At 41.5% G+C, this 43,210-nt stretch carries 42 protein-coding genes, 1 pseudogene and 1 riboswitch; of the genes and pseudogenes, 34 read left to right on the top strand and 9 right to left on the bottom strand.

Going from position 1 to position 43,210, the window contains the following annotated elements; genetic code table 11:
* From K4Z77_RS07835 to tig, 11 genes and pseudogenes are all read left to right on the top strand, one after another.
* Positions 1-711: MiiA motif-containing surface protein (locus K4Z77_RS07835; RefSeq protein WP_224218974.1), on the top strand; the 711-nt coding region annotated here is incomplete at its 5' end.
* A gap of 439 nt (positions 712-1,150) precedes the next feature.
* Entirely contained in the window at positions 1,151-2,176 is a 1,026-nt protein-coding gene (cbpF, locus tag K4Z77_RS07830) for a choline-binding protein CbpF (protein WP_224218973.1), read from the top strand.
* 228 nt (positions 2,177-2,404) lie between these two features.
* The gene (gene mvk, locus K4Z77_RS07825) at positions 2,405-3,283 is read left to right on the top strand and encodes a mevalonate kinase (RefSeq protein ID WP_224218972.1); all 879 of its coding nucleotides are present in this window, start codon (positions 2,405-2,407) and stop codon (positions 3,281-3,283) included.
* Positions 3,265-4,218, top strand: coding sequence for a diphosphomevalonate decarboxylase (gene mvaD / locus K4Z77_RS07820; RefSeq protein WP_224218971.1), 954 nt, complete (start codon positions 3,265-3,267; stop codon positions 4,216-4,218). The genes mvk and mvaD overlap by 19 nt, the downstream gene beginning before the upstream one ends.
* Positions 4,205-5,212 carry a phosphomevalonate kinase gene (locus tag K4Z77_RS07815; RefSeq protein ID WP_224218970.1) on the top strand — a complete coding sequence of 336 codons (1,008 nt, stop codon included), beginning with the start codon at positions 4,205-4,207 and terminating at the stop codon, positions 5,210-5,212. The genes mvaD and K4Z77_RS07815 overlap by 14 nt, the downstream gene beginning before the upstream one ends.
* Complete coding sequence (gene fni / locus K4Z77_RS07810) at positions 5,196-6,206, top strand: type 2 isopentenyl-diphosphate Delta-isomerase (protein WP_084929910.1); 1,011 nt, start codon at positions 5,196-5,198, stop codon at positions 6,204-6,206. Before K4Z77_RS07815 ends, fni begins: the two co-directional genes overlap by 17 nt.
* 76 nt (positions 6,207-6,282) lie before the next feature.
* Complete coding sequence (gene liaF, locus K4Z77_RS07805) at positions 6,283-6,981, top strand: cell wall-active antibiotics response protein LiaF (RefSeq protein ID WP_084929911.1); 699 nt, start codon at positions 6,283-6,285, stop codon at positions 6,979-6,981.
* Positions 6,978-7,973 carry an envelope stress sensor histidine kinase LiaS gene (locus tag K4Z77_RS07800; protein WP_224218969.1) on the top strand — a complete coding sequence of 332 codons (996 nt, stop codon included), beginning with the start codon at positions 6,978-6,980 and terminating at the stop codon, positions 7,971-7,973. The genes liaF and K4Z77_RS07800 overlap by 4 nt, the downstream gene beginning before the upstream one ends.
* Before the next feature lie 13 nt (positions 7,974-7,986).
* On the top strand, positions 7,987-8,619 hold the full coding sequence (locus tag K4Z77_RS07795) for a response regulator transcription factor (RefSeq protein WP_224218968.1): 633 nt from the start codon (positions 7,987-7,989) through the stop codon (positions 8,617-8,619).
* Positions 8,620-9,275: pseudogene (locus tag K4Z77_RS07790) on the top strand (DNA alkylation repair protein).
* A gap of 83 nt (positions 9,276-9,358) precedes the next feature.
* On the top strand, positions 9,359-10,642 hold the full coding sequence (tig, locus tag K4Z77_RS07785) for a trigger factor (protein WP_224218967.1): 1,284 nt from the start codon (positions 9,359-9,361) through the stop codon (positions 10,640-10,642).
* Positions 10,643-10,689: 47 nt separating this feature from the next.
* Here the strand turns inward: tig and recD2 are convergent, their stop codons facing one another.
* From recD2 to rnhC, 3 genes are all read right to left on the bottom strand, one after another.
* Positions 10,690-13,056: an SF1B family DNA helicase RecD2 gene (gene recD2, locus K4Z77_RS07780; protein ID WP_224218966.1), complete on the bottom strand. Its 2,367-nt coding sequence runs from the start codon at positions 13,054-13,056 to the stop codon at positions 10,690-10,692.
* Positions 13,057-13,174: 118 nt separating this feature from the next.
* Positions 13,175-13,789, bottom strand: coding sequence for a signal peptidase I (lepB, locus tag K4Z77_RS07775; protein WP_173268200.1), 615 nt, complete (start codon positions 13,787-13,789; stop codon positions 13,175-13,177).
* A 3-nt stretch (positions 13,790-13,792) separates the two neighbouring features.
* Positions 13,793-14,674, bottom strand: coding sequence for a ribonuclease HIII (gene rnhC, locus K4Z77_RS07770; protein ID WP_224218965.1), 882 nt, complete (start codon positions 14,672-14,674; stop codon positions 13,793-13,795).
* An 86-nt stretch (positions 14,675-14,760) separates the two neighbouring features.
* Between rnhC and zapA the strand changes: the two genes are divergently transcribed.
* The 8 genes from zapA to K4Z77_RS07730 all read left to right on the top strand — a co-directional run bounded on the left by zapA (position 14,761) and on the right by K4Z77_RS07730 (position 26,223).
* Complete coding sequence (gene zapA / locus K4Z77_RS07765; protein WP_000002019.1) at positions 14,761-15,063, top strand: cell division protein ZapA; 303 nt, start codon at positions 14,761-14,763, stop codon at positions 15,061-15,063.
* On the top strand, positions 15,060-15,608 hold the full coding sequence (locus K4Z77_RS07760; protein WP_224218964.1) for a CvpA family protein: 549 nt from the start codon (positions 15,060-15,062) through the stop codon (positions 15,606-15,608). The genes zapA and K4Z77_RS07760 overlap by 4 nt, the downstream gene beginning before the upstream one ends.
* 103 nt (positions 15,609-15,711) lie before the next feature.
* On the top strand, positions 15,712-18,048 hold the full coding sequence (locus K4Z77_RS07755; protein WP_224218963.1) for an endonuclease MutS2: 2,337 nt from the start codon (positions 15,712-15,714) through the stop codon (positions 18,046-18,048).
* Positions 18,049-18,231: 183 nt separating this feature from the next.
* Complete coding sequence (locus K4Z77_RS07750; RefSeq protein WP_224218962.1) at positions 18,232-20,196, top strand: DNA methyltransferase; 1,965 nt, start codon at positions 18,232-18,234, stop codon at positions 20,194-20,196.
* Between the two features lie 3 nt (positions 20,197-20,199).
* On the top strand, positions 20,200-22,842 hold the full coding sequence (locus K4Z77_RS07745) for a DEAD/DEAH box helicase family protein (RefSeq protein ID WP_224218961.1): 2,643 nt from the start codon (positions 20,200-20,202) through the stop codon (positions 22,840-22,842).
* A gap of 185 nt (positions 22,843-23,027) precedes the next feature.
* Positions 23,028-23,116: riboswitch (glycine riboswitch) on the top strand.
* Positions 23,117-23,206: 90 nt separating this feature from the next.
* The gene (locus K4Z77_RS07740; RefSeq protein ID WP_224218960.1) at positions 23,207-24,529 is read left to right on the top strand and encodes an alanine/glycine:cation symporter family protein; all 1,323 of its coding nucleotides are present in this window, start codon (positions 23,207-23,209) and stop codon (positions 24,527-24,529) included.
* A gap of 131 nt (positions 24,530-24,660) precedes the next feature.
* Complete coding sequence (locus K4Z77_RS07735) at positions 24,661-25,209, top strand: carboxymuconolactone decarboxylase family protein (protein WP_049538827.1); 549 nt, start codon at positions 24,661-24,663, stop codon at positions 25,207-25,209.
* A gap of 111 nt (positions 25,210-25,320) precedes the next feature.
* Positions 25,321-26,223 (top strand): TDT family transporter, encoded by a 903-nt coding sequence (locus tag K4Z77_RS07730; RefSeq protein WP_224218959.1) that lies wholly within the window; start codon positions 25,321-25,323, stop codon positions 26,221-26,223.
* A gap of 20 nt (positions 26,224-26,243) precedes the next feature.
* Here K4Z77_RS07730 and serS read toward each other — a convergent pair whose 3' ends face one another.
* From serS to K4Z77_RS07715, 3 genes are all read right to left on the bottom strand, one after another.
* Entirely contained in the window at positions 26,244-27,518 is a 1,275-nt protein-coding gene (gene serS / locus K4Z77_RS07725; protein WP_224218958.1) for a serine--tRNA ligase, read from the bottom strand.
* 213 nt (positions 27,519-27,731) lie between these two features.
* The gene (locus K4Z77_RS07720; RefSeq protein WP_000079350.1) at positions 27,732-28,103 is read right to left on the bottom strand and encodes a DUF956 family protein; all 372 of its coding nucleotides are present in this window, start codon (positions 28,101-28,103) and stop codon (positions 27,732-27,734) included.
* Positions 28,104-28,105: 2 nt separating this feature from the next.
* Positions 28,106-29,470 (bottom strand): aspartate kinase, encoded by a 1,365-nt coding sequence (locus K4Z77_RS07715; protein ID WP_000869665.1) that lies wholly within the window; start codon positions 29,468-29,470, stop codon positions 28,106-28,108.
* Positions 29,471-29,785: 315 nt separating this feature from the next.
* Here K4Z77_RS07715 and K4Z77_RS07710 point away from each other — a divergent pair, with 315 nt between their 5' ends.
* The 15 genes from K4Z77_RS07710 to K4Z77_RS07640 all read left to right on the top strand — a co-directional run bounded on the left by K4Z77_RS07710 (position 29,786) and on the right by K4Z77_RS07640 (position 41,439).
* A complete protein-coding gene (locus tag K4Z77_RS07710) occupies positions 29,786-30,571 on the top strand; it encodes an enoyl-CoA hydratase (protein ID WP_224218957.1) in 786 nt (261 codons plus the stop codon).
* Between the two features lie 93 nt (positions 30,572-30,664).
* Positions 30,665-31,099, top strand: a complete 435-nt coding sequence (fabT, locus tag K4Z77_RS07705; protein ID WP_000386355.1) for a fatty acid biosynthesis transcriptional regulator FabT — start codon at positions 30,665-30,667, stop codon at positions 31,097-31,099.
* Positions 31,099-32,073 carry a beta-ketoacyl-ACP synthase III gene (locus tag K4Z77_RS07700; RefSeq protein WP_224218956.1) on the top strand — a complete coding sequence of 325 codons (975 nt, stop codon included), beginning with the start codon at positions 31,099-31,101 and terminating at the stop codon, positions 32,071-32,073. Before fabT ends, K4Z77_RS07700 begins: the two co-directional genes overlap by 1 nt.
* Positions 32,074-32,132: 59 nt before the next feature.
* Positions 32,133-32,357 (top strand): acyl carrier protein, encoded by a 225-nt coding sequence (locus K4Z77_RS07695; protein ID WP_000257838.1) that lies wholly within the window; start codon positions 32,133-32,135, stop codon positions 32,355-32,357.
* A gap of 117 nt (positions 32,358-32,474) precedes the next feature.
* Entirely contained in the window at positions 32,475-33,449 is a 975-nt protein-coding gene (fabK, locus tag K4Z77_RS07690) for an enoyl-[acyl-carrier-protein] reductase FabK (protein WP_224218955.1), read from the top strand.
* The gene (gene fabD, locus K4Z77_RS07685) at positions 33,442-34,365 is read left to right on the top strand and encodes an ACP S-malonyltransferase (RefSeq protein WP_224218954.1); all 924 of its coding nucleotides are present in this window, start codon (positions 33,442-33,444) and stop codon (positions 34,363-34,365) included. Before fabK ends, fabD begins: the two co-directional genes overlap by 8 nt.
* Before the next feature lie 40 nt (positions 34,366-34,405).
* On the top strand, positions 34,406-35,137 hold the full coding sequence (fabG, locus tag K4Z77_RS07680; protein ID WP_224218953.1) for a 3-oxoacyl-[acyl-carrier-protein] reductase: 732 nt from the start codon (positions 34,406-34,408) through the stop codon (positions 35,135-35,137).
* Positions 35,138-35,158: 21 nt separating this feature from the next.
* Positions 35,159-36,394, top strand: coding sequence for a beta-ketoacyl-ACP synthase II (gene fabF, locus K4Z77_RS07675; RefSeq protein WP_224218952.1), 1,236 nt, complete (start codon positions 35,159-35,161; stop codon positions 36,392-36,394).
* A gap of 2 nt (positions 36,395-36,396) precedes the next feature.
* Positions 36,397-36,882: an acetyl-CoA carboxylase biotin carboxyl carrier protein gene (gene accB, locus K4Z77_RS07670; RefSeq protein WP_049532126.1), complete on the top strand. Its 486-nt coding sequence runs from the start codon at positions 36,397-36,399 to the stop codon at positions 36,880-36,882.
* Positions 36,879-37,301 (top strand): 3-hydroxyacyl-ACP dehydratase FabZ, encoded by a 423-nt coding sequence (gene fabZ, locus K4Z77_RS07665; RefSeq protein WP_224218951.1) that lies wholly within the window; start codon positions 36,879-36,881, stop codon positions 37,299-37,301. Before accB ends, fabZ begins: the two co-directional genes overlap by 4 nt.
* Before the next feature lie 11 nt (positions 37,302-37,312).
* Positions 37,313-38,680 (top strand): acetyl-CoA carboxylase biotin carboxylase subunit, encoded by a 1,368-nt coding sequence (gene accC / locus K4Z77_RS07660; protein WP_224218950.1) that lies wholly within the window; start codon positions 37,313-37,315, stop codon positions 38,678-38,680.
* Between the two features lie 36 nt (positions 38,681-38,716).
* Positions 38,717-39,583, top strand: coding sequence for an acetyl-CoA carboxylase, carboxyltransferase subunit beta (gene accD, locus K4Z77_RS07655; RefSeq protein WP_224218949.1), 867 nt, complete (start codon positions 38,717-38,719; stop codon positions 39,581-39,583).
* Positions 39,580-40,347: an acetyl-CoA carboxylase carboxyl transferase subunit alpha gene (locus K4Z77_RS07650; protein WP_201058403.1), complete on the top strand. Its 768-nt coding sequence runs from the start codon at positions 39,580-39,582 to the stop codon at positions 40,345-40,347. Before accD ends, K4Z77_RS07650 begins: the two co-directional genes overlap by 4 nt.
* Positions 40,348-40,504: 157 nt before the next feature.
* Positions 40,505-40,687 carry a hypothetical protein gene (locus K4Z77_RS07645; protein ID WP_224218948.1) on the top strand — a complete coding sequence of 61 codons (183 nt, stop codon included), beginning with the start codon at positions 40,505-40,507 and terminating at the stop codon, positions 40,685-40,687.
* A 26-nt stretch (positions 40,688-40,713) separates the two neighbouring features.
* Positions 40,714-41,439 carry a CPBP family intramembrane glutamic endopeptidase gene (locus K4Z77_RS07640; RefSeq protein ID WP_224218947.1) on the top strand — a complete coding sequence of 242 codons (726 nt, stop codon included), beginning with the start codon at positions 40,714-40,716 and terminating at the stop codon, positions 41,437-41,439.
* A 158-nt stretch (positions 41,440-41,597) separates the two neighbouring features.
* On the opposite strand, the gene nusB is transcribed toward K4Z77_RS07640, so the two are convergent.
* The 3 genes from nusB to efp are packed head-to-tail and all read right to left on the bottom strand — an operon-like array spanning position 41,598 to position 42,984.
* Complete coding sequence (gene nusB, locus K4Z77_RS07635) at positions 41,598-42,020, bottom strand: transcription antitermination factor NusB (protein WP_224218946.1); 423 nt, start codon at positions 42,018-42,020, stop codon at positions 41,598-41,600.
* Positions 42,013-42,402, bottom strand: coding sequence for an Asp23/Gls24 family envelope stress response protein (locus K4Z77_RS07630; RefSeq protein ID WP_224218945.1), 390 nt, complete (start codon positions 42,400-42,402; stop codon positions 42,013-42,015). Before K4Z77_RS07630 ends, nusB begins: the two co-directional genes overlap by 8 nt.
* Positions 42,403-42,423: 21 nt before the next feature.
* Entirely contained in the window at positions 42,424-42,984 is a 561-nt protein-coding gene (gene efp, locus K4Z77_RS07625; RefSeq protein WP_000568643.1) for an elongation factor P, read from the bottom strand.
* Positions 42,985-43,210: the final 226 nt, after the last annotated feature.

The raw sequence follows: 43,210 nt of genomic DNA, 5'->3' as shown, positions 1-43,210 counted from the left end.
GCAGTTAAGGATCCAGCGGTAACACCAGTTGTAGATCCAAGCAACTTGACTGAAGCAGAAAAAGCTAAGGTAGCAGAAGCAGTTAAGAAATCAAACCCAACAGTAACAGATGTTAAAGTTGGCAAAGATGGCACAGCAACTGTCACTTACCCAGATGGTACAACAGCAGTAATCCCAGCAGATAAGGCAGTTAAGAAATCTAATCCAACAGCAACAGATGTTAAAGTAGGTAAAGATGGCACAACAGCAGTAATCCCAGCTAATAAAGCAGATGATAAGTCTAAGGATGCAGATGGTGTTAAAGATCCATCAGTAACACAAGTTACAGATCCAAGCAACTTGACAGACGCTGAAAAAGCTAAAGTAGCAGAAGCAGTTAAGAAATCAAACCCAACAGCAACAGATGTTAAAGTAGGTAAAGATGGCACAACTACAGTAACCTTCCCAGATGGTAGCACAGCTGTAATCCCAGCTGATAAAGCAGTTACATCTGCTGAACAAGGCTCACATGCAGTAGCACCAGCTGATAAAGCAGTTACATCTGCTGAACAAGGCTCACATGCAGCAACACCAGCTAAGAAAGCAGGAGCGAAAGAGTTGCCAAATACAGGTACAGTAGATTCTACTGTAGCTATGGTAGCAGCAGCCGCAAGTGCATTACTTGGTCTTGGTCTTGCAGGCCGTCGTCGTAAAGAAGACGAAGAAGCTTAATTGGCAGATTATTTGATAATTATCAGATGATAAGTCCGATTTTCAAAGCTTAAATAAGTACCTCTCATAAGAAAATCTCCTAGCAGGAAAGTCTGCTAGGGGATTTTTGCATTTCAGGAAGTTGAAGGCTGACTGTAAGCGCGTCATAATATAGTGGAGTGAAATAAGATGTGAAGAAATAGATTAGGAAATTCAAATTAATTTCTAGGAATATTTTAGTATGCACAATGTAGTATTCTAGATTCAATATGATATATTTTAGGAGTCATGGTGTACTATTATAGTTTCAATATACTATAATTTCTAAAAATATTTTCAAAGCCAAAGTGTACTACTACTGTTTCAATTTTTAATATGTTTCGTTATTATATGATTTTAAAGCCGTCATATTGACATACAATTTAATTTTTACTATAATTCTTGCAGGAGGATACGTCTAATGAAAATAATAAAAAAATTGATGCAAATTGCATTGGCAGTCTTTTTCTTCGGTTTGCTAGCGACAAGTGCAGTATTGGCGGATGATGCTGATTCAGAAGGTTGGCAATTTGTCCAAGAAAATGGTAGAACCTACTACAAGAAGGGTGAACTCAAAGAAACCTACTGGCGAGTGATTGATGGCAAGACCTATTATTTTGATTATAATGGTGAAATGGTTGTTGGTTGGCAATATATACCTGCTCCACACGAAGGGGTTACGATTGGTTCTTCTATAAGGCAAGATGTTGCTTTTAGACCAGATTGGTTTTACTTTGGTCAAGATGGGGTACTACAAGAATTTGTTGGCAAGCAAGTTTTAGAAGCAAAAACAGCTACAAATGTCAACAAGCATCATGGGGAACAATATAATAGTCCAGCAGAGAAACGAGTCTATTATTTTGAAGATCAACGTAGTTATCACACCTTAAAAACTGGTTGGATTTATGATGAGGGGCACTGGTATTATTTACTGAAGGATGGTGGTTTTGATTCTCGCATCAACCGATTGACTGTTGGGGAGCTAGCACGTGGTTGGGTTAAGGATTTTCCTCTTACATATGATGAAGATAAGCTAAAAGCTGCTCCATGGTATTATCTAGATCCAACAACTGGTATTATGCAAACTGGTTGGCAATATCTTGGTAACAAGTGGTACTACCTCCGTTCCTCAGGAGCTATGACAACTGGCTGGTATCAGGAAGGCTCAACTTGGTATTATTTAGACCAGCCAAATGGTGATATGAAAACGGGCTGGCAATACCTTGGTAACAAGTGGTACTATCTCCGTTCATCAGGAGCTATGGCAACTGGTTGGTATCAAGATGGTTCAACTTGGTATTACCTAAATGCAAGTAATGGAGATATGAAGACAGGTTGGTTCCAGGTTAATGGCAAATGGTACTATGCTTATAGCTCAGGTGCTTTGGCAGTGAATACGACTGTAGATGGCTATTCTGTCAACTATAATGGTGAATGGGTTCAATAATGAAAGAGGCGATTGTGAAGGAAACAATCGCTTTTTTTGTGAAAATATAATAAAATAGATAGGAGAGAATAAATACTTGTAGGAAAAAATAATACTCTTCGAAAATCAAATTCAAACCACGTCAGCGTCGCCTTACCGTACTCAAGTACAGCCTGCGGCTAGCTTCCTAGTTTGCTTTTTGATTTTCATTGAGTATGAGACGGCTTTTTCGTCTAGCAAAAGGAAAAAATGACAAAAAGAGTTGGTGTCGGTCAGGCACATAGTAAGATTATTTTAATAGGGGAGCATGCGGTCGTTTACGGTTATCCTGCCATTTCCCTGCCTCTTTTGGAGGTAGAGGTGACTTGTAAGGTAGTTCCTGCAGCGAGTCCTTGGCGCCTTTATGAGGAGGATACCTTATCCATGGCGGTGTATGCTTCACTTGAACATCTAAATATCAAGGATGCTTGTATTCGCTGTGAGATTGACTCGGCTATTCCTGAAAAACGAGGAATGGGTTCATCAGCAGCTATCAGCATAGCGGCCATTCGTGCGGTATTTGACTACTATCAGGCAGAACTGCCTCATGATGTACTAGAAGTTTTGGTCAATCGGGCTGAGATGATTGCCCATATGAATCCGAGTGGTTTGGATGCTAAGACCTGTCTCAGTGACCAGCCTATTCGCTTTATTAAGAATGTAGGATTTACAGAGCTTGAGATGGATTTATCTGCCTATTTGGTAATTGCCGATACGGGCGTTTATGGTCATACTCGTGAAGCCATCCAAGTGGTTCAAAACAAGGGCAAGGATGCCCTACCGTTTTTGCATGCTTTGGGAGAATTGACCCGGCAGGCAGAAGAAGAGATTTCACGAAAAGATGCTGAGGGGCTGGGGCAAATCCTCAGTCAAGCGCATTTACATTTAAAAGAAATTGGGGTCAGTAGTCCTGAGTCAGATTCTTTGGTTGAAACGGCTCTTAGCCACGGTGCTCTGGGTGCCAAGATGAGCGGTGGTGGGCTTGGAGGCTGTATCATAGCCTTGGCAACCAATTTGACTCAAGCTCAAAAACTAGCAGAAAGATTAGAAGAGAAAGGAGCTGTTCAGACATGGATAGAGAGCCTGTAACAGTACGTTCTTACGCAAATATTGCTATTATCAAATATTGGGGAAAGAAAAAAGAAAAAGAGATGGTGCCTGCTACTAGCAGTATCTCTCTGACTTTGGAAAATATGTACACGGAAACGACTTTGTCACCTTTACCAGCCCATGCGACTGCTGATGCCTTTTATATCAATGCTCAGCTACAAAATGAGGCGGAGCATACCAAGATGAGCAAGATTATTGACCGTTACCGTCCAGCTGGTGAGGGATTTGTCCGTATCGATACTCAAAATAATATGCCTACTGCAGCGGGTCTGTCCTCAAGTTCTAGTGGCTTGTCCGCCTTGGTCAAGGCTTGTAATGCTTATTTTAAGCTTGGATTGGAGCGGAGTCAGTTGGCACAGGAGGCTAAATTTGCCTCAGGCTCTTCCTCTCGGAGTTTTTATGGACCATTAGGTGCCTGGGACAAGGATAGCGGAGAGATTTACCTGGTAGAGACAGACCTGAAACTAGCTATGATTATGTTGGTGCTAGAGGATAAGAAAAAACCAATCTCTAGCCGTGACGGGATGAAACTTTGTGTGGAAACCTCGACGACCTTTGATGACTGGGTGCGTCAGTCTGAGAAGGATTATCAGGATATGCTGGTTTATCTCAAGGAAAATGACTTTGCCAAGGTTGGGGAGTTAACGGAGGAAAATGCCCTGGCTATGCACGCTACGACCAAAACAGCATCACCAGCCTTTTCTTATCTGACGGATGCAAGCTATGAAGCAATGGACTTTGTCCGCCAGCTTCGTGAGCAAGGGGAAGCCTGCTACTTTACTATGGATGCTGGTCCCAATGTCAAGGTTCTCTGTCAAGAGAAAGACTTGGTACACCTCTCAGAAATCTTTGGTCAACGTTATCGCTTGATTGTGTCGAAAACAAAGGATTTGAGTCAAGATGATTGCTGTTAAAACTTGCGGAAAACTCTATTGGGCAGGTGAGTATGCTATTTTAGAGCCAGGACAGTTGGCCTTGATAAAAGCTATCCCCATCTATATGAGGGCTGAGACTGCTTTTTCTGATAGCTACCGCCTCTATTCAGATATGTTTGATTTTGCAGTAGACTTGACACCAAATCCTGACTATAGCTTGATTCAAGAAACGATTGCTTTAGTGGAAGATTTCCTCGTTTATCGTGGGCAGACCTTGCGACCTTTTTCTTTGGAAATCCGAGGAAAAATGGAACGAGAAGGGAAAAAGTTTGGTCTGGGTTCTAGCGGTAGCATCGTTGTCTTGGTTATCAAGGCTTTGCTGGCTCTGTATAATCTTTCGGTTGATCAGGATCTCTTGTTCAAGCTGGCCAGTGCTGTCTTGCTCAAGCGCGGAGACAATGGTTCTATGGGGGACATTGCCTGTATTGTGGCAGAAGATTTGATTCTCTACCAGTCTTTTGATCGCCAGAAGGTGGCTGCTTGGTTGGAAGAAGAAAACTTGCCGACAGTTTTAGAGCGTGAGTGGGGCTTTTCTATCTCACAAGTGAAACCAACCCTAGAATGTGATTTCCTAGTGGGATGGACCAAGGAAGTGGCTGTATCGAGTCACATGGTCCAGCAAATCAAGCAAAATATCAATCAGAATTTTTTAAGCTCCTCAAAAGAAACGGTGGCTGCTTTAGTAGAAGCCTTGGAGCAGGGGGAATCAGAAAAAATTATCGAGCAAGTAGAAGTAGCCAGCCAGCTTTTAGAAGGCTTGAGCGTAGATATTTACACGCCTTCGCTTAGACAGTTGAAAGAAGTCAGTCAAGATTTGCAGGCTGTTGCCAAGAGTAGCGGTGCTGGTGGTGGTGACTGTGGCATTGCCTTGAGTTTTGATGAGCAATCAACTGAAACCCTAAAAAACCGTTGGGCCGATCTGGGGATTGAGCTCTTATACCAAGAAAGGATAGGACATGACGACAAATCGTAAGGATGAGCACATCCGCTATGCCCTTGAGCAGAAAAGTTCCTATAATAGCTTTGATGAGGTGGAGTTGATTCATTCTTCCTTGCCTCTTTACGATCTGGATGAAATCGATCTTTCGACAGAATTTGCTGGTCGAAAGTGGGATTTTCCTTTTTATATCAATGCCATGACAGGTGGGAGTGAAAAAGGTAAAGAAATCAATCAAAAACTAGCTCAGGTGGCGGAAGCCTGTGGTATTTTATTTGTAACGGGTTCTTATAGCGCAGCCCTCAAAGATCCAGCAGATGACTCTTTTTCTGTCAAGTCTGATCATCCAAATCTCCTTCTTGGAACCAATATTGGATTGGACAAGCCTGTTGAGTTAGGACTTCAGACCGTAGAAGAGATGAATCCTCTCCTCCTTCAAGTGCATGTTAATGTCATGCAGGAATTACTCATGCCCGAAGGAGAAAGGAAGTTCAGAAGCTGGCAATCGCATCTGGCAGACTATAGCAAGCAAATCCCCGTTCCTATTGTCCTAAAGGAAGTGGGCTTTGGAATGGATGCCAAGACCATCGAAAGAGCCTATGAACTGGGTGTTCGTACAGTGGATCTGTCAGGTCGTGGTGGTACCAGCTTTGCTTATATTGAAAACCGTCGCAGTGGTCAACGTGACTACCTCAATCAATGGGGTCAGTCTACCATGCAGGCCCTTCTCAATGCCCAAGACTGGAAAGACAAGGTCCAACTCTTGGTCAGTGGAGGTGTTCGCAATCCGCTGGATATGATTAAGTGCTTGGTCTTTGGGGCTAAGGCTGTGGGACTGTCTCGAACAGTTCTAGAATTGGTTGAAACCTACACAGTTGAAGAAGTGATTGGCATTGTCCAAGGCTGGAAAGACGATCTGCGTTTGATTATGTGTGCCCTTAATTGTGCCACCATAGCAGATCTGCAAAAAGTAGACTATCTTCTCTACGGAAAATTAAAAGAAGCAAAAGATCAGATGAAAAAGGCGTAACCATCGCCTTTTTTCCATCTTTAGACTGAGGTGACTTTTTTGAAGTGTGATAAAATAGAAGGGAGAGGATGAACCTATGAGAAAATTTAAAATCTTTTTATTTATCGAAACCTGTCTTTTGACAGGAGCTCTGATTTTGATGGTATCAGAGCATTTTTCGCGTTTTCTGCTGATTCTATTCCTCTTTTTGCTTTTGATTCGTTATTACACTGGTAAAGAAGGCAATAACCTTCTTTTGGTGGTGGCAACCATTCTCTTCTTTTTCATCGTCATGCTCAATCCTTTTGTGATTTTAGCTATTTTTGTTGCGGTTATATACAGCCTCTTTCTTCTTTATCCGATGATGAATCAGGAAAAAGAGCAAACCAATTTGGTGTTTGAAGAGGTGGTGACGGTTAAGAAGGAGAAAAATCGTTGGTTTGGAAATCTCCATCATTTTTCAAGCTATCAGACTTGCCAGTTTGATGATATCAATCTTTTTCGCCTCATGGGCAAGGATACCATTCATTTGGAGAGGGTCATCCTAACCAATCATGACAATGTCATTATCCTCAGAAAGATGGTAGGAACGACCAAAATCATCGTACCTGTCGATGTGGAAGTCAGTCTCAGCGTTAACTGTCTCTATGGTGATTTGACTTTTTTCAACCAGCCCAAGCGAGCCCTCCGTAATGAACACTATCATCAGGAAACAAGAGACTATCTCAAGAGTAATAAGAGTGTCAAAATTTTCTTGACCACTATGATTGGAGATGTTGAGGTGGTCAGAGGATGAAAAAACAAGCTTATGTAATCATTGCCCTCACCTCCTTCCTGTTTGTCTTATTTTTCTCCCACAGCTTGCTGGAAATCCTTGACTTTGACTGGTCTATTTTCCTGCATGATGTCGAAAAAACAGAAAAATTTGTTTTTTTGTTGTTGGTATTTAGCATGTCCATGACCTGTCTCTTAGCCCTGTTTTGGCGAGGTGTGGAAGAGCTTTCTCTAAGAAAAATGCAGGCCAATCTCAAGCGTTTATTGGCAGGGCAAGAAGTGGTTCAGGTTTCAGATCCAGATTTGGACGCCAGTTTCAAGTCCTTGTCAGGGAAACTTAACCTCTTGACAGAAGCGCTTCAAAAGGCTGAAAATCACAGTCTTACTCAGGAAGAGGAAATCGTTGAGAAGGAAAGAAAACGGATTGCTCGAGATTTGCACGATACCGTCAGTCAGGAGTTGTTTGCGGCCCACATGATTTTGTCAGGTGTCAGTCAGCAGGCTTTGAAACTGGATAGAGAAAAGATGCAGATCCAATTGCAAAGTGTCACAGCTATTTTAGAAACTGCCCAGAAGGATTTGCGGGTCTTGCTCCTGCATTTGCGCCCAGTTGAGTTGGAAGAGAAGAGTCTGGTTGAAGGGATTCAAATTCTTCTAAAAGAGCTTGAGGACAAGAGTGATCTCAAGGTTAGTCTTAAGCAGAATGTGACGAAATTACCTAAGAAAATCGAGGAGCATATCTTCCGCATCTTGCAGGAGTTGATCAGCAATACCCTCCGTCATGCCCAGGCCTCTTGTCTGGATGTCTACCTCTATCAGACGGATCTTGAATTGCAACTGAAGGTAGTGGACAATGGAATTGGTTTTCAGTTAGCGAGTTTAGATGACTTGAGTTATGGACTCCGCAATATCAAGGAGCGGGTTGAAGATATGGCAGGGACGGTTCAGTTATTGACAGCTCCCAAGCAAGGGCTGGCAGTTGATATCCGTATTCCCCTGTTAGATGAGGAATGATAAAGGAGTAAAGATGAAAATTTTACTAGTAGATGACCATGAAATGGTCCGATTGGGCTTGAAAAGCTACTTTGACCTCCAAGACGATGTAGAAGTTGTGGGTGAGGCGTCCAACGGATCTCAAGGTATTGACTTAGCCTTGGAATTGCGTCCAGATGTTATTGTCATGGATATCGTCATGCCTGAGATGAATGGAATTGACGCGACTTTGGCCATCCTCAAAGAATGGCCTGAAGCCAAGATTTTGATTGTGACTTCGTACTTGGACAATGAAAAAATCATGCCTGTCTTAAATGCTGGTGCTAGGGGCTATATGCTCAAGACTTCAAGTGCGGATGAATTGCTGCACGCTGTTCGTAAGGTAGCTACTGGGGAGCTGGCCATTGAGCAAGAGGTCAGTAAGAAGGTCGAATACCACCGCAATCATATAGAACTACATGAGGACTTAACTGCGCGTGAGCGAGATGTGCTTCAACTCATCGCCAAGGGCTACGAAAATCAGCGCATCGCAGACGAACTTTTTATCTCTCTCAAGACGGTCAAGACTCATGTGTCCAATATCCTAGCCAAGCTGGAGGTCAGCGATCGCACCCAGGCAGCAGTTTATGCCTTTCAGCATCACTTGGTGGGGCATGAGGATTTTTAGATGAGTCTAACAGATTTACTTGTTGAGCTAGAAGCAGCAAAAGATTCAAAAAAAGCAGGGCCTATATGCGCCATCAATTTTCCTTTCTAGGCGTTGTGGCGCCAGAAAGAAATAAACTCTATAAAAAATACTTTTCAGAAGCGAAAAAAACAAAGATTATCGATTGGGATTTTGTAGATACTTGCTGGAGAAAGGAGCCTAGAGAATACCAATATGCGGCTGCTAATTATTTGAAAGCAATGCAGTCTTATCTAAAGGACAGCGATTTACATAAGCTTGAGCGGTTAGTCGTCACAAAATCCTGGTGGGATACCGTAGATATCCTAGATCGAGTAGTAGGGAGTTTGGTGTATGACCACCCTGAACTAGAAGAAATAATCTTAAAATGGAGCCTATCAGATAATATCTGGCTGAGACGTGTCGCTATTGACCACCAGTTGTTAAGAAAAGAGAAGACCAATGTTCAATTAATGGAAAAGATTCTGCTTCATAATTTGAACCAAACAGAATTCTTTATCAATAAAGCCATTGGCTGGGCTCTGAGAGACTACTCCAAAACAAATCCAGATTGGGTAGCATGCTTCATTGAGAAAAACAAGGAAAGAATGGCTGACCTTAGTATCAAAGAAGCAAGCAAGTACCTCTCCCATCATTGAAAAGCGCATTCATTACTTGAAAAAAGTCGCCCATTTATGTTATAATAGACTGTATTTAAAAAATTTTAAGGAGAAATGACAGAATGTCTGTATCATTTGAAAACAAAGAAACAAACCGTGGTGTCTTGACTTTCACTATCTCTCAAGACCAAATCAAACCAGAATTGGACCGTGTCTTCAACTCAGTGAAGAAATCTCTTAATGTTCCAGGTTTCCGTAAAGGTCACCTTCCACGCCCTATCTTCGACAAAAAATTTGGTGAAGAGTCACTTTACCAAGATGTTATGAACGCTCTTTTGCCAAATGCTTATGAAGCAGCTGTAAAAGAAGCTGGTCTTGAAGTCGTTGCTCAACCAAAAATTGACGTAACTTCAATGGAAAAAGGTCAAGACTGGGTTATCACTGCTGAAGTTGTTACAAAACCTGAAGTAAAATTGGGTGACTACAAAAACCTTGAAGTATCAGTTGATGTAGAAAAAGAAGTAACTGACGCTGACGTTGAAGAGCGTATCGAACGCGAACGCAACAACTTGGCTGAATTGGTTATCAAAGAAGCTGCTGCTGAAAACGGCGACACTGTTGTCATCGACTTCGTTGGTTCTATTGACGGTGTTGAATTTGATGGCGGAAAAGGTGAAAACTTCTCACTTGGACTTGGTTCAGGTCAATTCATCCCAGGTTTCGAAGACCAATTGGTAGGTCACTCAGCTGGTGAAACTGTTGATGTTATCGTAACATTCCCAGAAGACTACCAAGCAGAAGACCTTGCAGGTAAAGAAGCTAAATTCGTAACAACTATCCACGAAGTAAAAGCTAAAGAAGTTCCAGCTCTTGACGATGAACTTGCAAAAGACATCGACGAAGAAGTTGAAACACTTGCTGAATTGAAAGAAAAATACCGCAAAGAGTTAGCTGAAGCTAAAGAAGAAGCATACAAAGATGCAGTAGAAGGTGCAGCAATTGATAAAGCTGTGGAAAACGCTGAAATCGTAGAACTTCCAGAAGAAATGATTCACGAAGAAGTTCACCGTTCAGTAAACGAATTCCTTGGAAACTTGCAACGTCAAGGTATCAACCCTGACATGTACTTCCAAATCACTGGAACTACTCAAGAAGACCTTCACAATCAATACCAAGCAGAAGCTGAGTCACGTACTAAGACTAACCTTGTTATCGAAGCAGTTGCGAAAGCTGAAGGATTTGATGCTTCAGAAGAAGAAATCCAAAAAGAAGTTGAGCAATTGGCAGCAGACTACAACATGGAAGTTGCACAAGTACAAAGCTTGCTTTCAGCTGATATGTTGAAACACGATATCACAATCAAAAAAGCTGTTGAATTGATCACAAGCACAGCAACAGTTAAATAATATTAATAAACAAAAAGCCCACCTGAATTGGTGGGTTTTCTTATACACTATTTTCCAAAAATCTCTTTGAGGTCTGCGTCAGTAATCCCAATCATGGCTGGGACACTGTCCCAGTTTTCTTCGGTTAGGATGTAGGATTCTTCAGAGGTACTTGATGTGGCTGTTTCAGAGACATTTTGTTGCTTTTCTTCAACAGTTTCCAATAAATCACTGAAGCGTTCAATCAGATAGGTTTTTCGGGCAGTTCCGATATGTTGAGTAGCATAGTCGAAGGCCTGTAATTCGCCTAGTAAGATAAGCTTGCTTTTGGCGCGTGTAATGGCTGTATAGATGAGATTGCGCTCCAGCATACGCCTACTAGCACTGGTGATAGGTAGGATAACGACAGGAAACTCACTTCCCTGCGATTTATGAATACTCATGGCATAGGCCAAGCGAATCTTGTACCATTCGTTACGTGGGTAAGAGACTTCGTTGCCATCAAAATCAATGACAATCTCGTCTTGTTTCGATTCGGTGTATTTACCAGGAATCAGGTCTGTGATAGCTCCCAAATCCCCATTAAAGACATTGATTTCAGCATCGTTGACTAAGTGAATGACCTTGTCGCCCTTGCGATAGTGGCACTGGGGAGCTTCAAAACTAAGTTGGTCTTTTTGTGGTGGGTTAAGGAGGTCTTGCATGAGCTGGTTGATGGCATCAATCCCTGCTGTCCCTCTGTACATGGGAGCCAGAACTTGGATATCACGGGCGGGGATGCCACTTCTGAGGGCAGCACCTAAGATTTTCTCAATGGTGGCAGGAATATGGCCACTAGCAATTTCAAAGTAGGAACGGTCTGCTTTTTTATGGGTGAAATCAGCTGGCAAGATTCCCTGTCGAATCTGACTAGCTAAGGTAACGATAGTTGATTCTTCGCTTTGCCGGTAGATTTTTTCCAAGCGGGTCTGAGGAATCGAAGGAATATGGAGCAGGTCAGCTAGAACTTGACCGGGACTGACAGACGGTAGCTGATCGCTATCGCCCACGATGAGGATTTTACTGTTAGAAGAGATGTTGGAAAAGAGTTGATTGGCCAGCCAAGTGTCTACCATGGAGAATTCATCCACGATGATAAAGTCAGCATCCAGATAATCTTCCAGATGACTGGTATCATCGTCACCTGTCATTCCTAAATGACGGTGTATGGTCGCGCTAGGCAAACCTGTCAATTCATTCATACGGCGGGCTGCTCGACCAGTTGGAGCGGCAAGAAGAATGGGCAGGTTGCTTTTTTTCCTGAGATCAAGTCCTTCTAAGAGAGCATAAACAGCGATAATCCCATTGATAACAGTTGTTTTACCAGTGCCAGGCCCACCTGTCAGGATAAAGACCTTGTTCTGGATAGCGTCGCAGATCGCCTGTTTTTGAATGTTATCATACTCAATCCCCAGTTCTTGCTCGACAGTAGTGATATGTTTTTGGATAGTTTCTAAATCCTGACTCTTCTGTTTTCCTTTTTCAAGGATACGAACCAAGTGGCTGCGGATGCCTTCCTCAGCGAAAAAGAGACTGTTATCAAAGATTTTGGTATCAATCTGCTGAACCTTGTCTTCTTCGATGAGGTAGGAGAGTTCTTGAGCTACTTGGCTGGGATCCAGTTCCACGGGACGGGAAGACTCAAGGAGAGTAAGGGTTTGTTCTAGCAAATCCCGTGCTTCAACATAGGTATCCCCTGTTTCCATACAGGCCTGAAAAAGACTGTGAACTAGACCAGCACGGAAGCGTTCAGGAGCCTGACTTTCGATGCCTAGTTCTTCCGCTAGTTGGTCAGCAATGGTAAAGCCCAAGCCTTTGATATCCTCAACCAGCTGGTAGGGATAATTTTCAACCACATCAAGGGTTTCTTCCTTGTAAAAGTCTTGAATCTGAAAGGCTAGTTTATTGGGAATGCCGTAGTTGGCTAGTTTGGCTAAAACCATCTCTGTTCCGTAGTTGAGACGGAGGGTGGAGACGAAAGCCTCGCGGTTTTTGGCAGAGAGTCCTGCGATGCCTTCTAGCTTTTCTGGGTGTTGCAGAATCTCGTCAATGGTATTGTCTCCATAGGTGTCCACGATTTTCTGAGCTGTCTTGATACCAATTCCTTTGAAATGGCTACTTGAAAAGTACTTAACCAATCCCTTGCTAGTTGGTTTTGCTCTTTCATAACTACTGATTTGCAGTTGCTCCCCATACTTGGAGTGCTGGACAATTTGCCCCCAAAAAGTATAGTCTTCTCCCTCAATCACGTCAGCCATGGTTCCTGTGACAATGATTTCAAAATCATCAAAATCCTCTGCGTCCGTATCTTCGATTTCTAGGAGGAGGATGCGATAAAAATTGCTGGGATTTTCAAAAATAATCCGTTCAATGGTTCCTGAAAAATAAACTTCCATAAAATTCCTTTGTATGAATAGGTGAGAGTTGGGGTTGTTTTTACTATAGTCAATAAACGATCACTTCTCACGATAGAAGAAGAGGCTGAGATTCTTGATTCTCGGCCTCTTCGATTTCTTAAAATGTTCCGATACGGGTGATTGGCCAGAAGCGGAATTTAGCTTCCCCTGTGATATCTTTTGCTTTAAAAGTACCTACGTGGCGGCTGTCGCTCGAAACCAAGCGGTCATCTCCGAGGAGAAGGTATTCTCCATCTGGAACAGTAAAGCTGAAGTTGGTATTGTAGTTGACATCGACTGTGAAGGCTTGAGCTTTTTGAGCGATGCTTCTAAAGAAAGTGCCTTTATTTCCTTCAAATCCCTTGCCTGAGTAGGTGCTTTGGAGTTTATCGTCCTTGAAGCGTTTGATGTAGTCAGCTAGGTAAGGTTCGTCCGTCTCTTTGTCATTGATGTAAAGTTTATCGTTTTCATAACGGATAGTGTCGCCAGGCATTCCAATCACGCGCTTAACGATATCCTTATTGCCATCTTCCTCATGGGCCACTACGATATCAAAACGGTCAATAGGGAGGTGCTTAACGACAAAGAGAATTTCGCCATCCGCTAGGGTAGGATCCATGGAATGTCCTTCTACGCGGACGTTACTCCAGAAAAAGATACGGCTCAAAGCTAGTAATGACAGAATCAGGAGGAACAATCCCCACTCTTTTAAGAAATTTTTAAATGAATTCATAATTTACCTTTCTAAGCGTTTTTTCGCTTTTTCAGTATTTTTAAAGTGCAGTTTGGCGCAGAAGTTGAGTCCCTGCATACCATAGGCTTGCAAAATCTGGCTAGCCACCTTATCAGAAGCTGTTCCAGCTCCACTTGGAAGCTGATAGCCCAGTTCTCGTCCTAGATTGTCAAGATTTTCCAGAAAGAGATCACGCGCAATGATAGAAGAAACTGCGACAGCCAAGTATTTGCCCTCGGCCTTTTCTTCTAAGCTGATAGGATTGCTGAAACGATTGGCCTCTTGTGCCAAGTACTTGTCATAATTTTTAGCACTGGTAAAGGCATCAATTACAATTTTCTCAGGCTGAACACCTTTTTGAAGGAGGAGATAGATAGCCTGATTATGGAGGGCAACCTTAACCGAAACAGCATTGTAGCGGTCTCCAATGACTTCGTTGTACTTGCTTGGTGAGAGAAGCAGTGCCTGGTGCTGGATTTTTTCTTTTAGGATAGGGGCAATCTGACGAATCTTTTGGTCGGTCAGAGTTTTAGAATCTCCCACACCGAGTTTTCGTAAGAAGTCATGTTGGTCAGGTGTGACAAAGGAAGCCACAACTGCAAGCCCACCAAAGTAGGAACCATTTCCCACCTCATCTGTCCCAATCAAAGGGAGATTTTGTCCGCTGGTTTGCTCTAGAATTTGATAGCCAAAGAAACTAGCGTATTTCTCAGCGCCTTCACCCTGAAGTAAGACCTTTCCAGAAGTATAGATAGAAACCGTTGCCTGAGGCAGTTTCAAAAAGTAGTGGATATAGGGATTCTTACTAGGAGCCAGACTGGTTTGATAGTGTTCAAGAAAAGCCTGAATCTCCTTTTCACTTGGTGTGAGTGTTATACTTGCCATAGTTTCTATTGTACCATAAAAGCAGGTAAATTTGTAAAAACTGACAAAGTTAGCGAATTTTGGTATAATATCGTGAGGTGAATTTTATGGCAAATCTAAATCGATTCAAATTTACATTCGGGAAAAAATCATTAACCTTGACAAGCGAACATGATAACCTTTTTATGGAGGAAATCGCCAAGGTTGCGACAGAAAAATACCAAGCAATTAAAGAACAAATGCCTAGCGCAGATGATGAAACAATCGCTCTTTTGTTGGCAGTCAACTGTTTGTCAACTCAACTCAGCCGTGAGATTGAATTTGATGATAAGGAGCAAGAATTAGAAGAACTCCGTCACAAGCTGGTGACTTGCAAGCAAGAACAGAGCAAGATTGAGGATTCCTTATGATTTCACTCCTTCTTCTATTGGTCTTGGCTTGGGGATTTTATATCGGCTATCGGAGAGGTCTGCTCTTACAGGTTTATTATCTGATTTCAGCCATGGCATCGGCTTTTATGGCTGGCCAGTTTTATAAGGGGCTGGGAGAACAATTCCATTTATTGCTCCCTTATGCAAATCCGCAGGAAGGTCAGGGAACTTTCTTTTTCCCATCGGATAAACTCTTTCAGTTGGATAAGGTCTTTTACGCAGGGATCGGCTACTTGCTTGTATTTGGGATTGTTTATAGCATCGGTCGTTTGCTTGGTCTCCTCTTACACTTACTTCCTAGTAAAAAACTGGGGGGCAAGTTGTTCCGAGTTTCAGCAGGTATCTTGTCCATGTTGGTGACCTTATTTGTCTTGCAGATGGCTTTGACAATCTTGGCAACCATCCCCATGGCAGTTATACAAAATCCTCTTGAAAAGAGTATCGTCGCAAAACACATCATCCAGAGCATACCGGTAACAACCAGTTGGCTCAAACAAATCTGGGTGACAAATTTAATCGGATAAAAAGGGCAGGAGTTTTCCTAGCCCTTTGTTTACAGATTTGACTCGAACCTATCAGAATGTAAAAAGCTAATACACCTAGACATTCAAAGACAAGGAAATAAAGATGAATAAGAAAATATTAGAAACATTAGAGTTCAATAAGGTCAAGGCCTTGTTTGAACCCCATTTGTTGACCGAACAGGGCTTGGAGCAATTGAGACAGCTGGCTCCGACTGTCAAAGCAGATAAAATCAAACAGGCTTTTGCTGAGATGAAGGAAATGCAGGCTCTTTTCGTCGAGCAACCTCATTTTACCATTCTCGCAACCAAGGAAATATCAGGAGTCTGCAAGCGGTTGGAGATGGGAGCGGACCTCAATATCGAAGAGTTCCTGCTCTTGAAGCGCGTGCTTCTTGCCAGCCGAGAACTGCAAAGTTTTTACGCCAATCTGGAAAATGTCAGTTTGGAAGAATTAGCCCTTTGGTTTGAGAAATTACATGATTTTCCGCAATTACAAGGAAATCTCCAAGCCTTTAATGATGCAGGTTTCATTGAAAATTTTGCCAGTGAAGAATTGGCGCGCATCCGTAGAAAAATCCATGATAGCGAGAGTCAGGTACGCGATGTCTTGCAAGACTTGCTCAAGCAAAAAGCGCAGATGTTGACAGAAGGGATTGTTGCTAGCAGAAATGGCCGTCAGGTTTTACCAGTCAAAAACACCTACCGCAATAAAATTGCAGGTGTCGTTCATGATATTTCTGCTAGTGGAAATACCGTCTATATCGAACCCCGTGAGGTGGTCAAACTGAGCGAAGAAGTCGCTAGTTTGCGAGCAGATGAGCGCTATGAAATGCTTCGCATTCTCCAAGAAATTTCTGAGCGTGTCCGCCCTCATGCAGCTGAGATTGCTAATGATGCTTGGATTATCGGCCATCTGGACTTGATTCGTGCCAAGGTCCGCTTTATCCAAGAAAGGCAAGCAGTAGTTCCCCAGCTATCAGAAAATCAAGAGATTCAACTGCTCCATGTCTGCCATCCTTTGGTCAAAAATGCCGTCGCAAATGATGTCCATTTTGGCCAAGATTTAACAGCTATTGTTATTACAGGTCCTAATACAGGTGGGAAGACCATCATGCTTAAAACTCTGGGCTTGACGCAGGTCATGGCTCAGTCCGGTTTGCCGATTTTAGCAGATAAGGGAAGCCGTGTTGGTATTTTTGAAGAAATCTTTGCAGATATTGGAGATGAGCAGTCTATTGAGCAGAGCTTGTCTACCTTCTCTAGCCACATGACCAATATTGTGGATATTCTTGGTAAGGTCAACCAGCATTCGCTCTTGCTCTTGGATGAGTTGGGAGCTGGTACCGATCCTCAAGAGGGAGCTGCCCTTGCCATGGCTATTCTGGAGGACCTTCGCCTGCGTCAAGTCAAGACCATGGCGACGACTCACTATCCGGAACTCAAGGCCTATGGTATTGAGACAGCCTTTGTGCAAAATGCTAGCATGGAGTTTGATACTGCAACTCTTCGCCCGACTTATCGCTTTATGCAGGGTGTTCCTGGCCGAAGCAATGCCTTTGAAATCGCTAAACGTTTAGGACTATCTGAAGTTATCGTAGGGGATGCCAGCCAGCAGGTCGATCAAGACAATGATGTCAATCGGATTATTGAGCAACTAGAAGAGCAGACGCTGGAAAGCCGTAAACGTTTGGATAATATTCGTGAGGTGGAGCAAGAAAATCTCAAGATGAATCGTGCTCTTAAAAAACTTTACAACGAGCTCAATCGTGAAAAGGAAACCGAACTTAATAAGGCGCGTGAACAGGCTGCTGAGATTGTGGATATGGCTCTAAGTGAGAGTGACCAGATTCTCAAAAATCTCCACAGTAAATCCCAACTCAAACCCCACGAAATCATTGAAGCCAAGGCCAAGCTGAAAAAATTGGCTCCTGAAAAAGTGGACTTGTCTAAAAATAAGGTCCTTCAAAAAGCTAAGAAAAAACGAGCTCCAAAGGTGGGAGATGATATCGTTGTTCTCAGTTATGGCCAGCGTGGTACCTTGATTAATCAACTCAAGGATGGCCGTTGGGAAGCCCAAGTTGGCTTGATTAAGATGACCTTGGAAGAGAAAGAGTTTGACCTTGTTCAAGCTCAGCAAGAAAAGCCAGTTAAGAAGAAACAAGTCAATGTTGTGAAACGAACTTCTGGTCGAGGACCTCAAGCCAGACTGGACCTTCGAGGCAAACGTTATGAAGAGGCCATGAATGAGCTAGATGCCTTTATCGACCAAGCCTTGCTTAACAATATGGCTCAAGTTGATATCATCCATGGTATCGGAACAGGAGTCATCCGTGAAGGTGTCACCAAATACCTACAAAGAAACAAGCATGTCAAGAGTTTTGGCTATGCCCCACAAAATGCTGGAGGCAGTGGTGCAACTATTGTGACTTTTAAAGGATAAGAAAAGCCTGAGGAAATATGTGGTTCCTCAAGCTTTTTTATCATTTTTTTAAACATGCTCAAATATGTTATAATAGAACTAGAAAATTGAATAAAACCGAAGGGTATACCCTTCCTTTATATATACATATAAAGGAATACTATCAGCTCTTCACAAATTTTAAGTGAGAAGGAAATTCCATATATGAAACAAGAATTGGAGCAAGTCCTCGCTAAAAATCCTAAGTTTTTAGTGGACGGCGTACTAAATAAAAATAAACTAGCAGAGCTGGCACGGCAGTACAGTCCTGAGTTGCTCAATCAGTTGATGAGTAATGAAACAATCGCTAATCACTTTTTTTCAAAGCTACAAAATGGGGTATTGGTCTTTAAAAAAGATATCTTTTTGCAATTTCTAAATAACAAGGAGTTCTTGCCTGACAGCTTTACAGCCTACAAAACAAAAATAGGTCTTGGGACGCCAGACAGAAACTATCTTTCTGAAAATAAAGAAGTTGTGCTGAATTTTCCTTATAAAGATTGTGTGCTTGAGGGAGGGCAAACCAAGGACGATGTGAAACGTCAAGAGATTTTCTTTAACGAGACGCTTGCTCCAGCGGAAATCAATCGCTTGCTAGACGAGAAGGTGTTGAGCAATTTCAAGCGTTATGATAAAGACGGTGAGCACGAGGTTGAGGAGTTAAAGGATACAGATAACCTTATTATCAAGGGAAATAATCTGCTTGCACTGCATAGCCTCAAGAAACGCTTTGCTGGGAAGGTCAAGTTGATTTATATTGATCCACCTTATAATACTGGAAATGATAGTTTCAACTATAACGATAATTTTAATCATTCCACTTGGTTGACGTTTATGAAGAATCGTCTTGTGGTAGCAAGAGAGTTGTTGAGTGAAGATGGTGCCATCTATATTTCTATTGATGATAAGGAGCAAGCATATCTGAAAATTTTATTGGATGAGATTTTTGGTAAGGATAACTTTTTGACTCAATTTAATTTTCAAGTAAGATATGCAGATAAATCTATTGCAACGGAAACGATGGCGTTTAAACCGTTAATTGAATATACTTTAATGTATGCAAAAAACTATACTCAATTTAAAGCTAATCAACCTACTGTTCCTTATACTGATGATAAATTTATTTGGCAAATACAAGAATTAACCAATGGTTCGATAGAAGAAATTGATGGGAATAAGGTTGGGATTTTCAAAAAAGGCGAGTGGAAGCTCGTTCAAGTAGAAGCAAATGTAGACGCTTTGAAAGAGACATGGATTTCAGGCTCTATTTACTCTAAAATGAGCTATGGACAGGTTTATCAAAAAATTGTTGAGCCCAGAGTTTCAATTGATGGTAATGGAACCCTTTATAAAGTTTATGGTAGAGGTGAGGATGGTTTAGGATATCGTTATTACACTAACCCTCAAAAAGCAACGGCCAATAGAGGTAAAATGTTCTCTGGCATGCCTTTAGAACGTAAAAAAGAGATTGAGGATGGTAAGGCTGTAAAATATTTACCTATTGTCAATTTTGCTGATTTCGCAGGAGATTATGGTAATATTCGTCATGAAGGAGGGGTTGCACTAAATAGTGGCAAGAAGCCAGAAAAATTACTAAAGATTTTAATGGAGTATGTGACAAATGAAGGAGATATTATATTAGATTTCTTTGGTGGTTCAGGATCAACAGCAGCAACTGCTCATAAAATGGACCGTCAATATATTTTGATAGAGCAAATGGATTATATTGAGGAAAAGATTGTTGAAAGATTGAATAATGTGATAAAAGGAGATGAAACCGGCATTTCTAAAGATGTCAACTGGACTGGTGGTGGTTCATTTGTTTACTGTGAACTGAAAAATGATGCCCAGGATTTTAAAAATATAGTTTTAGAGGCAAGAGAGCCTGAAACTCTATCTCAACTGTTTGAACAGGCTAAAAAGTCTTCGTTCCTATCTTATCGTGTCGACCCTAAAAAGTTGAAAAAGTCAGAGTTCGAAAAACTTTCACTAGCTGAACAAAAACAAGTCTTGCTGGAGTTGGTGGATAATAATAACCTGTATGTTAATTATTCAGAGATAGATGATAGCGACTATGACATTTCACTAGAAGAGAAAAAACTCAATAGATACTTCTATGGAGAGGAGTAAGTGATGGCTTTTGTGTATGAAATTTATAAGCAAGCTAGTGAAAATGGCTTTATTGACTTTAAGGCAAGCATTCCAGACTACATCACGCAAAATCTGAAATTTCCACTGCGTCCTTACCAGAAAGAGGCGGTAGGGAGGTATCTCTACTACAAAAGGGATGAGAAAAATCGAAAAAAACCAGAACAAGTCCTTTACAATATGGCGACCGGTTCAGGAAAAACTTTGCTGATGGCAGCGATTATACTTGAAAAATTTAAACAGGGTGAACGGAATTTTATTTTTTTTGTTAATAATGACAATATTCTTACCAAGACAAGAGCAAACTTCTTGCCTAATGAGATGGGAAAATACTTGTTTGCGGACAAAATAACTATTGATAATCAAGCGGTGGGAGTACGTGAAGTGACAGATTTTTCCGATAGTCAGCCTGATAGTATCAATATTGTTTTTACAACCATTCAAAAACTTCACCAAGATTTAAATACCCCAAGGGAAAATCGCCTAACTTATGAGCAATTTGAAGATTTATCGCTTGTGTTATTGGCAGATGAGGCTCATCACTTGAATGCTGGACTTGGCAAGAAAGAAAAATATGAGAACGACAGCTGGACGGCGACGATTGAAAACATTCAAAGTACAGCCCGTAAATCTTCTTTATTTGAATTTACAGCAACTATTGATTTAGCAAATCCAGATATTGCCAAAAAATATGAAAAATCTTTGATTTTCAAGTATGACTTGAAAGAGTTCCGCTTGGATAAGTACTCTAAAGATGTTCTTTTCCACTTGGTAGATAATGAACTTCCAATTCGTATGTTGCAGGCAATCATTATCAGCCAATACCGCAAGAAAATCGCCTTGAAACATGGAATTAACCTCAAACCTTTGGTCTTGTTTAAGTCGCAAAAAATTGCTGAAAATAAAGGAAACTTAGAGGCTTTTTTGGATATGTTAGCCAACTTGTCAGTAGAACAAGTACAGTCTCAAAAAAACTTAACTGCAAATGATGAGGAGCAAAAAAATATCTTGGAAAAAGCATTTGCTTTTTTTGAAGGGGCTGGACTTTCTTTTCAAGATTTAATTGAGGAATTGCAGGAAGATTTTCGCCGTGAACGCTTACTCGTGATTGATGGGAAAAACAAGACTAGCAACAATTTAGTGGAGTTGAATACTCTGGAACTCCCTTCAAATGAAATTCGTGCTATTTTTGCAGTTGATATGCTCAACGAAGGCTGGGATGTTCTTAATCTTTTTGATATTGTTCGTCTTTACGATATTCGTGATGGTAAGACAACAAAGAACGGTTTTGTCGCAGGGAACACTACCAATGCAGAAAAGCAACTCATCGGTCGTGGAGCACGTTATTATCCCTTTGTGATTGATAATCAAATCGAGGAGAAGTTCACTCGTAAATTTGATGAAAATGAAAACAATGAACTTCGTGTCATAGAACAGCTTCATTATCATTCTGCCAACAATCCTCGCTATATTTCTGAATTAAAGCAAGTCTTGCGTGAGTCTGGAATTTTTGATGATGTCAATTTAGAAGAGCGTGAATTAAAGCTCAAAGAATCTTTCAAACAAACACGAACCTATACAGATGGTCTTGTTTGGATGAATAAACGTCTTTCCTACCAAGAATATCTGGAACAACGACAAGAAAGTTTGTTGGATACCTCTTTCATTCCGAGTTCCTTTGATGTCAGTTTACCGACTTCCAGCACAAGAGATTTTGAAGCTTTCTCAGAGGATGATGTTTTTGCGACTGATTCGACAAACACCTTAAACTTCGAGTTTGGAAAAGAAATTACTTCCAATATTGTTCGAACAGCTATCAATCGCAATAAACAGTATACCTTTAAAAACTTACAGAAAGCTTTCTTTGGCTTGAGTGGTGTATCTGCCTTCATTGAAATGCTTTCGAAAGTTAATATTATACTAGAATCTTCTTTATCACAAATAAGTGAGTTAACTTCAGACCAGAAACTCTATATTGCAGAACAGCTTTTATATAGCATTGAAAAAGATATTGTTCCAACTGAAGAGCGCTTTTATGGTTCAGCTAACTTTGAATCTGTTCCTGTACGTGAAGTTTTTGAAGAGAATATCTTGAGAAAGTATACTGTTAATGTAAATGGGAATGCAGAGTTTGGACGGTCACAAAAAACCAAGTCTGAAACAGAGATTTTTGAAAATATCGATCAGCTAGATTGGTATGCCTATGATGATAACTTTGGAACAAGCGAGGAGAAATATCTGGTGCGTGCTATCCGTGAATTGATGAATGATTTGCAGGAAAAGTGGTCTGATATTTATCTTTTGCGAAATGAGAAAGCAGTGAAAATCTATAGTTTTGATGAAGGGCGTGCTTTTGAGCCTGACTTTATCTTGCTTGCAAATGATAAAAAAGTTGGAAGTACTTCTTGGCAAATTTTCATTGAGCCAAAAGGAAGTCAATTTTTGGATAGTAATAATACCTTCAAAAATAGTAAAGAAGGCTGGAAAGAGAAATTCTTACTGCAAATTACTGAAAGAGATGAGGCAAGAACTTTGTTGGACGATGAACGTTATCGTATCGTCGGTCTTCCTTTCTTTAATAATGAGATGAGCAGAGAAGTTGTAAATAGTAATTTAAAAGATTTATAGTGTAAATTTGGGAGTTTATGATTTCGAAAATTATTACTAAGTTTAGTTAACTGAGTCAAATAAGATTTTCCCAAAATCCATTGACAAAATCCAACATTTTTTGTAAAATAAGAATCAATTAAATACCAACACCGAATGAAGTTTAATAGAAGTGGCGAATCGTTTGATTTTCCATGACTGTAAATGGACGGAACTCTGGAGAGACCGTAAAGGCACCGAAGGGGCAAGGCAGGCAACTGCTCAAACTCTCAGGTAAAAGGACAGAGCTAGGATAGACCGCTTTTTAGCATTTATCTAAGCATTCCAGAGTACATGTATCTTGCATGTGCTCTTTCTTTTGGAGTTGAAAAGATAGGAGAAGGAAATGTTAGAATTGCTTAAATCAATTGATGCTTTTGCTTGGGGTCCACCCCTCTTGATTCTCTTGGTCGGAACAGGGATTTACCTAACTGCCCGTTTAGGACTTTTGCAGGTTTTGCGTCTCTCTAAGGCCTTCCAGCTTATTTTTACCAAGGATAAGGGGCATGGCGATGTATCCAGTTTTGCGGCCTTGTGTACAGCTCTTGCGGCGACAGTTGGTACGGGAAATATTATCGGGGTGGCGACGGCTATCAAAGTCGGTGGTCCAGGAGCCCTCTTTTGGATGTGGATGGCGGCTTTCTTTGGAATGGCAACCAAGTATGCGGAAGGTTTATTGGCTATCAAATACAGGACTAAAGACGATAACGGTGCTGTTGCAGGAGGTCCAATGCACTATATTCTTCTAGGGATGGGAGAAAAGTGGCGACCACTTGCTATCTTCTTTGCTATTGCAGGTGTCTTAGTAGCTTTGTTAGGAATCGGAACCTTTACCCAAGTCAACTCGATTACAGAATCTGTCCAAAATACAACGACTATTTCGCCAGCTATTACGGCTCTCGTTTTGTCTGTCTTAGTAGCGATTGCTGTTTTTGGAGGACTCAAGTCTATTTCAAAGGTTTCGACAGCCGTTGTTCCTTTTATGGCTATCATCTATATTTTGGGAACTCTTACAGTTATTTTCTTCAATATTGGAAAACTTCCTGCTACAGTCGCTTTAATCTTGACATCAGCCTTTAGTCCTGTTGCTGCGGTAGGTGGATTTGCTGGTGCTAGCATTCGGATGGCTATCCAAAATGGTGTGGCGCGTGGTGTCTTCTCAAACGAATCTGGTCTGGGTTCTGCTCCCATTGCAGCTGCTGCGGCTAAGACAAATGAACCAGTAGAGCAAGGTTTGATTTCCATGACAGGAACCTTTATTGATACCCTCATCATTTGTACTCTGACTGGTTTGACCATCTTGGTAACTGGAGTATGGAATAGTGACTTGAATGGAGTGGCTTTGACTCAGTCAGCCTTCTCAACAGTATTTTCTCACTTTGGGCCTGCCCTCTTGACTATCTTCCTTGTACTTTTTGCCTTTACAACGATTCTAGGTTGGAACTACTATGGAGAACGCTGTTTCGAGTTTCTCTTTGGGGTTCGTTTTATCTGGCTCTACCGTGTGATTTTTGTGCTCATGGTCTTGCTGGGAGGTTTTATCGAGTTGGATATGGTCTGGATTATTGCTGATATTGTCAACGCTTTGATGGCTCTGCCAAACTTGATTGCTCTCTTAGTTTTATCACCAGTTGTTATTGCTGAGACTAAAAAGTATTTTAATAAATAATAGAATCACACATCGCGTGTGATTTTTTGCTTTCATAAAAAATTTCTATCAGTGCAATTTAAAATATATATTATACACGGTATAGAATCTGTGATAGACTAGATTTCAACAACATGAAAAGAGGTTTTATGATGACAACATTTACAATCCATACAGTAGAATCAGCACCAGCAGAAGTGAAAGAAGTTCTTGAAACAGTAGAAAAAGATAACAATGGCTATATTCCTAACCTAATCGGTCTCTTGGCTAATGCACCGACTGCTTTAGAGGCTTACCGTACTGTCGGAGCTATCAACCGTCGCAACAGCCTGACACCTGTTGAGCGCGAAGTAGTGCAAATCACGGCAGCTGTGACAAACGGTTGTGCCTTCTGCGTCGCAGGTCACACAGCCTTTTCAATTAAACAGATCCAGATGAACGATGACCTGCTTCAAGCCCTTCGCAATCGTACTCCAATTGAAACAGATCCTAAATTGGACACCCTAGCTAAGTTTACCTTGGCAGTTATCAATACCAAGGGTCGTGTAGGAGATGAAGCCTTGTCTGAGTTTCTAGAAGTTGGCTATACCCAACAAAATGCCTTGGATGTGGTTCTTGGTGTCAGCCTAGCAAGCCTCTGTAACTATGCTAACAATCTAGCCAATACCCCAATTAACCCAGAATTGCAACCTTATGCTTAATTTATATCTGATCAAAAAATGAAGTCTGAAATCCACGGACTTCGTTTTTTTAAGTCCTCATTTAAGCGCTTTTATGCTATACTGAAACTAACATGATTATTGGAGGTTAGGATGAAAAAACTCCCCTTAGTATTTTCTGGTTGTTTGTTAGGTTTGGCAGGAGCTGGGAATCTCGTTTTAGATATGTTGCCAGTTCTGTCACATATACTGAGTTTGTCAGGTTTGATTTTGTGGGTTTACTTTTTAATTCTGCATCTGTTTAATTGGAAAGAAACCAAGCAAGAATTGACCAAGCCTCCTCTTTTGTCAGGAATGGCCACTTTTCCTATGGCTGGAATGATTTTATCGACCTATGTCTTTCGCGTTTTTCCTCATCTTCCTCTGGTAGCGCATGGGCTCTGGTGGTTTTCATTTCTCTTGGATTTGGCCTTGATTGCTGCTTTTACCGTCAAATTTGCTTGTCCGGGTCGGAGGGTTCATGCGACTCCTAGCTGGACGGTTCTCTATGTGGGGATAGCAGTGGCTGCCTTGACTTATCCTCTGGTAGGCATTATCGAGATTGCCTATGCGACCTTGAGTTTTGGTTTTGTCTTGACCTTCTATCTCTATCCCCTTATTTATAGTGATTTAAAGCAACATCCACTACCAGTAGCCTTGCTTGGGCAAGAAGGAATCTACTGTGCTCCTTTCTCTCTGCTCTTGGCTTCCCTGGTTCGAGTTGGAGGAGCCAGCCTACCGACTTGGCTCTTGATTGCCATGATTTTGGCTTCTCAATCCTTCTTTTTCTTTGTTTTAACTCGCCTGCCCAATATTTTAAAACAAGGCTTTCAACCAGCCTTCTCAGCCCTCACCTTCCCAACCATTATCACGGCTACCTCGCTCAAGATGGCTCAGGGAATCTTGAAGCTTCCATTTCTGGATTATCTGGTATTGGCTGAAACTGTTATATGCCTAACTATTTTATTCTTTGTATTAGGCGTTTACTTGATTTGGTTACGAAAAAGGTCTAGCTAGAAATAGCTAAACCTTATTTTTTATGGTTTGATAACTTCAGCTCCACCCATGTAAGGACGAAGAGCTTCTGGGATGGTCACAGAACCATCTGCATTTTGATAGTTTTCAAGAATAGCAGCCACTGTACGTCCAACTGCAAGTCCAGAACCGTTTAAGGTGTGGAGCAATTTAACCTTGCCATCAGCTTCATCACGGTAACGGATTTGAGCACGACGGGCTTGGAAATCTTCTGTGTTTGAACAGCTTGAGATTTCACGGTAATTGTTTTGCGCTGGAATCCAAACTTCCAAGTCGTAAGTCTTGGCAGCTGAGAAGCCCATATCCCCAGTAGAGAGAGCAACGACACGGTATGGAAGGTTGAGTTTTTGAAGAATGTTTTCAGCGTTGGCTGTCATTTTTTCCAATTCTTCGTAAGATTCTTCTGGTTTGGCAAATTTAACCATTTCAACCTTGTGGAATTGGTGCAAACGAATCAAGCCACGAGTATCACGACCAGCTGAACCAGCCTCAGAACGGAATGATGGACTCATAGCAGTGAAGTAGATTGGCAGGTCTTTACCGTCAAGGATTTCATCACGGTAGTAGTTTGTCAGAGGAACCTCAGCTGTAGGAATAAGGACATAATTGCTGTCGCTCAATTCAAAAGTATCTTCCTTGAATTTTGGATATTGACCAGTACCAAACATAGAATCGTGGTTAACCATGTAAGGTGTGATGACTTCAGTATAGCCTTCTTTACCATGCTCATCCAACATAAAGTTATAGAGAGCACGTTCCAAACGAGCACCGAGTCCTTTATAGAATAAGAAGCGAGCACCCGTTACCTTACCACCGCGTTCCCAGTCAAGGATACCAAGATCTTCACCCAGATCCCAGTGGGCTTTTGGCTCGAAATCGAACTCGCGTGGAGTACCCCAACGGCGAACTTCCACATTGTCATCTTCATCAGCCCCAACAGGAACGCTGTCAGCAGGGATATTTGGAAGAGTAGTGGTAAATTCTGTCAATTTAGCATCGATGTCTGCCAATTCAGCATCCAAAGCTTTGACCTCAGCAGATAGGGTTTGCATGGCAGCAATCTTGTCATCTGCATTTTCCTTGTTGCGCTTAGCTTGGGCAATCTCAGCTGAAACTGTGTTGCGTTCTGCTTTGAGAGTTTCAACCTTAACCAAAATGTCACGACGTTTGGCATCGATTTCTTTCATCTCGTTTAAGATAGCAGCATCTACACCACGTGTAGCCAATTTTTCTGCGACAGCATCAAAGTCTGTACGAATACGTTTGATATCTAACATAAGAACTCCTTTATGAAAAAAGCACACCTGACAAAGCGTTGGAGTGGCAGGGCCACGGTTCCATCCAACTTCACAGGTGTGCACTTGATTGTGTATGTAATTGTTACTAACGGTAGAATTTCACCTATCCCTCCTATCTGCTCGCAGCATCCGCAGACTTTCTGAAAGAAGAAGATAACCTACTTATCCGTTGCTATGATTATACTAAAGTTTCTACTTTTTTGCAAATAGATTTTTAAATTTTTGGCTAATTGTCTGAATCAGGGTAGGAAGCTTGACGACCTTGTCATTGCCCAGTTTTTCGCGAGCAATTTTAAGAATGGCACCTGAGTCTTTTGAGGCAAAGAGGAATTTTCCTCTGTCTGTAAAGACTTCGAAGTGGCGACTGATTTTGCGACCAGTAACATTAGCTCCAATTTGGTTGATATGGCTCCAAGGAATCTGGATAAATTGTTCAACATTGACATCTGGGTAAAATTCCAGAGCTTGATCTCCGACAAGAAATTTCCCAACTTTTCCAGCTATAGAGAGGTAGGAGGTGCCTGTTGTATTGAGAAGCACTGTTTTGTTAAGTGATTGAGCCATGCTTAGTCTTCCTTACTTTCACCGAAAAAGGCATTGTAAAGGGCTTTAATAGCTGCTTTCTCTTGGTCCTTATGGACAACAAACATAATAGATACTTCACTAGAACCTTGAGACATCATCTGGATGTTGATCTTATTTTCAGATAGAGCACGTGTTGCAGTAGCAGTTACTCCGATATGGCTCTTCATCTTTTCTCCAACAATCATAATGATAGAAAGGTCGTGTTCGATTTCTGCATGGTCTACTTCAGCCTTTTGAACCAACTGACGAAGGATTTCTTCTTCCTTGATAGGAGTTAGTTCGCGAGAACGGAGGATGATTGAAAGATCGTCGATACCTGTTGGCATATGTTCCCAACCGATGTTAAGATCTTCAAGGATTTGAAGAACCTTGCGTCCAAATCCAACCTCACGGTTCATGAGGTATTTCGACATGTTGATGCTGACAAAGCCTGAGTCACCAGCAATTCCCACAACTGGAAATTCATCACTACTATGTTTTAGAACGATACGAGTACCTGGATGGTCAGGATTGTTGGTATTCTTGATAACGAGAGGGATTTTTCCACGGTAGGCAGGAAGAAGGGCTTCGTCATGAAGAACTGAGAAACCTGCATAGGCCAACTCGCGCATTTCACGGTAGGTCAACTCAGGGATTGAGTGTGGTTGGTGGATAATACCAGGGTGAGCCGCAAAGATACCATCAACGTCTGTAAAGTTTTCATAGAGGTCTGCCTTAACACCGGCAGCAATGATAGAACCTGTAATGTCTGATCCTCCACGTGAGAAGGTACAGATTTGATTTTCCTTGGTAACCCCAAAGAAACCAGGAATGACAAGGACTTCATTTGTGTTTGTTAATTCTTCAATCTTGTCATAACTTGATGGAATGATGCGAGCGTGACCAGGCTCACTTGTGACCACAATACCAGCTTCTCTAGGATGCACATAGCGTGCATCAATCCCATTTTGATTAAAGTAGGCAGCAATCAATTTGGCATTGTTGTTTTCACCCGCTGCTAGGAAAGTATCGTAGAGAAATTCGTTTTCTTCGATAGGAAGAGTGGCCAAGGCACGAATGCTTTTTGAAATTTTCTCTAGAACAGCTGGTTTCAGTCCCAATTCACTAACCATGGCAGCATAGCGGTCTATAATCCAGTTTTGACTCTTGCTAATATCGTTACCAGCAACATAGTCGCGGTAGTATTTAATTAAGGCATCCGTAACCTTAGTATCTTCAGCATTGCGTTTACCAGGCGCAGAAACAACTACAAAACGACGCTCTGAATCGCTTTTGACGATGTTTAAAACTTTTTCTAATTGACTAGCAGAGGCAAGAGAGCTACCTCCAAATTTAACAACTTTCATAAGAACTCCTAAAGTAAGTATTTTATACGATTATAGCAGAAAGAAGGCCTTTTTTCAATGAAGAAAATAAGATGCTTTCTAGGATAAAGCGAGTCTTCTTAATCGGCCGAGACACTTTCAGTCGATTTTTTCTTGCTTTCAAGTTTTAAAAAAGATATACTTTGAAAATAAAATAATTTAATACTCAATGAAAATCAAAGAGCAAACTAGGAAGCTAGCCGTAGACAGTACTTGAGTACGGCAAGGCGAAGCTGACGTGGTTTGAATTTGATTTTCGAAGAGTATAAACTGCTTATAAAATAAAAAGGAGCCCTGATGGAACACATTATTTATCAGCTTGATGAGGACTTGGCAATTCTTACCTTGAACCGTCCTGAGGTTGCAAATGGCTTTCACATCCCCATGTGTGAGGAGATTTTAGAAGCACTGACTTTGGCAGAGAAGGATCCTGCTGTGCATTTTATCTTGATTAATGCTAATGGAAAAGTTTTCTCAGTTGGGGGAGATTTGGTAGAGATGAAGCGAGCAGTCGATGAGGATGATATTCCATCATTGACGAAAATCGCAGAATTGGTCAATACTATTTCTTATAAAATCAAACAAATAGCCAAACCTATTTTAATGGAGGTAGATGTGGCTGTTGCAGGTGCTGCAGCTAATGTGGCTGTTGCCGCAGATTTCTGTCTAGCGACTGATAAGGCTAAGTTTATCCAGGCCTTTGTCGGAGTTGGCTTGGCTCCAGATGCAGGAGGAATTCATCTCTTGAGCCGAAGTATTGGTGTGACGCGAGCTGCTCAACTAGCTATGACAGGAGAGGCTTTAACTGCAGATAAAGCTCTGGAGTGGGGTCTTGTTTATCGTGTCTGTGAAGCTGACAAACTAGAAAAAACCAGAGAACAGCTTCTTAAAAAATTAAGACGTGGCTCAGCTAATTCTTATGCTGCCATTAAGAAGTTGGTTTGGGAGAGCCAATTTAAAGATTGGCAAGATTATGCCGCTTTAGAACTGAACCTACAGGAATCACTAGCTCAAACAGAGGATTTCAAAGAAGGTGTTCGGGCTCATTCGGAGAGAAGAAGACCTAAATTTATAGGAAAATAAAAAAATACTTGCACCGTTCTTTGAAGTTTGATATAATTCTCTTGTCAAATGTTTTGATTCTAAAAGTTTTTTTGAAAAGGAGGGAAGGAAAGATTGGACTACCAACGTATTAATGAATATTTAACATCTATATTTAACAATGTCCTCGTTATCGAGGAAGTTAGCTTGAGGGGTAGTCGTTTCAAGGATATCTCCATCAAAGAAATGCATACGATTGATGTGATTGGAAAAGTTCCAGATGTGACACCAAGTCAAGTGTCAAAAGAGTTGATGGTGACTCTTGGGACAGTGACGACTAGTTTGAATAATCTCGAACGCAAGGGTTACATTGAACGCATTCGTTCAGAACATGATCGACGTGTGGTGCATCTGCATTTGACAAAGAAAGGTCGCTTGGTTCATAGGCTACATAAACGCTTCCACAAGGCCATGGTTGAAAAAATCATTGATGGTATGAGTAAGCAAGAAATTGAGGTTATGAGCAAAGGTTTGACTAATCTTTATCAATTTTTGGAGGATTTGAGATAATGGCTTTTGCAAAAATAAGCCAGGTTGCTCATTATGTGCCAGAGCAAGTGGTTACAAATCATGATTTGGCTCAGATTATGGATACCAATGATGAGTGGATTTCAAGTCGGACGGGAATACGACAAAGGCATATTTCAAGAACTGAATCTACTAGTGATTTGGCTACAGAGGTTGCTAAGAAACTGATGGCAAAAGCTGGAATCACAGGGGAGGAGTTGGATTTTATCATCCTAGCTACCATTACTCCAGATTCGATGATGCCCTCTACAGCTGCTCGTGTCCAAGCTAATATTGGTGCAAAAAAAGCTTTTGCTTTTGACCTAACAGCTGCTTGCAGTGGATTTGTATTTGCTCTATCAACTGCAGAAAAGTTCATTTCTTCAGGAACATATCGCAAGGGTTTAGTTATCGCTAGTGAAACTATGTCAAAATCTTTGGACTGGTCTGACCGCTCAACAGCTGTCTTGTTCGGAGATGGTGCTGGTGGTGTCTTGCTAGAAGCTAGCGAGCAAGAGCATTTCTTGGCTGAGAGCCTCAATAGCGATGGAAGTCGTAGTGAATGTCTGACGTATGGACATTCAGGCTTGCATTCTCCATTTTCAGAGCAAGAAAGTACAGATTCATTTTTGAAGATGGATGGACGCGCAGTCTTTGATTTTGCTATTCGAGATGTAGCCAAGTCTATCAAACAGACTATTGATGAATCTCCTATAGAGGCGACAGACTTGGATTATCTGCTACTTCATCAGGCTAATGACCGTATTTTGGATAAGATGGCTAGAAAAATCGGTGTCGACCGAGCCAAACTTCCAGCCAATATGATGGAATATGGCAATACCAGTGCAGCCAGTATCCCGATTTTACTTTCAGAGTGTGTAGAACAAGGCCTCATCCATTTAGATGGTAGCCAAACTGTTCTGCTATCAGGCTTCGGTGGAGGCTTGACCTGGGGCACACTCATTCTTACAATTTAGGTAATCATGTGGTGAACACATTGTTATAAAAAAACTATTTATTTTAAAGGAGTCCTATCATGGCAGTATTTGAAAAAGTACAAGAAATTATCGTTGAAGAACTTGGAAAAGACGCATCAGAAGTAACACTTGAATCAACTTTTGATGATTTGGACGCAGATTCATTGGACTTGTTCCAAGTAATCTCAGAAATTGAAGATGCTTTTGATATCCAAATCGAAGCAGAAGATGATTTGAAAACAGTTGGTGACTTGGTTGCCTACGTTGAAGAGCAAACAAAATAAGCAGAATAGAAGATAGAAGGAGTAGGGAAACCCGCTCCCTCTTGTTTAGGCAATAGTTTGATTGTCAAATTATGACGGTATCGAACTATTACGTAAGCAAGAAACGATGGAGGCACTATGAAAACGCGTATTACAGAATTATTGAACATTGATTATCCTATTTTCCAAGGAGGAATGGCCTGGGTCGCTGATGGTGATTTGGCAGGGGCTGTTTCCAAGGCTGGAGGACTAGGCATTATCGGTGGGGGGAATGCCCCTAAAGAAGTTGTCAAGGCAAGTATTGATAAAATCAAATCATTGACTGATAAACCCTTTGGTGTCAACATCATGCTCTTGTCTCCCTTTGTGGAAGATATTGTAGACCTCGTTATCGAGGAAGGTGTTAAAGTAGTGACAACAGGCGCAGGAAATCCAGGTAAATACATGGAACGCTTCCATGAAGCAGGGATTACGGTTATTCCAGTTGTACCAAGTGTTGCCCTAGCCAAACGCATGGAAAAAATTGGGGCGGACGCCGTCATTGCAGAAGGAATGGAAGCTGGGGGACATATTGGGAAATTAACAACCATGACCTTGGTGCGCCAGGTAGCTGCTGCTGTATCTATTCCTGTTATTGCTGCAGGAGGGATTGCTGATGGTGAAGGTGCTGCGGCTGGCTTTATGCTAGGTGCAGAGGCTGTTCAGGTTGGAACTCGTTTCGTCGTTGCAAAAGAGTCTAATGCCCATCCAAATTATAAGGCCAAGATCTTAAAAGCTAGAGATATTGATACTACGATTTCAGCTCAACACTTTGGCCATGCTGTTCGTGCAATTAAAAATCAGTTGACTCGTGATTTTGAAAAAGCTGAAAAAGATGCCTTTAAACAAGAAAATCCTGATTTGGAAATCTTTGAACAAATGGGAGCGGGTGCGCTAGCCAAAGCGGTTGTTCACGGAGATGTGGATGGTGGATCTGTTATGGCAGGTCAAATTGCAGGACTTGTTTCTAAAGAAGAAACAGTTGAAGAAATTCTAAAAGATTTGTATTACGGAGCAGCTAAGAAAATTCAAGAAGAAGCCTCTCGTTGGGCAGGAGTTGTAAGAAATGACTAAAACAGCCTTTTTATTTGCTGGCCAAGGTGCCCAGTATCTAGGTATGGGCCGTGATTTATATGATCACTACCCTATTGTTAAAGAAACGATTGATCAAGCGAGTCAGGTGCTCGGTTATGATTTGCGTCATCTCATCGATAGGGAAGAAGCAAAACTCAATCAGACCCGCTATACGCAACCAGCTATTTTAGCAACTTCAGTTGCTATTTACCGTTTATTGCAAGAAAAGGGCTATCAGCCTGATATGGTTGCTGGTTTGTCTCTTGGAGAATACTCTGCCTTGGTGGCCAGTGGCGCCTTGGATTTTGAAGATGCGATTGCCTTGATTGCTAAGCGTGGAGCCTATATGGAAGAAGCGGCCCCTGCTGGCTCTGGTAAGATGGTGGCAGTTCTTAATACACCAGTAGAGGTCATTGAAGAAGCTTGTCAAAAAGCCTCTGAACTTGGAGTGGTTACCCCAGCCAACTATAATACACCTGCACAAATTGTGATTGGTGGAGAAGTGGCTGCAGTTGATCGAGCTGTTGAACTCTTGCAAGAAGCAGGTGCCAAACGCTTGATTCCTCTCAAGGTTTCAGGACCTTTTCATACCGCTCTCCTTGAGCCTGCTAGCCAGAAACTAGCTGAAACTCTAGTTCAAGTAAGTTTTTCAGATTTTACTTGTCCCCTAGTCGGCAATACAGAAGCTGCAATTATGCAAAAAGAAGACATTGCTCAACTCTTGACGCGTCAGGTCAAGGAGCCAGTTCGTTTCTATGAAAGTATTGCGGTTATGCAAGAAGCAGGCATAACCAACTTTATCGAGATTGGACCGGGGAAAGTCTTGTCAGGCTTTGTCAAAAAAATTGATAAAACAGCTAAACTAGCCAATGTCGAAGATAAGGCGAGCTTGGAAGCCTTGCTAGAAAATAAATAATCCCTTCTCCCATAAATACAAGAGGAAACAGGAGAAAAGAATGCAACTAGAAAATAAAAATATCTTTATTACAGGTTCGAGTCGTGGAATTGGTCTTGCCATCGCCCACAAGTTTGCTCAAGCAGGAGCCAACATTGTCTTAAACAGTCGTGGGACAATCTCAGAGGATTTGTTAACTGAGTTTTCAAACTATGGTGTCAAGGTAGTTCCCATTTCAGGAGATGTATCAGATTTTGCAGACGCTAAGCGTATGGTTGATCAAGCTATTGTAGAGTTGGGTTCAGTAGATGTTTTGGTCAACAATGCAGGAATTACCCAAGATACCCTTATGCTCAAGATGACAGAAGCGGATTTTGAAAAAGTTCTCAAGGTTAACCTGACTGGGGCTTTTAACATGACACAATCAGTCTTGAAACCGATGATAAAAGCTAGAGAAGGTGCTATCATTAATATGTCTAGTGTTGTTGGTTTGATGGGAAATATCGGTCAAGCTAACTATGCTGCTTCTAAGGCTGGTTTGATTGGTTTTACCAAGTCTGTGGCGCGTGAAGTGGCCAATCGCAATATCAGGGTTAATGCTATTGCACCAGGAATGATTGAATCCGATATGACAGCTGTTCTATCAGACAAGGTGAAAGATGCTATGCTGGCGCAAATTCCTATGAAAGCATTTGGGCAGGCAGAGCAGGTTGCAGATTTAACAGTATTTTTAGCAGGCCAAGATTATCTAACTGGTCAAGTGGTTGCCATTGATGGTGGCTTAAGTATGTAGCAGAAGCTAGAGGTAAAAAAGATGAAACTAAATCGCGTAGTAGTAACAGGTTATGGAGTAACATCTCCAATCGGAAATACACCAGAAGAATTTTGGAATAGTTTGACAACTGGAAAAATCGGAATTGGTTCAATTACAAAATTTGATCATAGTGACTTTGATGTGCATAATGCGGCAGAAATCCAAGATTTTCCTTTTGATAAATACTTTGTAAAGAAAGATACCAATCGTTTTGATAACTATTCTTTATATGCCTTGTATGCGGCCCAAGAAGCTGTTAATCATGCCAATTTAGATGTAGAGGCTCTTGATAAAGATCGTTTTGGTGTTATCGTGGCTTCTGGTATTGGTGGAATCAAGGAAATTGAAGATCAAGTGCTTCGTCTCAACGAAAAAGGACCAAAACGTGTGAAGCCATTGACCCTTCCAAAAGCCTTGCCAAATATGGCTTCAGGAAATGTTGCTATGCGTTTTGGAGCGAACGGTGTTTGTAAATCCATCAATACTGCCTGTGCTTCATCAAATGATGCGATTGGGGATGCCTTCCGCTCAATTAAGTTTGGCTTCCAAGATGTTATGTTGGTAGGTGGTTCAGAAGCCTCTATTACACCTTTTGCTATTGCTGGTTTCCAAGCTTTGACAGCTCTTTCTACTACAGAGGATCCAAGTCGTGCTTCTATCCCATTTGATAAGGATCGCAATGGGTTTGTCATGGGTGAAGGTTCAGGGATGTTGGTTCTTGAAAGTCTTGAACATGCTGAAAAACGTGGGGCAACGATCCTTGCTGAAGTTGTTGGTTATGGTAATACTTGTGATGCCTACCATATGACTTCACCACATCCAGAAGGTCAGGGTGCTATCAAGGCCATCAAACTAGCCTTGGAAGAAGCTGAAATTTCTCCAGAGCAAGTAGCCTATGTCAATGCTCACGGAACGTCAACTCCTGCTAACGAAAAAGGTGAAAGCGGTGCTATCGTGGCTGTTCTTGGTAAGGAAGTACCTGTGTCATCAACCAAATCATTCACAGGACATTTGCTGGGGGCTGCAGGTGCAGTAGAAGCTATCGTCACCATCGAAGCCATGCGTCATAACTTTGTACCAATGACAGCTGGAACAAGTGAAGTATCAGATTATATCGAAGCCAATGTCGTTTATGGACAAGGCTTGGAGCAAGAAATTCCATACGCTATTTCAAATACCTTTGGTTTTGGTGGCCACAATGCAGTTCTTGCTTTCAAACGTTGGGAGAATAAATAAGTATGAATTTAAACGATATTAAAGACTTGATGGCCCAATTTGACCAGTCAAGTTTGAGAGAATTTTCTTATAAGAACGGGACGGATGAGTTGCAGTTTAGCAAGAATGAAGCTAGACTGGTATCTGAAGCTGCACCTCAAGTCGCTCCAGCACCTGTTCTAGCAACACCAAGTCCAGTAGCTCCTACATCTGCTCCAGCAGAGACTGTAGCAGAAGAAGTTCCAGCTTTAGCTGAAGCAAGCGTAGTTGCTGAGGGAGATGTTGTAGAGAGCCCACTTGTTGGAGTAGCCTACTTGGCTGCTGGTCCTGATAAACCTGCCTTCGTCACAGTTGGTGATAGTGTCAAAAAAGGTCAAACACTGGTAATCATCGAAGCCATGAAAGTCATGAATGAAATCCCAGCTCCTAAGGATGGTGTGGTAACGGAAATTCTCGTTTCTAACGAAGAAATGGTTGAATTTGGTAAAGGATTGGTACGCATCAAATGATCGATATTCAAGGAATCAAAGAAGCTCTTCCCCACCGTTATCCTATGCTCCTAGTGGACCGTGTGTTGGAAGTGAGCGAGGACACTATTGTTGCCATCAAAAATGTGACCATCAACGAACCCTTCTTTAACGGCCATTTCCCTCAATATCCAGTTATGCCAGGTGTTCTGATTATGGAAGCCTTGGCGCAAACAGCTGGTGTCTTGGAGTTATCAAAACCTGAAAATAAGGGGAAACTGGTCTTCTACGCTGGTATGGATAAGGTCAAATTCAAGAAGCAAGTTGTACCTGGAGATCAATTGATTATGACGGCGACTTTTGTAAAACGTCGTGGCACTATTGCCGTGGTTGAAGCCAAGGCTGAAGTGGATGGCAAGCTTGCAGCCAGTGGTACTCTTACCTTTGCAATTGGGAGCTAAGGAGGTTCTCCATGTTTCGAAAAATTTTAATTGCCAATCGTGGTGAAATTGCGGTTCGTATTATCCGTGCGGCGCGTGAATTGGGGATTTCGACGGTGGCGGTTTATTCAACTGCTGATAAGGAAGCCCTTCATACGCTTTTGGCAGATGAAGCGGTTTGTATCGGCCCTGGTAAGGCAACTGAGTCTTATCTCAATATTAATGCGGTTCTATCAGCTGCAGTTTTGACTGAAGCAGAAGCTATTCACCCTGGTTTTGGATTTCTCAGTGAAAACTCCAAATTTGCAACTATGTGTGAAGAGGTTGGCATCAAGTTTATCGGTCCATCTGGTCATGTAATGGATATGATGGGAGACAAGATCAATGCGCGTGTTCAGATGATCAAAGCAGGTGTACCTGTCATTCCAGGTTCAGATGGAGAAGTGCATAACTCTGAGGAAGCCTTGATTGTTGCTGAAAAAATTGGCTATCCTGTTATGCTCAAGGCTTCAGCAGGTGGTGGTGGTAAAGGGATTCGTAAGGTTGAAAAACCAGAAGACCTAGTTTCCGCTTTTGAAACAGCCTCTAGTGAAGCTAAGGCCAATTATGGCAATGGTGCCATGTACATAGAACGGGTTATCTATCCAGCTCGTCATATCGAGGTTCAAATCCTAGGAGATGAACACGGGAATGTAATCCATTTAGGGGAACGGGATTGTTCTCTTCAACGGAATAACCAAAAGGTTTTGGAAGAAAGCCCTTCGATTGCAATCGGAAAAACGTTACGTCATGAAATTGGTTCTGCTGCTGTTCGTGCTGCAGAGTCTGTTGGCTATGAGAACGCAGGAACCATTGAGTTTCTTCTTGATGAAGCCAGTGGTAAATTCTATTTCATGGAAATGAATACACGTGTTCAGGTGGAACATCCTGTAACAGAGTTTGTTTCAGGTGTTGATATCGTTAAGGAACAGATTCGCATTGCGGCAGGTCAGCCTCTGTCTGTGAAGCAAGAAGATATTGTCCTACGTGGCCATGCCATCGAGTGTCGTATCAATGCAGAAAATCCAGCTTTTAACTTTGCTCCAAGTCCAGGTAAGATTACCAATCTCTATCTTCCAAGTGGGGGAGTTGGCTTGCGCGTGGATTCAGCGGTTTATCCAGGTTATACTATTCCGCCTTATTATGATAGTATGATTGCCAAAGTCATCGTTCACGGCGAAAATCGTTTTGATGCCTTGATGAAAATGCAACGTGCCCTCTATGAACTAGAGATAGAGGGGGTGCAGACCAATGCTGATTTCCAGCTTGACCTCATTTCAGATCGCAATGTCATTGCTGGAGATTATGATACTTCCTTCTTGATGGAAACCTTCTTACCTAAATATCAAGAAAAAGAATAAAATGACTTTAAGAGTTTAAACCGAAAAGGGGAATCAATGGCTCTATTTAGTAAAAAAGATAAGTATATTCGAATCAATCCTAATCGTTCGGTTAGGGAAAAACCTCAAGCAAAGCCAGAGGTTCCAGATGAATTATTTTCTAAGTGTCCAGGTTGTAAGCATATCATTTATCAGAAGGATCTGGGAAGTGAGCGTATCTGTCCGCACTGTAGCTATACCTTTCGTATTTCTGCCCAAGAACGCTTGGCTTTGACGATTGATATGGGAACCTTCAAGGAATTGTTTACAGGGATTGAAAGCAAGGATCCCTTGCATTTCCCTGGTTATCAGAAAAAACTAGCAACTATGCGTGAAAAAACAGGTCTGGATGAAGCCGTTGTGACAGGAACTGCTCTTATAAAAGGTCAGACTGTGGCTCTTGGGATTATGGATTCCAACTTTATCATGGCTTCTATGGGTACGGTTGTAGGTGAAAAAATTACTCGCTTATTTGAGTATGCGACTGTCGAAAAATTGCCAGTTGTCCTACTCACAGCCTCTGGTGGAGCCCGTATGCAGGAAGGAATCATGAGTCTCATGCAGATGGCCAAGATTTCTGCAGCGGTTAAACGCCATTCAAATGCAGGCCTCTTTTACCTGACCATTTTGACAGATCCAACGACAGGTGGTGTAACAGCTTCCTTCGCTATGGAAGGCGATATTATTCTTGCTGAACCACAGAGTTTGGTCGGTTTTGCTGGGCGTCGTGTCATTGAAAATACGGTTCGTGAAAGCTTGCCTGAGGATTTTCAAAAGGCAGAATTCCTATTGGAACATGGCTTTGTGGATGCTATTGTCAAAAGAAGAGACTTACCAGATACGATTGCTAGCCTAGTCAGATTGCACGGAGGGAGTCCTAGATGAATATTGCAAAAATAGTCAGAGAAGCGCGTGAGCAGAGTCGTTTGACAACCTTGGACTTTGCGACAGGCATTTTTGATGAATTTATCCAATTGCACGGCGACCGTTCTTTTCGTGATGATGGAGCAGTTGTTGGTGGTATTGGCTGGCTTGGAGATCAAGCTGTAACAGTGGTTGGTATCCAAAAAGGCAAGAGTTTGCAAGATAACCTTAAACGGAATTTTGGGCAACCGCATCCAGAAGGCTACCGCAAGGCCCTACGTTTGATGAAACAGGCTGAAAAGTTTGGTCGTCCAGTTGTGACCTTTATCAATACTGCAGGTGCCTATCCTGGTGTGGGAGCGGAAGAACGTGGTCAAGGGGAAGCTATCGCCCGCAATCTCATGGAAATGAGTGACCTGAAAGTTCCTATTATCGCCATTATTATCGGTGAAGGTGGTTCAGGTGGGGCTCTGGCACTAGCAGTCGCAGACCGTGTCTGGATGCTGGAAAATTCTATCTATGCCATTCTCAGTCCAGAAGGATTTGCTTCTATTCTATGGAAAGATGGCAGTCGTGCCATGGAGGCAGCAGAACTGATGAAAATCACTTCGCATGAACTGTTAGAAATGGACGTGGTGGATAAGGTGATTTCTGAAGCAGGACTTTCTAGTAAAGAACTGATTAAGAGTGTCAAAAAAGAACTCCAAGCTGAGCTGGCTAGACTTTCACAAAAACCGCTAGAAGAGTTGCTGGAAGAACGCTATCAACGATTTAGAAAATACTAAAAATGACTAAATGAGACTAGAAAGGTCTCATTTTTTATAGAAAAATACAGTTCAGTCCGAAAAATTGACAGTTGAGGAGATGGACTATAAAATAGATAAAAAAGATGTATACTGTAGATGTAAGCTTACAAAAACTTATTTTAAGGAGGTACTTGCAATGACAGGTACAGAAACATTTACAGTTCTTTCATCTGAGAACTTAGAGCAAACTTCAGGTGGTAGAATGATTTGGTTGGTTGATGATTATTATTGGAATTGGCCTTATGCTTATAGCATTGCAACTGACCCGAGTACAATACGTACTCGAATGACTGGTTATGGTAACGGAATTATACCTTAATAGTCTAATAATTTAAAGGAGTGAGTATGAAAAAACTAGGGCATTTGGGAGTCTTTACATCACTGGTATTTCTATCGGTTTATCTACCAGAGTTAGGGGGTGTGCATCTAACTAAGTTTTTGGGATGGGGGATAGATGGCTATTTTATCTTTTTAACAGTTGAAGTAACAGCTATTTTGCTATTATTTATCTACTGGCTCAAAAAGAAAGAGATGCTCTATATTTTTGAGAAAAAGGGTTCAAAGAAGTCAAGATTCTTTTACTTTATAGTTGGTCTAGTGGCTACTTATTTTGATCGTCAATTGGTAGATGCTTTTCAGTTACAGTTTCATCACCTAATTGATAACAAGTATATCTTTCAAGACCTTCTTTCGATTCTATACTCTAATGGGCAACCAACTTTTCTATCAACTGTTCTCAGTTTTAGTTTAACAGTAGTCGTCGGACCTATATTGGAGGAACTGATTTATAGAGGGTATTTTATGAACACCTTCTTTCCCCAGTCCAAGTATTATCTGGATGTCATCTTATCAGCTCTTATCTTTGGACTTAGTCATTTGATCCTAACTCACCGAGATCCTATCAGTTTGATTATTTATAGTTTAGGCGGTCTCTTCTATGCCCTAGTATATCGGTGGACAAAGAACTTAAAAATCACCATCCTGTGCCATAGTTTTTTCAACTTTCTCATTTATGCAAAACCCATCTGGATTTTTGTTTATAATTATGTCTATTACCAGTTTTTAAGATAGTGGGAGGCAAAGAAAAGGAGGTTGGGCAAAAACTCGACTTCAGGAGAAAATGAAGTAAATCTTCCCACAATAAAACGCATAGTACAAGGTTTCTCAATACCTGATACTATGCGTTTTTCTGATTTCAAAGACTTTTTGCCCAGCCTCTTTTTCTATATTTAATTTTCTTCAGTTACAAATTGACTAAGCAGTCCGTTGATAAAGCGGGCTGATTTTTGATCTGAAAAATTCTTGGCAAGTTCAATAGCTTCATTGACTGCTACCAGCTGAGGTGTATCAAATGATGTAATTTCAAAGATACCCAAGCGTAGTAAGTTTTTTTCGACCAAGGTCAAGCGTTCAACTGTCCAGCCTGACTTGAGGTGCTGGTTGATTTGTTTATCCAACTCGTCTTTTTGAGCTTGAACGCCAGAAACCAAGTTCAGAAGAAAGGCAGGGATTTGCACATCTGCATCTTCACGGTCATGTGTGTAGGCAAAGTGACAAGCCGTTTCCATATCTGTACCGAATTCAAGGCTCATGAGAGCTTGAAAAGCGCATTTACGAAGTTCGCGTCTAGATTCTAATAATGGACTAGTCATTGAGGAAGTCCTCGTTAAATAGATCTTTCAACTCAGGTTTTGGTGTTTTGTCTGGAACAATTCCTGTAACATGGATATTGACAGCAGCAAGTTCCACATCTGCCATATCATGGACAGCATCTTTGACCGCTTTTTGAATAGCAAGAGCCACTTTTGGTACTTTCACACCGTACTCAAGGTAGAGGTAGATGTCAGCAGTTAGTTCTTCGTTGCTTTCTTTTAAGTAGACGCCACGACCAAGAGAGAGTTTTGATAGGGTATCAGATACGGATTTATTTGAAAATGAATGGACACCATCAACTTTAGCAGTTGCGATGGCAATGATTTTTTCAAGTACACGTGGAGCGATAACGATTTCGCCAAATTGTTCTTCAATTCCCATAGAATGACCTCTTTCTAGAGATTAGGCACGAGAAACGTAAGTTCCTTCTGCAGTGTTGATGATCAATTTTTGTCCAGCTTCGATGAAGTCAGGAACGTTGACAACAAGTCCAGTTTCCATAGTTGCTGGTTTACCAGAACCTGTAACAGTAGCACCCTTGATAGATGGTTGTGTTTCAGCAACTGTCAATTCAACAGTAGTTGGTACAGTTACACCGATTACTTCAGTTCCGTAGAATTGGATTTTTACATCTGAGTTTTCAAGGATGTAAAGCAATTCATTTTCAACGTTTACGACTGGGATTTCGTATTGGTCATAAGTTTCAGTGTTCATGAAGTAGGCAGTTTCATCCATTTTGTACAAGTATTGAGCTGGAACAGTTTCGATAATAGCTTGTTCGAATTTTTCTTCTGGACGGTAGCTTGTATCAAATGTAGAACCAGTACGGACATCACGCAATTTCATACGCATGATCGTGTTTCCTTTACCTGGTTTGTGGTGGCTAGCTTCCAAAACGCGGATTAATTTTCCGTCTGCAGTTTCAAATGTCATACCAGCTTTCAATTTGCTTGCTTCAATCATGTTTTTACCTCTTTAATAAATATTATTACTCTTCATTCTACCATAAAATCTTCTGGAAATAAAGCCAAAATAGTTATTGGGAGATGGTAGGGGAGAAAAAAACCAACCTCAGGGCCAATGTCATTAAGTTAGTGATCTAACTACTTGAATAGGAGGTGTGATTGAGATCATCAAAGTGATTCTCTATCCTATCTTCTATTTTTTTGCATAACAAATAAAGGTTTTT

The sequence above is a fragment of the Streptococcus mitis subsp. hohhotensis genome, from assembly GCF_020089495.2.
Lineage (GTDB): Bacteria > Bacillota > Bacilli > Lactobacillales > Streptococcaceae > Streptococcus > Streptococcus hohhotensis.
The sequence above is the reverse complement of the archived record's forward strand: the minus strand, read 5'-3'. Positions and strand labels throughout refer to the sequence as shown.

Coding starts and splice junctions, on each gene's coding strand:
- recD2 (WP_224218966.1), bottom strand. CDS start 13,056: ATGGAAGTTTATTTTTCAGGAACCATTGAACGGATTATTTTTGAAAAT.
- K4Z77_RS07735 (WP_049538827.1), top strand. CDS start 24,661: ATGACAACATTTACAATCCATACAGTAGAATCAGCACCAGCAGAAGTG.
- K4Z77_RS07760 (WP_224218964.1), top strand. CDS start 15,060: ATGATTTCACTCCTTCTTCTATTGGTCTTGGCTTGGGGATTTTATATC.
- K4Z77_RS07730 (WP_224218959.1), top strand. CDS start 25,321: ATGAAAAAACTCCCCTTAGTATTTTCTGGTTGTTTGTTAGGTTTGGCA.
- K4Z77_RS07755 (WP_224218963.1), top strand. CDS start 15,712: ATGAATAAGAAAATATTAGAAACATTAGAGTTCAATAAGGTCAAGGCC.
- tig (WP_224218967.1), top strand. CDS start 9,359: ATGTCTGTATCATTTGAAAACAAAGAAACAAACCGTGGTGTCTTGACT.
- fabK (WP_224218955.1), top strand. CDS start 32,475: ATGAAAACGCGTATTACAGAATTATTGAACATTGATTATCCTATTTTC.
- K4Z77_RS07640 (WP_224218947.1), top strand. CDS start 40,714: ATGAAAAAACTAGGGCATTTGGGAGTCTTTACATCACTGGTATTTCTA.
- K4Z77_RS07700 (WP_224218956.1), top strand. CDS start 31,099: ATGGCTTTTGCAAAAATAAGCCAGGTTGCTCATTATGTGCCAGAGCAA.
- mvaD (WP_224218971.1), top strand. CDS start 3,265: ATGGATAGAGAGCCTGTAACAGTACGTTCTTACGCAAATATTGCTATT.
- K4Z77_RS07630 (WP_224218945.1), bottom strand. CDS start 42,402: ATGGGAATTGAAGAACAATTTGGCGAAATCGTTATCGCTCCACGTGTA.
- accB (WP_049532126.1), top strand. CDS start 36,397: ATGAATTTAAACGATATTAAAGACTTGATGGCCCAATTTGACCAGTCA.
- fabD (WP_224218954.1), top strand. CDS start 33,442: ATGACTAAAACAGCCTTTTTATTTGCTGGCCAAGGTGCCCAGTATCTA.
- K4Z77_RS07815 (WP_224218970.1), top strand. CDS start 4,205: ATGATTGCTGTTAAAACTTGCGGAAAACTCTATTGGGCAGGTGAGTAT.
- lepB (WP_173268200.1), bottom strand. CDS start 13,789: ATGAATTCATTTAAAAATTTCTTAAAAGAGTGGGGATTGTTCCTCCTG.
- fabZ (WP_224218951.1), top strand. CDS start 36,879: ATGATCGATATTCAAGGAATCAAAGAAGCTCTTCCCCACCGTTATCCT.
- K4Z77_RS07645 (WP_224218948.1), top strand. CDS start 40,505: ATGACAGGTACAGAAACATTTACAGTTCTTTCATCTGAGAACTTAGAG.
- K4Z77_RS07740 (WP_224218960.1), top strand. CDS start 23,207: ATGTTAGAATTGCTTAAATCAATTGATGCTTTTGCTTGGGGTCCACCC.
- serS (WP_224218958.1), bottom strand. CDS start 27,518: ATGTTAGATATCAAACGTATTCGTACAGACTTTGATGCTGTCGCAGAA.
- rnhC (WP_224218965.1), bottom strand. CDS start 14,674: ATGGCAAGTATAACACTCACACCAAGTGAAAAGGAGATTCAGGCTTTT.
- K4Z77_RS07650 (WP_201058403.1), top strand. CDS start 39,580: ATGAATATTGCAAAAATAGTCAGAGAAGCGCGTGAGCAGAGTCGTTTG.
- K4Z77_RS07695 (WP_000257838.1), top strand. CDS start 32,133: ATGGCAGTATTTGAAAAAGTACAAGAAATTATCGTTGAAGAACTTGGA.
- accC (WP_224218950.1), top strand. CDS start 37,313: ATGTTTCGAAAAATTTTAATTGCCAATCGTGGTGAAATTGCGGTTCGT.
- K4Z77_RS07800 (WP_224218969.1), top strand. CDS start 6,978: ATGAAAAAACAAGCTTATGTAATCATTGCCCTCACCTCCTTCCTGTTT.
- liaF (WP_084929911.1), top strand. CDS start 6,283: ATGAGAAAATTTAAAATCTTTTTATTTATCGAAACCTGTCTTTTGACA.
- cbpF (WP_224218973.1), top strand. CDS start 1,151: ATGAAAATAATAAAAAAATTGATGCAAATTGCATTGGCAGTCTTTTTC.
- accD (WP_224218949.1), top strand. CDS start 38,717: ATGGCTCTATTTAGTAAAAAAGATAAGTATATTCGAATCAATCCTAAT.
- K4Z77_RS07715 (WP_000869665.1), bottom strand. CDS start 29,470: ATGAAAGTTGTTAAATTTGGAGGTAGCTCTCTTGCCTCTGCTAGTCAA.
- K4Z77_RS07750 (WP_224218962.1), top strand. CDS start 18,232: ATGAAACAAGAATTGGAGCAAGTCCTCGCTAAAAATCCTAAGTTTTTA.
- fni (WP_084929910.1), top strand. CDS start 5,196: ATGACGACAAATCGTAAGGATGAGCACATCCGCTATGCCCTTGAGCAG.
- efp (WP_000568643.1), bottom strand. CDS start 42,984: ATGATTGAAGCAAGCAAATTGAAAGCTGGTATGACATTTGAAACTGCA.
- K4Z77_RS07795 (WP_224218968.1), top strand. CDS start 7,987: ATGAAAATTTTACTAGTAGATGACCATGAAATGGTCCGATTGGGCTTG.
- mvk (WP_224218972.1), top strand. CDS start 2,405: ATGACAAAAAGAGTTGGTGTCGGTCAGGCACATAGTAAGATTATTTTA.
- zapA (WP_000002019.1), top strand. CDS start 14,761: ATGGCAAATCTAAATCGATTCAAATTTACATTCGGGAAAAAATCATTA.
- K4Z77_RS07710 (WP_224218957.1), top strand. CDS start 29,786: ATGGAACACATTATTTATCAGCTTGATGAGGACTTGGCAATTCTTACC.
- fabF (WP_224218952.1), top strand. CDS start 35,159: ATGAAACTAAATCGCGTAGTAGTAACAGGTTATGGAGTAACATCTCCA.
- nusB (WP_224218946.1), bottom strand. CDS start 42,020: ATGACTAGTCCATTATTAGAATCTAGACGCGAACTTCGTAAATGCGCT.
- K4Z77_RS07745 (WP_224218961.1), top strand. CDS start 20,200: ATGGCTTTTGTGTATGAAATTTATAAGCAAGCTAGTGAAAATGGCTTT.
- K4Z77_RS07720 (WP_000079350.1), bottom strand. CDS start 28,103: ATGGCTCAATCACTTAACAAAACAGTGCTTCTCAATACAACAGGCACC.
- fabG (WP_224218953.1), top strand. CDS start 34,406: ATGCAACTAGAAAATAAAAATATCTTTATTACAGGTTCGAGTCGTGGA.